Source organism: Collinsella sp. TM05-37, assembly GCF_003436455.1.
Lineage (GTDB): Bacteria > Actinomycetota > Coriobacteriia > Coriobacteriales > Coriobacteriaceae > Collinsella.
In genome coordinates, this window is the sequence record NZ_QSPN01000012.1 from 1 (window position 1) to 57671 (window position 57671).

Genomic DNA, 57671 nt, shown 5'->3' on the forward strand with positions numbered 1-57671 from the left:
GCCGGCGTTTGCCGGCGCGCCCCTGCTATGCGTCATACACGTTGCAATTGCCCCTACCTAGAAGTGTATGGCAGTTCGATCAATCGCCTTTACGCTTTGGCCTACCTAGAACCGCAATCACGACGTTAACAAACACAAGCGCTGTTCCCAGCAGGAGTAGCGCCAAGGAGGCGGCGATCCAGTTGCTGTCGGCTGTCCTGGGGAGCGTGACGGTGGCAGCGCTGGCGGTCTTGGCCCTGGATGGCGCGGACGCCGCGGTCTTGACCACTGTCGTTTTGGTTGTCGTGGTCGTCTTGGGCGTCGCGGTCGCGGGCTTAAGGACGGGATCCGTCGCGGACCCGGCGCCGGGCCGCCCAACGGCAGGACCGGCACCACCGGCCGGCTCGCCCGCGCCACCGGGCTCCTCGCGCCCGTCGGTCTCCCCCGCCGGCGCCGTGGCGCCCTGGGGCTCAATCACCACATGCGGCGCCATGGACCCGGAGGCATCCACCGCGCCGCCGGCACCGAAGGCCCCGCCCGCAGGCGCCACGAACCGCGCGGACACGAGCGACCCGCCCGCGCATGCGACGCCGCCGTCGGCACCGGTCGCATCGAGCCGCGAGGTATCGACGGAAAGCCCGCGCCCGGCCGAATCGTCGCCTGCGCCCGCGTCCTGCAGGTACACGCCAAAAGCCTGCACGCCGGCGGCGGGCGCGGCACCGGCGGCGACGACGCGCCCGCCGCCGCGCACGGCCATGCGGGCGGCGATCACGCCGGCCACGGCCTCGTCCGTGACGCCGGCCCCGTCCGCCCGGGCATCGACGGCGCAGCCGTCCACCGCGAGCGCCCGCGAGACGTGGATCGCGCACTGCGAGCCCGATGCCGCCAGGGACCCGGTGCCGCGAAGCGTCAGGCTGCCCCACACCTCCATGCCGCACTGCGCGATGTCCGCATCGGGCGCATGCGACTCGGTCACCGAGTTGCGCCCGGCAAGCGTCACGACCAGGTCGCCGTCGGCGCCGATGGCGTCGCCCGCGTAGCCGTCAAGCTCCAGGTGGCCGGCATCGGTCCAGGCCCAGCCGGGGCCCGACACGCCCGGCTCGCAGTACGTCGCGCCCGCGATGAACAGGCTCTCCGCGCCCGCGGCATAGGAAGGCCCGCCCAGCAAAACGCATAGGCAGGCCATGGCAGCGATCGCGATGTGATGACGGCTGGCGTGGGACTCGGCGGCAAACATACCCGCTCCGATCTTCGCAGGAGCCAATAGAATGTGCACCAGAAAATGCCCTGGTAGCGACAGTTATTAGTTTAGCGAGATCGATGCGGGGGCAAAGATAAATCGCGTGGGTAATGTCGACAATTAGGTGTAAATCGTTTTGCCAGTCGGTGAAAGGAGGAATGCAGGGTTATGCGTTAAGACGCGCTATCTTTGACACTCACGTTGCATATAGCTTCTGTGAATCTACTACCCGTTCCAGTTTGCTTCACCTTCCGCTCGCATCAGAGCGCGCCAAAGCTCACTGAGTCGCTAACTCGCTGTAATTAGCGAAGACGATCCCCCCCCTCTATCCTGGATAAGACATGTAAAACCGATTTTATTATTCAGACCCTGTTGTTTATATATTCGTCTGTTGCCCCATCTCGAGAAATGATTTTGCATGGGTGCCCAATCACAATCGAATGGCTTGGTACGTCGCAGTTAACATAAGTGTTCGGTGCAACGAGAACGTCGTTGCCTAAACGAACGCCACCAACAATAGTTGAGTTGACACCAAGCCAAACGCAATCGCCAAGAACAGGCGCACCTTTTCGTTTGCCGCGGTTTTCCCGACCAATTGTCACACCTTTGTGCATATTGCAGTTGCGACCGATAACGGCATTCGGGTTTACCGTAATGCCAAAAGCGTGACCCAGATACAAGCCTTCGCCAATCGAGGTGGCAGGCGCGATCTCGAGACCATATTTGCAAGCCATCCTCTTTCGAAAAAGATGCCATAAAGGATTGTGCGAATTCTGGCACTTTCGAAGTAGCCAAACAAACCTCAAAGCATGGTTTGAGAGAATAGACCCCCCCCCCAAAGCGAATACGGTCACTGCTGTATACATTCGACATTGCTATCACCCAGCTAATTCCCGTAGAACTCGCGATACCACTTCGCGAATTCACGAAGACCGTCCTCGAGCGGCGTTGCGGGTTTGTAACCAAAATCGCGCTCCAAGGCGCCAGTATCCGCATAGGTTACAGGCACGTCACCAGGCTGCATAGGAACGAGCTGCTTATGCGCCTCGAAATCGTAATCGGCGGGGAGCACGCCCTCCTCAACCAGCACACGCTGCAGGGTGTCCACGAAGTCCAGCAGGTTCTCGGGATTCGAATTGCCGATGTTATACACGCGATGAGCGGCAATTGGCAAACCATCAGCACCGATCTTGACCTCAGGAGCGCCGTCCATGACCCTGCGCACGCCCTCCACAATATCGTCCACGTACGTAAAGTCGCGCTTACAATCGCCCATGTTGAAAATCTTAATCGTATCGCCACGACGCAACTTCTCGGTGAAGCCGAAGTACGCCATGTCGGGCCTTCCCATGGGCCCGTACACCGTAAAGAAGCGCAGACCCGTGGCCGGGATGGAGTAGAGCTTGGAGTAGGCCGCGGCCATGAGTTCATTGCTCTTCTTGGTGGCAGCATACAAACTCACGGGGGAGTCTACGCGGTCCTCCTCGCTGAAGGGAACCTTCTCGTTGCCGCCATAAACCGAACTCGAACTCGCGTACACCAGGTGCTTCACCGGGTGATGACGGCATCCTTCCAAAATGTTAAAGAATCCAATCAGGTTCGAGTCGATGTAAGCCCTCGGGTTCTCAATGGAATACCGCACACCCGCCTGGGCGGCCAAGTTCACCACAACGTCGAAGCCGTTCTCAGCGAACAGGCGCTCTATCAACGCGGCATCGCACAGGTCGCCGCGCACGAAGGCGAAACGCCCCGCCTTGTCCACCTCCGCCAGCATTCGCAGGCGAGCCTCCTTGATGCCAGGGTCGTAGTAGCTGTTCACGTTGTCCAGACCGATGATCGCGTCGTCGGTGGTTTCGAGCAGCCGCTTCACCAGAAACGCCCCGATGAAGCCGGCGGCGCCAGTGACGAGGACTTTTCTATCCTGCATATATACCCCACTCTTTCGTTTTAAGGAAGTCCCGAGATGGAACTCCCAACAAGTTAATTACAGACCTCAAAACGTTTTAAAGCCGCCGCCCTTGACCAGCTTCAGCAGCACCCTCCTACTCTTGGGCAAAGCAAAGCAAATCGCGAAATAGACAACGACGCACCCTACAATGTCCAACCCGACGCCAAGCCAGTTGCTAGATGCGAGTCCATACGTCACCCATGCAAATGCGCACATCATCGATGTGCAGAAAATGGGCTCCTTGAGCGACAACATAGTGCGCCCAAACGAAAGGCCAACCACGAAATATGTGACCACTTGGTTGATAGCAATCAAAAGGATTCTCAATCCCGCATCAGCCCACACGACGGCATCGAACCCTTGCATAGCCGCCACGGTCATAAGCGGCGTCATCAACACGAGGTACATCACCTGCACAAGCGTAGACACGCGCGGTTTACCAAGAGAGCGATACATCTCGCTGCTGTAGTATGAGAGCAGCACCATCGGCCCCTGCACCAGCCCATACAACCCGAACATGAGCGTCGCCTCGCCCCACTGATCGCCGAGCAACAGGGCCACCAAAGGCTCGCGGAATACGAAGATACCCGCAGACAACGGCAACAGGAACAATGCCACCATGAACTGGAAGCGTCGCAGATAAGCAACGTATTCTTCCCGATCAAACTGAAGGCGCGAAAGTGACGAGAACAAGATGGGCGTCGTAGCGTTCGTGATAATCCCGAAGCACCCGCTCACAAAGGTGACTGGCGTCTTGTAATATCCCAACTCAGCCGCACCCAGGAAATGCCCCACGATAAAGGTGCCCGCCCAAGAGGAAAGCCATATGGTGAACGACTCCAAAAGCGTCCATCCGCTGAATGAGAACATAGCCTTCAGCATGTTGAAGGAGTAGAAAAAACGCGGCTTCCACTCAGACAGCAGAGTCAGCCCCACTGCATTTACAATATTCGCCGCCAAAGTGCCAACGATAAGCGACCAGTAACCAAATCCCATAAACGCCAGTACAAGCGTCGAGCCGAAGTTAAGTAAGGTCGACGTCAGTCTCACCGGCATAAGCGACTTGAAATCGAGATTACGGTGGAACAACGCCATCTGAATGCTCGAAAACGACGTCAACGGGAGAGAGAGGCAGGCCACGGCCAAGGGAAAGCCCAGCGACGGATTGCCCACGAAGGTGGCCACCGGATCGTTGAATATGGCAATGAGACACCACAGGACCACCGATATGCCGAAGTTCGTCCAAAAGGCCACGTTAGCGTTGGCATGCAGGTCTTTTTTGTCTCGGAAGCTGTGTTGCACCAGGTACTTCTGGAACCCGGCGTCCGCGAACATGTCGGCAAAGCTCACTACCATGGTGACGGTCGCCACCATGCCAAACGCCTCTGGCGCCAGCAGCCTCGCTAAGACGAGCTGCGAGATAGGCGAGATGATTTTGGCGATAATCTCGGTTGCCAGAGACCACTTTGCCGCGCTTGCCGACCTCGCCCGGAGGTCTTTTGTGTCGGACATACTAAACCTCCATGAAGAAACGCCGGAGCGCGCTTACTGGCTGATTATCCATGCGCACGCACTGAATGCAGCTTTCGTTTGCCATCATTCCTCGTTTTCACGTTGGGGCAAAGAAACCATTTGCCCCAACGTCCTCTCCGCCTCAGCGGGGCTGAAAGGCGTAAACCCGCCCCACGGGTAGAAAGTCAGCTCGCCGACGAGAACGCGCCCCTTGCAGATGAAGAGGTCGACCCTCAAGAAAGGTACACCGTCACTCAGTTTCCTTGATAGCTCGAGCATCTCGCTGAGCTGCTCCGGGGCAGGGATCGTCTCTTCGGAACTCGCGTATCCCATCGCCAAAGGCAGCAGATTCCACTCAGTGTCGTAGAAATCGTTGTACCTCTTCTCAGAATCGTTCTTGTCCCCGTGACAATAAGAAATCAGCCGGGGTTCCCCGTCAAAGCAGAAGAAGTCGAACTCGTCGATGCCTTCCCAGTTATCGTCTTCATCACGGGCATTATCGCCCTCGCTCTCCAAGAACTCCTCGGCGAACACGACGGGCTTCACGTTCTTGTAAGGCCATTCCCTGCACCCGTAAAAATAATTCTGCTTCAAATGACCCCGAAAAAAGTCCTTGGCACTGTTGAGATCGAAGTGTCCCTTGTCAGTGCAGATGAGCACGCCGCCGCAGTCGTGGTTCGTTTTGAGTACGAACTTCTCCGGTAGCCCACTCACATCGATGTCATCAGCGGAATTCCAGGCGCCCAACGTCTTGACCACGTGCTCGGAGCCCACACGCGAGGCAATGAGGTCCTTAGCGCGGTACTTGTCGACCATGGTCGTGTACGCAGGGTTGTGATCGTTAAGCTTCAGCCACTGCATCTTCTCAGTGAAGGTCACCGGCGAGTCTATGCTAGGCCACATGCCCAACTTGGCGCGATGCATCAATCGAAGGTGCGTCCTGTCGGAAACCCATTTCGTTAGACCCTTCGACGTAAAGGCACAGTAGGCCATCCACGGGTCACTTAGGTATTTTTTAATTTTGCTTTCCATATATACAATTTCCTTAAGTCCGAGCTTAAACAAAGCGTTTTACTTTTTAATTCTCTGCGCTACACATGGAACAAGCCCTGGGCGTATGCAAACCACCAACGTAGACTTTGCTCGTATATGCCCGAAACGGTTTCGGGCACTATTTACCCCATCCAGACGAACGAATAAGACTCGATACCAAGCCCGGTATGAAGCAGATAGGCATAAAAGGCGTAGAAAAGGAACCAGACAACTAGAAAACAGCCAAGACAAAAACGGGCTTTTATTTTCCGAGCGTCCTTCACGAAGCCTCCGAAAATCACAGGGCCTAATACGGTGAAGTAATAGGCTATGCGGCCGGCGTTGGCAATCACATAAGAGGACGCCGAAGCCAAAATGCCTAAAGCGTAAAACACGAGCGGCATCCGGTTGGCTTTGAGCCGCGACGTTCCGTCGCTCTCAACCGGGGCAACATTCGCAGTTTCGCGGCTGACGAAATATGCGATCGCGAGGACGGTCGCCTGCGCAAAAACCATCAACCCGATGCTCGATTCGTTCACGGAGTAACGCGCATACCGGTCGACGAGCTTAGAGCCCGCATAAGCTGCCAGGAACAGCAGGGCAACCGATGCAAGCATCTTCGCGGCGAACTGCGATCGGCTCTTGCTTTTGTTGGAAAATAGGTAGTAGATGAGGAATAGGACCCCTATCAGGGCGGACGCGTGCAAAAGAGCGCCAACAGCCCACCAAGCGCAAAAAAGCAACGGCTTATTCTGTTCTAAAAACCTGGTTGCGTAGAAAACCAGCGAGACTGCAATCATCTGGCACGTCAGACACATAGACAGCGGGAACACCGTTGCCGTATAGACGAACATCGCAAACGAGAGCGATGCCGTTCGTCTAAAATCCCAAAGCCTGAAAGCAAAAAAGGCGTTGGTGATCAGCGACTCGACGACGAGCAAGAACGAGTAATTGTTACAGATATGGAGCACCGCACTTGTGAAGACACCGTACGGAACGCTGAACGTATGGTTCCACATCGTGGTCCCATACGCGTAGAAGTACTCGATTCCCTCTTTATAACCCAGGGTATCCTGCCCAACCGCATACGACCTCAAGCCCCCGATGGCGGTAAGAAGAACCACGGCAGCGACCAGCCCAGCCTTACTCTTGCCGTTTTCCGACATGCGCGCAAGCGCCGCTGAAAGCAAAACGACAAGAAAGTAGAAAAGCGATGTTTCGATAAAGTTCATCCGAATACCAGCCTCACGAAACCGGGAAGCTCCGAATTGATTTCATAGCCCGAGCCTTTCAAATCCCTCGCACTGGCGCTTGACCCTATGCGATCCGCGGAGAGCGCGGCGTCGGCCCATTCGTCCAGAGCGTCGCCCAGACTTTTGTAAACGACGTTCTCGCAAATGCCAACCTCCCGCGTGATGGAGTCGCTAATCACGCAAGGGAGTCCGTTTGCCTGCGCCTCGACGACGACGTTCGGCAGGCCTTCGTAGACAGAGGGGAAGATGAAGACGTCCATAGCCGAATAGAGACGGCGGACATCGCTCCTAACCCCGGCAAACACCACCCTATCGGTCAATCCGAGCTCGGCAACGCGCCTCTCAACGGCCGTGCGTGTCTCGCCTTTGCCGACGAGAATGAGGACGGCGTCTGGCCTTCTCCGGGCGATTTCAGCAAAAACATCGACAAGGAAGAGGTGGTTCTTCTGCTCACTGAACCTCCCGACGTGCCCGACGACATAGGACTCGGCAGGAACGCCCAGTTCGCGCTTAACATCGTCCCGTGTCGAAGCGTCATAGGCGTAGTCCTCGAGGTTGAGCGCGTTCTTCATGAGATGGAAACGCGGCCCCGATACCCCCGCCTTGCCGAACATGTAGACGCCCGCCTCGGTAGACGGGGCGGCGAAGTCGGTCGCCGCAACCCTGACAAGGGGCTTGAAAAGATTGTGCAGCAGGGTCTCCTTTTTGCTGTTCGAAACTGTACCCGTGTTGCTTGACCTGAATATGGTTCTGGACACGCCTCCGAATCTCATGGCGAGCAAATCAAGACAGGAAAGGCTGTGCTGAGACGACCTGACAGCACAGCAATAACCGCCGTCCCGGGCTATCTGCATGAGCCGCTTGAACGATGCGACCGGCCCGGCCTCGGTCTTCTTGACTGTGTGCACAATTCTGCCGCCCATCGACTCGATTTCGGCGTCGTAAAAGCCCGGCACGTCGGACGACACACAGAAGTCGAGCTGATAGCGCGACTTGTCCAAAGCCCGGTAATACTTCATGAATACCGTCTCGGCCCCGCCGGTGTCCATCGAGGTCACGATATAGAGGGCCTTCTTCATTGGACGATCACCGCATCGGATTTCTCGATCAGCTTCTGCAGCGCCTTTTTAGCAATCGCCTTCCTGCGGTTGGCCGGAGATTCCTGATAGCGCTCGTATACCTCGGCCTTCACCGCGAACCTTGCGTCGCCTGAAAGATCCGCCATTGCGCGGAGCTGCGCTATATGTAGATGATGGTAGGCGGGAGAGGCGATATGCTTTTCCATGTCGTAATAAGACCAGAAGCCGGCGTCGTAGTCATCCAAATGGCAAGCCAACGTCTCCGCAGAGTGCTTGAATGGCCCGGCGAAGCGCGCGTCGACCAACGATGCGTCATAGAGACCGAAAAGGCTAAACACCCAACCGTTCATGACACTGCGCCTGGGGCGTTGAGGGTACTCCTCCAGGAACAGTTCTCCCCCGTCATGCGACGACACGCCGCCATTGTCCATGTCGATAAGCATGAACTCGGCAGCTTTCAGCGCCGCAACTCTATAGCACTCGTCCCCGAAAGCCGCATGGGCCCTCAGCAGCATCGAGCACCCCTCGCCTTGGGCCATCGAGGAGACGGAGTACTTAGCGCTGCCTATCGGACCAAATGCGTCCCAAGAGCCGTCATCCCGCTGGGCGCCGATCGCCCAATCCGAGCATACCCTTAGTGCGTCGAGAAAGCGCTCAACTTCATCCGACCTGAGAATGCTCAAGTCGCAACAGCCCAAACCGTATTGGAAAATGGCGATGGGGAAATGCACCCGCGCCCCACCGGCGATGACGCTAACAGGGACACCGCCCTCGTCGAGCAGAGTACTGCCAGTGACCTTGCCGGTCAAATCGTTGTAGTACCCGGACAACTGTCCGACATTATAGGCCCTGCCCAAGCTCTGCTCTACGGCCACAGCCGTCTTGCCAGTGAGCATTTTGCTCCACCTTTTGAGCATGGTCATCTTCTGCGCAATCTGGCCCATCATTCACCTTCGTTTCTGTAATCGACTCCGAGCGAGCGCACAAGCCCCTCCACGTTGGCCTCCAAACGGAAGTCCCTCTCCCAAACGGCCCTTGCAGCGCGCCTCATAGAAGACCCTTCGGCCTTGCCCAAAAAGACGAATCGCTTTATGGCCGCGGCGACATCTTCCGGTCCACAGTCACTAGGTAGGAGAAAGCCGTTGACGCCATCGCTTACTATCTCGTGGGTTCCGCCAACGTCCGTGGCGATGACGGGAATGCCGAATCCGCAGGCCTCCATGATCGAAAGCGGCAGGCCCTCGCTTGACGAGACGTTCACGAAGACGTCGAAATGCTTCGCTGCGTACTCCCCCAAAAGCGCGTCGTTCGGCAAAGCCCCCGCGAACTTCGCGGTGGAGTGCGTCAGCAACGAGCAGGCGGCCCTCGCCTCCTCGAGCTGTGGGCCGTCGCCGTAATGGGTCCATTCGACGCGAAGCCCTTCGGCATCAAGAAGGGTGACAGCCTTAGCAAGAAGAGGCACGCGCTTAACGTCGACAATACGCGAGCACGAGACGACCCGCAACGGGCAGGTCAACGGCTCGCCGGACTTGTCTGGCATCTCCCGCGTTCCGAGATAGGAGGTCGTCACCTTGCCCTCATGGCCCGGCCAGTTCGCGTTTATGTATTCCTCCCCGTCTTTCGAGCAGGGAAGCACTCCGGAAAGCTTGGATAGGAGGTATCCCCGGAAGGGCAAATAATGCACATCGGTACGATCTGCATACAGATCGTACCCATGTGCACGCGCAACGGCGCGTGCACATGGGTACGTGCCGGTCAGCCAAGCAGCGACCAAAGCGGTGTCGTAAAGCCAAAAGCTGTATATGTGCGTGGGCTCAAAGCCAAAGCGGACCAGTTCCTCCGCAAGCACGTCCGCCTTTGCCTTCGCCCTCGCGGCAAAGTAGCCCCGAAACACGCGCTTTCCGATTCCATGAACGGATTCTGTGGCATAGGCCTCACGAACGTCCGCACCGCCCAAAAGGGGAAACGCGATCCCTTTGACTGCAAGCAAAGCCTTGTCCTTGGAGGTATTACCGCAACCCAAGGCCAGGGGCGTCACATTGCCCGGCAGCGCGCAGGTGGGCGCGTCACCCGGCTGCGCCTCGGTCCCCACGGCGAGCACCTCGTCGAAATAGGTCGAAAGAACGCCTATCTCGTTCTCGAGATAGGACTCAGCGGCGACCTCGCCGCGGTTAAAGGGGAACCTCCTCGTCAGAAGGAGCAGCCGTCTCTTTTTTTATCAGCAGTAATCGCCACAAATACTAATCCCTCTTGAATAGGTCGCGGGTATACACCTTGCCGGCAACATCGGCCAGATCGTCGCTCCACCGGTTGGCAATGATCACGTCGCACTCGGCCTTGAACCTCTCAAGGTCATGCGTCACCTCGGAACCGAAGAATTCCGGCGCGTCCAGCGTTGGCTCGTAGACAACGACCGGCACTCCCTTGGCCTTCACGCGCTTCATAACGCCCTGGATGGAACTGGCGCGGAAATTGTCGGAGTTCGACTTCATGGTCAGGCGGTACACGCCCGCCACGGGCTTCTCCTTGCCTTCGTATACCTTGTCCCACAGCAGTTGCAGTACCTCGTCTGCAATGTAGTCCTTGCGAGTGCGGTTGGCATCGACGATGGCCTCGATAAGGTTCTGAGGCACGTCCTTATAGTTGGCCAGCAACTGCTTGGTGTCCTTGGGCAGGCAGTAGCCGCCGTAGCCGAAGGAGGGGTTGTTGTAGTGGGAGCCAATGCGGGGCTCTAGGCACACGCCATCGATGACGTCCTTGGTGTTGAGTCCCCTCATCTCGCAGTAAGTGTCCAGCTCATTGAAGTACGCCACGCGAAGTGCCAGGTAGGTGTTGGCGAACAGCTTCACGGCCTCCGCCTCGGTGGTACCAAGAACGAGCTGCGGGATGCCCGTCGTGCCATCAGGGTTGGTGCGCTCAAGCTCGGCGGGGCCGACGCCTTGGGCGAGCAGCCCAGCAAACGTCTTTGCGGCCTTCACAGCTTCCTCGTCGTCCTTGGGCGCGCCCACAACGATGCGGCTAGGGTGCAAATTATCGTAGAGCGCCTTGCTCTCTCGAAGGAACTCGGGGCTGAAGATGATGCGGCTGTCGCCAAGCGTCTCGCGAAGCGACGAAGTGTAACCCACAGGGATGGTCGACTTGATGACAATCCAGGCCGTCGGGTTCACCGAGCGGATTGCCGAAATTGCGGCTTCAACAGACGAGGTGTCGAAAAAGTTGCGGTCCGAGTCGTAGTTCGTTGGCGTGGCCACGATGGCGAAATCCGCGCCTGTATAGGCCTCGGCGACGTCCACGGTTGCATGCAGGTCGAGCTTCCTCGTGCCCGCCTTAGCCTCGGCCAGGAAGAGCTCAATCTCGTCGTCCTGGATGGGCGACTGAAAAGCGTTAATCTTCTCTACCTTCTCAGAGACGATGTCGAGCGCGCGCACCTCGTTGTGCTGCGAGAGCAGAACGGCCAACGAGAGCCCCACATAGCCGGTGCCGGCGACTGCTATCTTCATTTTTTCGGACATATCATTCAACCTTTCGTTAAGAGCAGGCACACATATGAAATAGTTAGGATTTCGCCTTGCCGAAGAACTTCAGCGCCTCAGAGACGCAGGCGGCGGGCGATGAGGCAATGGCCTTTAAGGCGTAAATCACAGCCTGGCCTGGCTGGTTGCTGCGCTTCATAGCGAAGGCGAGCACGGCGTTGTGGCGAAATTCGATGTAGCGCACATCCTTCTTGCTGAGGCGCGGGTAGTAGCCGCGCACCACCTCGTGCCTTGCGACCTCGCCGTTTACCTTGTTCTTGCCAAGCGAGAGCCTCTCGCCGGAATGGAGGTACTGCCTCACGTGCACCTCGGGCATGTAGCCCATGTGGGCGCCAGCCTCTATGCAGCGCAGCATCAGCCACCAGTCTTGGCCGGTCGCCACCTCGCCGAAACCCTCAGTGCGGTCGAACAGGTCGCGCCTGAGCATATAGATGGCCGTTGGGCTTATCGGCGTTAGGAGGTGCGCGCGCAGCAGACCCTCGGTGGAGAAGTCCTCGCAATGGTCGAGCCTGCGGTGCTCCACAAGCCGGCCACGTTCGTCATACCACGAGACATCCTGCCAGCTCATGTCGAGGGAGTTTTCCTGCATGAAGGCGACCTGGGTGGACACCTTGTCAGGCAGGAACTCGTCGTCATCGTCGAGGAACGTGAGGTACTCGCCCGTCGCCTGGCGGCAGGCGTAGTTGCGCGCCGCCCCGCCGCCGGTCTGGCCGGAGGTGTGCAGCAGCCTAAAGTGCGGAAGGCTCGCGGCATAGGGGGCGACCGCCGCGTCAGTCTCGGCGCTTTCCGGCCACTCCGGCCGATTGTCGCTCACTACAATCAGTTCGATGTTCTCCGCGCCGTAGTCCTGCGCGGCGATTGAGTCCAGGGCCACGCGAATCCTGTCAGAGCGCTTGTAGGTCGGCACCACGATCGAGACGAGGGGTTTGTCAGCACTCATGCGCTACCTCCCCGTCTTCTTCTTGCCGAACATGACGCCAAAGGTCTTGAAGAAGACCTTCCAGTCTGCCTTGAGGCTGGCACCCTTCGCGTAGGCAAGCTCGAACTCCTGGCGCAGGCCGTTCTCGAAGGTCGCGAGGTTGCGCGGGCCCGACTGCCAGGCACCGGTAATGCCCTGCGGGACGGCAAGCACCTGCACCTGTTGCTCGTGCGTAAAGTTCCCGAGCTCCTCGTAGGTGATGGCGCGAGGGCCGATGACGGAGAGCTGGCCCGCGAGCACGTTGAAGAACTGGGGCAGCTCGTCCAGGGAAGTCTTGCGCAGGACGCGGCCTAGCTTGGTGATGCGGGGATCGTTTGTGACCTTCCGCTCGCGGTGCCACTCCTCGATCTGCTCGGGGCTGAGGTACTTCTCCACGTCGTTGGCGTCGGCGACCATGGAGCGGAACTTGAGCACGCGGATGGGGCGACCGAAGCGCCCCGCGCGCTCGTGAGCGTAGATGGGTGCGCCCTTGGTATCGGCCGCAATGAACGCACAGAGCACCGCGCCAGGGATGAGCCCCACGACGCAGACGCACGCGCTGAACGCGATGTCGAAGGTGCGCTTGACGAAGCGGTAGCCAAGCGACCTCGTGTCGAGCGCGCGGGACTCTGCGGCAAACTCGGGCGAGCCTGGGAGGCTCATCGTGCCCGTGCTTGCAGCGGATCCGGCACCGGCGCCCGCCGCGCTCTCGCGCCGGTCCATGGCCTGAGCAATGAGCGCCGCGCCCACGGGCGCATTATCCTCTGTTACTTCTTTAGTAGTCACAATAAAAATTTCGTTCCTGTCCCCAGGAACCCCCCCCCAATCCACAAATTCAAAAACCAAATAAATTGCCGGCGTAACGTCTTCCTTACGTTTTGCTCGGCACGTCTAACGGAAGCAGCTCCCTAAATGCGGAGTCGCCTTCGCCCACGTCCACCAGGCACCAGCGCTTGTGACGGTCGATCTTTTTTACGTGGGCCTCTTGCCCCACAAGTGGGCCCTGCTCTATGTGCAGCACACCGTCTTCAATGCGCGCAACGCTGTTGCGCACCACGCCGTCGTCGTCGAGCACGCTGCGGTACCAGTCCCGCGCATCGTCCGGCATGGGCGCATAGGCCCGCTCCCTGCTGCCGGCGATGCGGCAGCCAAAGCTCAACTGAGCCAAAGCCCTATCGAGCGCTGCGGCATCGTGCGTGGCGACGAAGAAATATTCCTTGTACATGGGTTTGGTTTGGAGCGACCATGCGCCGTCCCGCTTAAACCAGAACTCCTTTTGCATCACAAAAGCGTCCTGCATAAGGTTGTGCGGGATAATGCAGCGGACCTTTTCGCAGATCTCGCGCTCTTTTCCATTGGGGGTGTGGACCAGATACCAGCGGACGCGGCCGTGCTGGCTGTTGGTGGTGGCGCCGTTAAATGCGCCCGGCAGCTGCTCTTGGCGCCGTGCCGTCTGTTCCATGTTCTCGCCCCCTCTTTTTGGCTTTGCGATGCACGCAAATGCAGGGGCGTTTAGAACAGGCTTCTCGCTCGCAGCTAGGCGCAGTCGCAAAAGTACAGGTTTATATAGAGGGGTATGGAGATGTACCTACTAGCAGTACATTTTGCGTAATCTGGGCAAACGCTGATTAATTGCTCGTATAATGTCGTCTGTCGAAAGATACAAAAACCTGTACCTTTTTGTGCAACAAAAAAAGCCGCTCAACCAGCGGCTTTTCTTATTTCGGCATGAAAAAGGCGACCGCCCTGTGTAGACGGTCGCCTTTGTTAATTGTTGTGAAGTTTGCCTTAGGCGCGAGTCTTGATCTCCTCGAGCACCTTCGCAACAAACTCGTCAACGCTCATCTGAACGGTCTCGTTGGAGCGATCGCGGACGGAGATGTTGCCGGCCTCGACCTCCTTCTCGCCCAGAATGAGCATGTAGGGCACGCGGTCGATGCTGCGGGCCTCGCGGATCTTGTAGCCGATCTTCTCGTCGCGGTCGTCGCAGACCACGCGAATGCCGGCCTCCTCCAGCTTGGCACACACCTCGTGGGCGTAGTCGCGGCTCTTCTCGGAGACAGGAAGCGCTTTGACCTGCACGGGAGCCAGCCAGGTGGGGAACTTGCCCGCAAAGTGCTCAATCAGAATACCAATGAAGCGCTCGATGGAGCCAAAGCATACGCGGTGCAGCATGATGGGGCGCTTCTTGGTGCCGTCGGCGTCCACGTACTCAAGATCAAAGTTGAGCGGCATCTGGAAGTCGAGCTGGACGGTGCCGCACTGCCAGGTACGTCCGAGCGAGTCCTCCAGGTGGAAGTCGATCTTGGGGCCGTAGAAGGCGCCATCGCCCTCGTTGACCTCGTAGTCCATGCCCAGCTTCTCCAGAGCGGTGCGCAGGCCCTCCTCAGCGCGTGCCCAGTCCTCGTCGGAACCCATGGAGTCCTCGGGGCGGGTGGAAAGCTCAACATGATACTTAAAGCCAAACTTTTGGTACACGGAGTCGATGAGGTTGACCACGCCCACGATCTCGTCGGTCAGCTGGTCGGGACGCACAAACAGGTGGGCGTCGTCCTGGTTAAAGCAGCGCACGCGGAACAGGCCATGCAGGGCGCCGCGCAGCTCGTGGCGGTGCACCAGGCCAATCTCGCCGGCGCGGATGGGCAGCTCGCGGTAGGAGTGCGGCTTGGAGGCGTACACCAGCACGCCGCCCGGGCAGTTCATGGGCTTAATGCAGTACTCTTCGTCGTCGATGACAGTGGAGTACATGTTGTCCTTGTAGTGGTCCCAGTGGCCCGAGGTCTTCCACAGCTGCTTGTTCATGATAAGCGGCGTGGAGATCTCCACGTAGCCGGCCTTGTGGTGGATCTCGCGCCAGTAGTCCAGCAGCGTGTTCTTAAGGATCATGCCGTTAGGCAGGAAGAACGGGAAGCCGGGGGCCTCGTCGCGCATCATAAAGAGGTCCATCTCGCGGCCGATCTTGCGGTGGTCGCGCTTCTTGGCCTCCTCCAGCATGTGCATGTGCTCGTCGAGCTCTTCCTTGGTGGCAAAGGCGACGCCGTTGATGCGGGTGAGCATCTTGTTGTCCTTGTCGCCCTTCCAGTAAGCGCCCGAGACGCCGGTAAGCTTAAAGGCCTTCAGCGCCTTGGTGTAGCAGATATGGGGGCCGACGCACATGTCGATGTAGTCGCCCTGCTGGTAGAAGGTGATACGGGCGTCGTCGTCCAGGTCGCCGATGTGCTCGACCTTGTACTTCTCGCCGCGCTCCTCCATAAGGGCGATGGCCTCGGCGCGGGGCTTCTCAAAGACGGTGAACTTGAGGTTCTCCTTGACGATCTTTTTCATCTCGGCCTCGATCGCGGGGAAGTCGTCCTCGCTGATCTTGACGCCCTCGGGCAGGTCGACGTCGTAGTAAAAACCGTTGTCGGTCGCGGGACCGTAGGCAAAATCGGCCTGGGGGTACAGGCGCTTGATGGCCTGCGCCATGATGTGCGCGGCGGAGTGGCGGATGACGTGCGTGACCTCGTCCTGCGGGAGCTCGGCCACCGAACCGTCATTGTAGAGTGCCTTCATGGGTATGTTTTCTCCTCTCGGATGCCTGATGCAAGTGCGTGCGATGCGCTCGGCGTTTTTGACTTGCATCATTATAGGCAGGTTGCCTTGGTATACAAGCGCCCGCCGCACCTTAATGGCACGGCGGGCGATTTTCTACGCATGCTTCATCGTGTGGGGCGGCGCGGGGCGCGTGGCGGCCGTGGGATGCGCGGGGTGCGCGGAGCCCGTGGCTTACGGCCGGCCCGGCGATGGATGCGTTACTGGATGCGAGTTCGGCAGTAGGGGCAGACCTTCCAGTGCGCATCGAGCGGGCGATGGCAGCTGGGGCAGACGTTGCGAACCTGAGTGTCGCACACCGGGCAGACGACAAAGTCCTTCTCGATGGGGGCGCCGCACTGCGGGCAGGTGCCGTACTGGGCAAGCTGGCGTTCGCGCAGGGCCATATCCAGCTCCTGCTCCTCGCGGTCGGACGCGTAGGAGTGCGGGCGCAGGACCAGGTAGGCGATGAGGCCTACAAACGGGATGAGGGCAATGATGCCCCATGCCACGTAGGCGCTGGCGCCGCGGCGGCGGGCATCGATGAACACATAGACGACCGACAGCACATACAGGGCGATGATAAAGCCAACGAAGGCATAGACGACGCCCATAAGCTGCGGCGACATGAGCTCGGAGATGTACTTGGACATTACGGGTACCTTTCGGATTATTTACAGTCCAGTCAAGTTTACCACGGGGTTTGTTTATATGGGACTACGGCTGGGTACGGGGCTGGCGCGGACACAAACATCTCAATCTGTAACAGGTGGGAGCGGAATCCGGGTCTAGACGTTACAGATCGAGACACAGGGGTCCCTCCCAGACTTCAATCTCGATCTGTAACATCTTGGGCCCCAAAACCCCTCTTACTGTTACAGATCGAGACATTCAAAATCCGCCTGAAGGTTTGTCTCGATCTGTAACATCTAGAACCCAAATCATCAGCTAACTGTTACAGATCGAGACGAAAGGTTGCCGTAGTTGTCGGCGGACGAGGTTGTCGACGTTGCCGCGTCTCCCCTCTTCTGCCGTTGGCGGGTGTTGCGGGGCTGTTCACCGCATTGCCGCCGCGCTGGGGGTGTGCAGACCGTAGGATAGTCTTATTGACAGCCTGTCAACTCGTCTGGGAGGCACCGTGGCAGAAACGTTTGATATCGCAATTGTGGGCGCGGGCATCACCGGATGCGCCATCGCGCGGCAGCTCGCGCGATTTGAACTGTCCATTTGCGTAGTCGAGGCGGCGAACGATATTGCGCTGGGTGCGTCGAAGGCCAACGGCGGCCTGGTGCACGCCGGCTACGATCCGGCGCCGGGAACCGTAAAGGCACAGGTCAATGCCCGTGGCTGTGAGCTGTATGGTACCTGGGCCCAGGAGCTGGACTTTCTGTTCTGCCGCACCGGGTCGATGGTTTTGGGCTTTAACGACGAGGACCGCACGCATCTGGAGCAGCTGCGGTGCAACGGCCATGTCAACGGTGTTCCCGAGCTGTCGATCGTCGGACCCGACCGCATCCACGAATTAGAGCCGCGTGCCAGTGCCGATGCAACGTGCGCGTTGTGGTGCCCCTCGACTGGGTTTGTCGACCCGTTTGAGGTTGCCATCGCCGCGCTGGAGAACGCCGTGGCCAACGGGGTGACGTTTATGCGGTCCGCGCCGGTGGAAGCGATTGAAGTCGCGGACTCGGGCGACGACGCGCGCTTTACGCTGGCGACCCCCGCTGGCAATGTGCGCTGCCGCTACCTGATCAACGCCGCGGGCAACGGCGCCGCCGACATCTCGCATATGGCGGGGGCCGAAGAGTTTCAGATGGTCTGGCGCCAGGGCAACATCGTGGTGCTGGACAAGGAGCCGCGCACGCTCATGCCGCTCTACCCCGTGCCGACGCCGGTGTCGAAGGGCGTTATCGTGACGGGCACCGTACATGGCAACACCGTGATTACCGCGACGGCTGCCGTGCGCGAGCCGGGCGACACTCAGACCTATGCGAGCGATGTGAACGCGCTGCTGACCGGCGCGCACAAGCTAGTGCCCGATCTGGATACGCGACGTGTGGTGCGCGCATTTGCCGGCGGGCGTCCGGTCATTCAGGGAACGAACGACTTCTTTATTGGACAGTCGGCCGTGGTGCCGGGGCTGTTCCAGGCGGCGGGCATTCAGTCGCCGGGCGTGGCAAGCGCGCCGGCCATTGCCGAGCGCATGGAGCTTGTGATGCGTGAAGCGGGCGTGGAGCTGCACGAGCGGGCGGACTGGAACCCAATTCGCCGCGCGCCGGACGACTTTGACCGCGCACCGCTGGCGCGCAAGGAGGAGCTGATCGAGTCCGATCCCGCGTGGGGACAGATTGTCTGCCGCTGCGAGACGGTGCCCGAGGCCGAAATCGTGGCGGCGATTCGACGCCATCCGGGCGCGGTTTCGGTCGAGGGCGTCAAGCGCCGCTGCCGTGCCGGCATGGGTCGGTGCCAAAGTGGCTTTTGCCAGAGCCGTGTGGTGGCGATTCTCGCCCGAGAGCTGGACTGCGACCCCAGCGAGGTATTACTGGAGGACGCCGGATCTTGGCTGGTTGAGGGACCGCTGAAGGGGGTGCGTTAGGATGGCGAAATTCAAATCGAGCGCGATTGATTGCGGCGTCGTAGAAGCCGTACAAACGCAAGCCTTCGACGTGGTCGTTATCGGCGGCGGCCCCGCCGGCATGGCGGCCGCACTGGCCGCGCATAAGGCCGGAGCGCGCGTGGCCATCGTGGAGCGCGAGCAGCACCTGGGCGGCATCCTCCGCCAATGCATCCACCCCGGCTTTGGCCTGTCGCACTTTAAACAGGAGCTCACTGGTCCCGAGTACGCGCAGCGCTTTATCGACCAGGTGCACGCAACCGACATTGCGCTGTTCCTGAACAGCATGGTAATTGGGGTAGATTCAGGCGAGCCTACAGAAGACACCGCGGTCCATACCGTCACGCTCATGAGCCCCGCCGGCATGCTGCAGCTCACCGGGCGCGCGGTCGTCCTTGCCATGGGATGCCGCGAGCGCACTCGCAGCGAGATCAAGATCCCCGGCAGCCGTCCCGCCGGCGTGTTTACGGCCGGCCTGGCGCAGCGATACATCAATATCGAAAACCTCAAGCCCGGCTCGCGTGCCGTCATTTTGGGCTCGGGTGACATCGGGCTCATCATGGCACGCCGCTGCACGCTCGAGGGGATTTCGGTCGAGGGCGTGTACGAGCTTATGCCGTACGCCAACGGACTGCGTCGCAATGTCAAGAACTGCCTGGACGACTTTGGCATTCCGCTGCACCTGTCCGCCACCGTCACGCGCGTGATCGGGCACGACCGTGTGGAAGCCGTCGAGGTAAGCCAGGTCGACGAGCACCTGGCGCCCATTCCGGGGACCGAGCGCATTGTTCCGTGCGACACGCTGCTGCTTTCGGTGGGATTGATTCCCGAGAACGAGCTTTCGGTTGCCGCGGGCGTGGAGCTTGACCCGCACACGCGCGGCGCCGTGGTGGACCAGAGTCTGCAGACGGGCGTGCCGGGCATCTTTGCCTGCGGCAACGTGCTGCACGTGCACGATCTGGCCGACAACGTGACGACCGAGTCCGAGAGGGCTGGCGCAGCTGCAGCGGCGTACGTGCTGGGTGGCGGAGCCGAGACGGACGCGGTCGCGGACACGGGCTGCGAGCTCACGGTCTTCCCTGCCGGCATTGCGGGATACGCGCTGCCGGGACGCATTACGGCCGTGGCGCTCACCAAGCTCAACTTCCGCGTGCGGCGGCCAGTCGATACCGCCCGCGTGAGAATCTTGGCCGACGGCGAGGAACTGTTCGCCGGCAAGGTCCGCGCGTTTAAGCCGAGCGTTATGGAGAGCTTCCCGCTGCCTGCGAAGGTCATCAAACAAGCGCTCGACCTGGGTGCCAGCAAGATTGTCCTATCCGTCGATCCCATCGAGGAGGCGTAACCAAGATGAGCGATAACGTGATCGAAACGCTGCAGTTCAACTGCACCACCTGCCCATCCGAGTGCCTCCTGACCGTAGAGATGGAGCGCGACGCAAATGGCGCCGTGGTGGAAGTTCGCTCCGTGACCGGCAACAACTGCCCGCGCGGCGATACGTTCGCACATCAGGAGCTCACCTGCCCCATGCGCGTGCTCACGACGACCGTGGCCGTCTCCGGCGGCGACGAAGCCCTGCTCCCCGTGCGCACGGCCGAAGCCATCCCGCTGGCACTCCACGCCCAAGCCATGGACCTCATCCGCGGCGTGGTCGTCGAGGCCCCCATCCGCATGGGCGACGTCGTGCTGGAAGATCTTCTCGGCACCAACATTGACCTAGTCGCCAGCATGAACATCGATCCAACCTAAGCAGCTAATTTGGGACGGGGCTCTTTTAGCTGCTTTTGCAAGGAGTGTCCCCAGGTGCCGGCATAAAAGGAACGTCCCTATGTGCCGGGCTTGGGATACCATGGTGGCAGCCTAGCGAAAGGATGTTTCATGGCACATGTCGATGACCAGCGCATGGCGCGCGTGCTCGATGCGCTCGAGGATCAGCACCCCGGTGCGCAGCTGCTCGTGAATGACCCGTGGTCGATCTATTACCTGACCGGCTTTTATGCCGATATGTTCGAGCGTTTTTGCGGCGTGCTGCTCGTGCGCGATGCCGAGCCGGTGATCCTGGTCAACGCACTGCATCAACTGCCCGAGTACGACAATGCCCGCGTCGCCTATCACACCGATACCGATGTCGTGGCCGACGCCATCGCTCGCGAGGTCGATCCGACCAAACCGCTCGGCATCGACACCGTCATGCGCTCCGGCTTTTTGATGCCGCTCATGGAGCGCCACGCCGCAAGCGAGTTTTTCCTGGGTGACTTTGCCGTCACCGCCGCACGCACCCACAAGGATGCCACCGAGCAGGAGCTCATGCGTGCGTCCTCGACCGCTAACGACGCTGTAATGGCCGATGCTATTAAGCTTGTCCACGAGGGCGTGACGGAACGCGAGATTGCCGACCAGATGCTCGGCCTGTATCGCAAGCACGGCTGCGAGGGCTTTAGCTTTCCGCCCATCGTGAGCTTTGGCGCCAACGCCGGCGACCCGCATCACGAACCCGACGACACTGTGCTCAAGCGCGGCGACGTGGTGCTGTTCGACATTGGCGGACGCCGCTGCAACTATTGCTCGGACATGACGCGCACGTTCTTTTGGGGCGAGCCGGACGAGGAGACGGCACGCATCTACGACATCGTGCGCCGCGCCAACGAGGCCGCCGAAGCGCTCATCGCACCGGGCGTGCGCATGTGCGACCTGGACCGCGCCGCACGCGATGTGATTGAAGACGCGGGCTACGGCGAATACTTTACGCATCGCCTGGGTCACTCGATCGGCCTGCAGGACCACGAGCCGGGCGACGTCTCGCTCGTCAACGAGCAGGTCGTAGAGCCGGGCATGACGTTCTCCATCGAACCGGGCATCTACCTCCCCGACCGCACCGGCGTCCGCATCGAGGACCTGGCCCTGGTGACCGAGAACGGCGTCGAGATTCTCAACGCCTACCCCCACGATCCGGTCCGCCTAGACTAGGCAATGTGTCAAAGGGAGAGCCCCTTTGACACATCTTACAAACGCCGCGCCACGAAAACGGCCTATCTACTACGTTTAACCCGCATGAGTCGACCATGCGGGTCTTTTTTGAAAAATGGCGAGCCATCTACCTGCGGTTTTGATTTCGCAATTCTCTGTATGGTCGAGGGTTACCGGTCAAACGTAGTAAATAGGGCCATTTCGTGGCGAGCAAGTCAACTCGAGGCGCAGGGCAGCCAAAAAGCCCCGTCCCAAATTGACTGCTTTTGAGTTGCGGTGATATACGGACTGTTTGAGGCTTCTGGCTTGTAAAACAGTCCGTATTTCACCGCAACTGATGAGGGGATGGGTTAACGGAGCAGCCCCGCTACTTCGCCGGCTAGGGTGATGGTACCGGCTGCTACGAAGGGCTCGCCCGCGGCATCGAAGGCAGCGAGGGCCTCGGACACGCTCGGATACACGCCCGCGAGCTTGTCGGCGTCCACAAGTGCGGCAAGCTCCTCTGCCGACAGGGCGCGGTCGGAATCGGTCTGGGTCACAACCACGCGCGGGAAGGCCGGGATCAGTACGTCAACGATACCCGCCACGTCCTTGTCGGCCAGCGCAGCGCACAGCAGCGTGGGGCGATTCTCTACGCACGGATCGATCTCGTCCAGCGCGCTCACAAAGTTCTCGCAGCTCTGAGGGTTATGGCAGGCGTCGATCAGCTTGAACGGATCAGTTCCCAGCACATCAAATCGGCCCGGCGTGGGGCAGCCCACAAGCGACACATCGAGCTTGTCATGATCGAGCTCGCGAGCCAGATACCCCTCGCACAGCATAATCGCGCACGCAGCATTCTGCGGCTGATACGCCGGCTTAACCATACTCGACGTATAGATGGCACGCGGTGTAGTACAGCTAAACTCCACGGTATCGCCTACATGCGCCGGTACCTTGGTCGTGGAATGGCTCACAACCAGCGGCACCACACCGCACTCGCGGCAGCGCGTATCCATTACGCGCTGAACGCTCGGCTCATGCGTGCCCTCGCCCAAAACAACCAATCGCCCAGGCTTAATAACCGCAGCCTTCTCCCCCGCAATGGCCTCGAGCGTATCGCCCAAAATACGTGTGTGATCGAGCCCAATACCCGTAATGGCGACGGCCACGGGATCAGTCGCACTCGTAGCATCCCAGCGTCCGCCCATGCCAACCTCAAGCACGGCAACATCCACGCGAGCCTCGGCAAACACCACAAGTGCAGCAGCCGTCAAAAGGTCAAACGGCGTGATGGTATAGGCACGCTCCCCCGCCGCCACACGACGGGCATTCACTCGATGCCCCGCCTCAACAGCGGCCGAAACGCCACGGGCGAATGCCTCATCGCTCACGACGCATCCATCGACTTCCATGCGCTCGGGATAGCGTACCAGCTGTGGCGACGTATACAGCGCGGTCTTGAGCCCCTCACCACGAAGAATGGCAGCCGAAAAACGCGTGGTCGAAGTCTTGCCATTGGTACCGGCAACCTGAATGCAATCGAAATACTCATCCGGACGTCCCAGCTCATCGAGCATATCGACAACCGTCTCGAGCAGAGGACCAGCATCCCCAGAAATCCGCCCCGTATCAGCAGCAAGCCCAACAACCTCATCAAACGAAAGCAAATCAAACTCAAAAGGAACGGTATACAAGCCGGAACGCTTAGGCATTTTTAGAACCGCCATTCATAGAAAAATAAAACAGTATAGGTTGAGGATAGTCAGCGAAAACGCCTCTGATGAGCCAAGGTGCCGTGAAACAAGGGCGCATAGGGCTTATGCCCATGCGCCCGAAGTTGAACGGCAGATTGGCCATCAGAGGCGTTTGCAGCGTCGAGTCAGCCGCCGTTCGTTAGAACGGCGGAATAGGTGTCCGCAGTAGCGAGCAATGCCCCAAACCGCGTCCCCCAGTAACGCCTACGAGAAGTCAGCAACCTGCGAGGTCAGCGCCGCAAGGATCTCCTTGAGCTCAGCTGCACGGTCCCTCTTCTTCTGGACCACCGCGGGCGCGGCCTTGGCCACAAAGCCCTCGTTGGCAAGCGTCTTCTCGCAGCCGGCGAGCTCCTTCTGGGCCGCGGCGATCTCCTTCTCCAGGCGCGCCTTCTCGGCGGAAAGGTCAACCTTGCCCTCGAGCACCACAAAGACCTCGACGCCGCTGTCGACCACGGCGATGCTCGCTGCCGGCTTCTCGACGTCGGTACCCATAACCAGCGAGGCAGTGTTCGCCAGCGGCTCGATGGTCGAGCGCAGGCTCTCGAGCTTCTCGATATCCTCGGCACCGGCGCGCACGACCACGTCGAGCTCGGCCTTAGGGCTCAAGCGATAACGCGAGCGCGTGGCGCGGGCAGCGGAAACGACGGTGCGGCACAGCTCAAACGCGCGCTCGGCGTCCTCGTCAACATACTTGGCGTAGTCGGCGGGCTCCGGCCACTTGGCGATCATGAGCGCCTCGGCGCGGTCCACGTTGCCCTCGGCGTCCAGATCGAGCACGCTCGCCGGCATGTTGTCCCAGATTTCCTCGGTGACAAACGGCATAAGCGGGTGCATCAGGCGAATGGAGGTGTCGAGCACAAAGATCAGGTTGCGCTGCGCCTGCAGTCGGCCCTCGCCCTTCAGGCGGGCCTTGGTGACCTCGACGTACCAGTCGCAGACCTCGTTCCAGAAGAACTGCTGCACGCCGCGGGCCATATCGCCAAAGGTGTACTGCTCGATGCCCTCGGTGACCATCTTCACGGCCTTGGCCAGGCGGCTGAACATCCACGCGTCGGCAGGCGTCTCCACGACGGGCTCGCCGGGCGTGTAGCCCTCCATGTTCATAAGCAGGAAGCGGCTGGCGTTCCAGATCTTGGTCACAAACGACTTGGCCTGCTCGGTGCGCGGGCTATCGATGAGCTTCTTGGTCTTCTTGTCGATGTTCGCGTCGAACTTGACGTCCTGGTTGTTGGTGCACAGCGTAAGCAGGTTGTAGCGCATGGCGTCGGCGCCGTACATGCCAATGAGGTCCATGGGGTCAACGCCGTTGCCCTTGGACTTGGACATGCGGCTGCCGTCCTTGGCCAGAATCGTCGGGTAGATGACGACGTCCTTAAACGGCACCTCGTCCAAGAAATACAGCGAACTCATGACCATGCGGGCGACCCACAGCGCGATGATGTCGCGTGCGGTGACCAGCGCCGTCGTGGGGTGATGGCCCTCGAGCAGCTCCGGCTTTTGCGGCCAGCCCTGCGTGGCGAAGGTCCACAGCTGCGAGCTGAACCAGGTGTCCAGCACGTTCTCGTCCTGATGCACGTGATGGCCGCCACACTTGGGGCACACGTCGGTGTCCTCGGTGAGGGCGTCCTCCCAACCGCAGTCCTCGCAGTAGAACACGGGGATGCGGTGGCCCCACCACAGCTGACGGCTGATGCACCAATCCTTAAGGTTCTCCATCCAGGTGGTGTAGGTCTGCGTCCAGCGCGCGGGATGGAAGGTGACCTTGCCGGAGTTGACGGCGTCGAGCGCCGGCCCCTTGAGCTTGTCGACGGCCACAAACCACTGCTCGGACAGCCACGGCTCCAGGGCGGAGTCGCAACGGTAGCAGTGCATGACGGAGTGATCGAGGTCCTCGACGTGATCGAGCAGGTCGTGCTCCTCGAACCACTTGATGACGGCCTCGCGGCACTCGTCGCGGTTCATGCCGGTGAACTCGCCGTAGCCCTCGACGACCACCGCGTGCTCGTCGAAGATGTTGATCTGCGGCAGGTCGTGCGCCTGACCCATGGCGTAGTCGTTGGGGTCGTGGGCCGGGGTGACCTTAACAAAGCCGGAGCCAAAGTTGGCGTCGACATGCCAATCCTCAAAGATGGGGATCTCACGGTTGACGATCGGCAGCATGACGGTCTTGCCCACGAAGGCGGCCTTCTCGGGGTCCTTCGGGGAGACGGCGACGCCCGTGTCGCCGAGCATGGTCTCGGGGCGCGTGGTGGCGACGACGATGTAGTCCTGGCCGTTGACCGGCTCAGTCAGCGGGTAGCGCAGGTGCCACAGGTGGCCCTTCTCGTCCTTGTACTCAGCCTCGTCGTCCGAGATGGCAGTGGTGCAGTTGGGGCACCAGTTGACGATGCGCTTGCCGCGGTAGATCAGGCCGTCGTGGTACCAGTCGCAGAAGACCTTACGCACGGCCTGGGCATAGTCCTCGTCCATGGTGAAGCGCTCGTTGTCGAAGTCGACGGAGCAGCCCATGCGCTTGATCTGCTCGACGATGATGCCGCCGTACTCGTGAGTCCAGTCCCAGCAGGCGTCGACAAACTTATCGCGACCGATCTCCAGGCGGCTGATGCCCTCGCTCTTGAGCTTCTTGTCGACCTTGGTCTGCGTGGCGATACCGGCGTGATCGGTGCCCAGCACCCAGCGCGTGGACTTGCCGCGCATGCGGGCCATACGGATGATGGCGTCCTGGATGGAGTCGTCGGTGGCGTGGCCCATGTGGAGCTTGCCGGTCACGTTGGGAGGCGGAATGGTGACGGTGCAATCGCCCACGCCCTCGCGGCGCTTGTAGTAGCCGCCGTCGAGCCACTTCTGCAAGATCGCCGGCTCGTTGGTCGACGGATCGTAGTTCTTGGGCATTTCTTCCATATATCTCTCCCTGTCCCGCCGGCGTGTCCGCCTGCTTGGTTTTCGCTCGGTCAGGTCCTGGCTCGCACGAAGAGCACATTTAGTGCTCTTCGGCTCGTGCGGAATCTACGAAAACCAAGCAGGCGGACACGCCTTAGGTATCGATTACTTCAGTCTGAAGGTACTAACTTGACAATCTCACAGAATAGCACAGGCATACCTGCCGAATAGGGACAGGTTTATTCTGGTAGGTTTTATCAGGGGAAACGACAGTTGCCCATATAAAACCGACCAAAATAAACCTGTCCCTAAATAGCAGGTCCCGCGGTGGTTGCCGCGGGACCTAAACGGGCGCTATTTACCCATAGATGCGCTGGGGCTGTTCTTCGCCCTTTACGGAGGCTTCGGTCACGATGACCTTGGAAACGCCCTCCTCGCTGGGGAGGTCGAACATCGTCTGCTGAAGCACGTCCTCGCAGATGGAACGCAGGCCGCGGGCGCCGGTCTTGCGGGCGAGCGCCATGCGGGCGATCTCGTGCAGGGCCGCGTCCTCAAATTCAAGATCGACATCCTCAAGCTGGAACATCTTGCGGTACTGGCGCACCACGGCGTTCTTGGGCTCGGTCAGAATCGACACCAGGTCGTCCTCGTCGAGCGCCTGCGTCTGGGTGACAACGGGCGTACGTCCCACAAACTCCGGGATCATGCCAAAGGCGTTGAGGTCCTGCGGGAGCACCTGACGCAGCAGGTCGTTCTCGTCGACCGAGGTGGGGCCGGCGATCTCGGAGTTAAAGCCCACGCCCTTGTTGCCCACGCGATCGGCGATGATCTTATCCAGGCCCACAAAGGCACCGCCGCAGATGAACAGGATGTTGGTCGTGTCGATCTGCAGGAGCTCCTGCTGGGGATGCTTACGGCCGCCGGTGGGCGGAACGCTGGCCACCGTGCCCTCAAGAATCTTAAGCAGCGCCTGCTGAACGCCCTCGCCCGAGACGTCGCGAGTGATGGAGAGGTTCTCTGCCTTGCGGGCGATCTTATCAATCTCGTCAACGTAGATGATGCCCACCTGCGCGCGCTCGATATCGCCATCGGCAGCGTTGATGAGCTTGAGCAGGATGTTCTCCACGTCCTCGCCCACATAGCCAGCCTCGGTAAGCGCGGTAGCATCGGCGATGGCAAACGGCACCTCGAGGATGCGCGCGAGCGTCTGGGCGAGCAGGGTCTTGCCGGTACCGGTGGGACCGAGCAGCAGGATGTTGGACTTGGCGAGCTCTACCTCGTCCATATCGTCATCGAACTGCGAGCCCATGCCCGATGCCTCGTCAAAGGCAGACACCGCGGCGCCGCCCTCAATCACGCGGCGATAGTGGTTGTACACGGCAACCGACATGGCGCGCTTGGCGTCCTCTTGGCCCATGACATAGGCCGAAAGCTCGTCATAGATCTCGTGCGGCGTCGGCACGTGCGTGATGACCTGGCGGTCGTCCTCGAGCTCAAAGCCCTCGGCCTCGGGATCCATGGCGGGCTGCCCGGCAGCCTGGCCGTGATCATTGAGGAAGCCCGGCAGCTTGCCGTTGCGGGCAGCGTCCATAAAGTCCGAAGCCAGCGACTCCTCCAGAATCTCGGAGCAGGCGGCGACGCACTCGTCACAGATAAAGATGTTGGTCGGGCCCTTTACGAGGCGTCGGACCTGGCCCTGTTCTTTTCCGCAGAAGGAGCAGCGAATGGGGTTGCCGTTCTCGTCAAAGTTGTCCTGCATGTTACCGGCCATCCTAGGCGTCCTTCGCGGCCAAGTCGCGCGAGGTGACGATGCGGTCGATCAGGCCGTAGTCGAGGGCCTCGGCGGCGGTCAGGTAATTGTCACGCTCGGTATCTGCCTGGACCTTCTCGATGGGCTGGCCCGAGGCATCGGACAGGATCTGGTTGAGCTCGCGACGGGTCTTCTTGATCTCCTCGGCAACGATCTCGATCTCGGTCTGCTGACCCTGGGCACCGCCGCTGGGCTGGTGAATCATAACCTTGGAGTGCGGCAGGCAGAAGCGCTTGCCCTTGGCGCCAGCCGAAAGCAGCACGGCGGCCATGGACGCGGCCATACCCACGCAAATGGTGGAGACCTGCGGCTTGATAAAGTTCATGGTGTCAAGAATCGCCAGGCCGGAGTAAACCTCGCCGCCGGGCGAATTGATGTAGAGCGAGATATCCTTCTCGGCATCCTGGCTCTCAAGATGCAGTAGCTGGGCAACGACCAGGTTGGCGCTGACGGAGTTGATCTCCTCGCCCAAGAAGATGATGCGATCGTTGAGCAGGCGCGAATAGATATCGTAGCTGCGCTCGCCGCGCGGCGTCTGCTCGATAACGTATGGCACGAGGGCGGAATCGAACTTAGCGATCATACGCATCTCCATTTCTCTCTTGCGGACCAAATTGGTTCTAGATAAACGTACGGTGCCCGCATGCTATGCATTGGCTGGCACCGTACGAAGCAACCGGATAACCGGCTTATAACTTTACCCCATCACAGGCGCACGCATGCGCTCGCGGGCAAGGTGGCGAGAATTACTCGGCGTCCTTGGCGGTCTCGTCGACCTCGGTCACCTTGGCGTTCTCGACCAGGTGGTCGACGGCCTTGGAGCGACGGATGGACTCACGGACGGCAGGCATGCGGCCATCGGCGATGAACTCGGCCTTGGAAGCCTCGACGTCCTTGACGCCGGCCTTCTCGAACTCGGCGTTGATGTCGTCCTCGGTGACCTCAATCTTGAGCTCACGGGCGAGGGCGTCGAGCGCCAGGGACTCACGGGCAACGTCGTTGGCCTGCTTGTGCAGGTCGCCGATGAACTGCTCCATGGTCAGACCGGAAGCGGGCAGCCAGGTGTCCAGGGTCATGCCGCGGGCAGCGAGGTTGGACAGGAAGTTCTGGCCAAGCTCCTCAAAGACGGACTGCTCGTAGTCGGCATCCATCTCGTCGAGCTGCAGGCGCTCAGCGAGAGCGGAGACGCAACGGTTCTCCTTCTCGGCAGGGAGGCGGGAAGCCTTGTCCTGCTCGATCTCGATCTTGATGGCGTCGCGCATGGCGTCGATGCTGTCGAAGCCAAAGTCGGACTTAACGAGCTCGTCGGTGAGCTCGGGGGTGTTGCGGACCTTGATGCCCTTGACGGTGACCTCGACGGTGTGGGTCTCGGCCTCCTCGCCCTCCTCGACCTCGTCGGTCCAGGTGACGGTCTTGACGTCGTCAACGTTAGCGCCGATCAGGGCCTCGTTGAACTCCTTGGGGTTGCTGTCGCTACCGGCGATGAGCATGCGACCCTCGGCGGCAAAGTTGTCGGCGTTCTCGACGGCCTTGAGGTCGACGGTCACATAGTCGTCAGCCTCGACGGCGCGACCCTCGACGTCCTCGAAGGTGGCACGGTAGTTGAGGAGCATCTCGACCTGGTTGTTGATCTCGGACTCGGTGACCTCCGCAGGGGGCATCTCGATCTCGACGGCGTCGAAGGAAGAGAGCTCGGCAGCAGGACGCAGGGAGAACTCGACGGTGTAGGTGTAGTCCTCGTGATCCTTGGCGAGGTCGAGCTCCTTGTAGTCACCGTTCTTGGTGGGGACGATGTCCAGCTCGTTGAGGACGGCGGGCTCGTTGGCGGCGATCAGGTCGTTGGTGGCCTGAGCGAGGGTAGCCTCGGCGCCAAGAGCGGAATCGATGACCGGACGGGGAGCCTTGCCGGCACGGAAGCCCGGGAAGCGGTACTTCTTGGCGGTGTCCTTGTAGGCCTTCTTGATCGCGGCGTCGACGTCGGCGGCCGGGATGGTGACCGTAGCGGTGAGCTTGGCGTCCTTGACGTCAGAAGCGGTGATGTTCAACACGTTCCTCCTCATACTGCCCAGCTTATCTGAGGTGCTGGTACCTTTATGCAACAAAGTGTCGCGACGGCCAGGGCCGACGCAGGTGCGATGGTGCGGGCGAAAGGACTCGAACCTTCACGGGAATCCCACCAGAACCTAAATCTGGCGCGTCTACCAATTCCGCCACGCCCGCATGAGCGCACAGACTAGGAATGATAGCAGATACGAGCGGCAAGCGCACCCACACCTTTTACAGGCTCACGACCTCACCACGAGTGCAAAAGGCGGGGCGAGTTGTCCCGTCCCGCCAACTACGACTTGTTCGCCGACCCGCTACTCCCCCAGCAGAGCCTTCTCCGGTGTGATGGGCAGCGAGCGCACCTGGTGGCCGGTGGCGTGTGCGACGGCCGAGGCCACGGCGGCGAGCGGCGTGTTGATGACGACCTCGCCGATCGACTTGGCGCCAAACGGACCCGTCGGCTCGTAGCTCGGCTCAAAGGCCACGCGAATGCTGCCGATATCCAGGCGCGTGGGCAGCTTGTAGCTCATAAAGTTGCCGGTGCGCAGGCGGCCACGGTCGTCGTGCTCGACGATCTCGTAGAGCGCATGACCGATACCCTGGGCAATGCCGCCCTCGGCCTGGACACGCGCGGTCGCCTCGTTGATCACGGTGCCGCAGTCGACGGCCGCCGCATAGTCCACCACGGTCACCTTGCCGGTGGCCTTGTCGACCTCGACCTCGGCAATGCCGGCCATAAACGGCGGAGGCGAAACGGGCAGGCAGGCAGAAGCATGCGAGGTGAGCGCGTCGCCGCCCGCGATGTTCTTGACGCATAGGTTGGCAAATTCGCGCAGCGTGAGGTAGCGGTTCTGCTCACGAGCGGCACGCTCGTCGGACAGGCGCACGTACTGGCCGTCGAAGACCACGTCGGCGGCGTCAACGTCCCACATCTGAGCGGCCTTGGCGCAAATCTTCTCGCGCAGCTCGGTCGCGGCGTTCTTGGCGGCAAGGCCCGTCACGTAGGTACCGGAGCTCGCGTACGAGCCGGCGTCGAACGGCGACACGTCGGTGTCCACGCCGCGCACCACGATCAGCGAGCTCTCCACGCCCAGCTCCTCGGCGGCAATCTGCGCCAGGATCGTGTCGACGCCCATGCCGTTATCGGTGGCGCCGGTGCCGATGGTAATGAAGCCGTCCTCTTCCAGGCGCATGTCGATGCCGGCGATGTCCACGTTGGAAATGCCCGAGCCCTGCATGGTGAGCGCGCAGCCCAGGGCGCGCACGCGGTCGCCCAGATCGACGGCCAGCGGCTTGTCGCGCCAGCCGATCATGTCCATCGCGCGCAGCAGGCAGCGGTCGAGCGCGCAGGCGTTGAGCTTCTCGTTGTAGTACTGCGGCATGATCTCGCCCTCGCGCACGATGTTCTTAAGGCGCAGGTCGGCGGGGTCCATGTGCAGCATGTCGGCGAGCTCGTTGACGGCGCTCTCCACGGCAAACTGGCCCTGGGTGGCACCGTAGCCGCGATACGCGCCGCCGCGGTTGGTGTTGGTGTAGACGGCGTCCCAGCTAAAGCGGCTCGCCTTCACATGGTTGTAGATAGGCAGGCTCTTGTGGCCCGAGAGGCCGATCGTCGTGGTGGCGTGCTCGCCATACGCACCGGCGTTGGACAGCGTGTGCAGGTCGATGGCCGTGATGGTGCCGTCGTTCATGGCGCCCAACTTGACGGTCATCTGCATCTGGTGGCGCGAGTTGCCCGCGGTGATTGTCTCCTCACGGGTGTAGCAGCAGTAGCTCGGACGGCCGGTCTGCTGGGTAACGAATGCCACGAAGATCTCGCAGCAGCCCGTCTGCTTGGAGCCAAAGCCGCCGCCGATGCGCGGCTTAATGACCTGCACCTGCGACTGCGGAATATCGAGCGACTGAGCGACCATGCGGCGCACGTGGAAGGGCACCTGCGTAGAGGTGGTCACCGAGATGCGCCCAAACGCGTCGGTCGTCGCGAAGGCGCGGAAGGTCTCCATGGGCGCGGTCTGCGTGGCCTGGCTGGTGTAGGTGCGCTCAAAGACGATATCGCTCTGGGCGAAGGCCTCATCCAAGTCACCAAAGTCGCTCGTGCCGCTGCATACCAAGTTGCGCAGGACGTCGCCGCCCTGCGGGAACATAAAGGTCACGTCGCCCTCGGGGTGGACCACGATGTCGTTATCGAGCGCCTGGGTAAAGTCGAGCAGGGGCTCGAGCACCTCGTAGTCGACCTTGATGAGCTTGAGCGCCTTGTCTGCGGCCTCCTCGGTCTCGGCGGCGACGATCGCCACCTCTTCGTTTTGGTAACGGACGAGGTTCTCGAGGATCAAGCGGTCGTAGGGACTCGGCTGCGGATAGCTCTGACCGGCGATGGTAAAGCGGCGCTTGGGCACGTCCTCATAGGTGTAGACGCCCACGACGCCCGGCACCTTCAGGGCGCGAGACGTGTCGATGGAGCAGATCTTGGCGCGGGCATAGGGGCTGCGCTTGAGTTTGACGATCAGGGCGCCGGCGGGCACCATATCGCCCGTGTAGACGGGACGGCCCTCGAGCAGCGCCTTCGAGTCCTTCTTAGGCTGCTTATGGGTAATCTGCTTGTACGAAACACCGTCGCAGCTGGTGTCGTTGACCGGCAGCTCGGGCATCTCAAAGCCCACCTGCACGCCGGACTCGTTGAGGAAGCGGACAATGGCGCGCAGCTGGCTCTCGTAGCCGCTGCAGCGGCACAGGTTGCCGGCGAGCTGGCGCGACAGTTCCTCGCGCGTGGCGACGAGGCTCGGGTCCTCCTTGGCGGCGCGGGCAAGCGCCAGCACGTTCATGATAAGGCCGGGGGCGCAAAAACCGCACTGCTCGGCGCCTTCGGCAGCCATCGCGCGGGCGAGCGCCTCGGACTCAGCCTTGAGACCCTCGAGCGTGGTGATGGTATGGCCCTCGACGCGCGCGGCGGGAACCGAGCAGCTCAGCACCGGGTCGCCGTCGAGCCACACCGTGCACAGACCGCAGTTGGTGGTTTCGCAGGCGCAGCGCACCGACGCGCAACCCTGCTCACGCAAAAGCGAAAAGAGCATGGTGTCAGGGGCAATCTGAACCTTGACCTTGCGGCCGTTGAGCGTAAAGGAAAGATCGATGAGTTTGGCAGCCATTAGCGCACCTCGCTAGAATCGACGCCGGGCACGCGGCGGCAGGAATACTCGTCCGTGGCGAACTTGGGGATCTGCGCGGTCTCGAGCTCGCGGGCAAGCGCGGCCGAAAGCTCGATGCCAGCGGCGCGGCGAACGGCCTGCACGGCAAGCGGGGCCGAGACGCGGCGGCGGTAGTCGGCCGAGCCCCACAGGTTGGTGCCATAGCTCAACGCGCGTACGGACACGGCCAGGGCGCGCAGCTCGTCCTCGGAAGGCTGCTCGCTGGTGAGGCCACATGCCTCGCCCTGCAGCAAGGTCGCGCGCAGCGGGCGGGCGCCCACGGTGACGTGCCAGGTGTTGTCCCACCAGGCGACGGTGACGTTGAGCGAGGGGAAGTCGGTCGCAGCCTTGCGCACGGCCTCGTAGCTCGCGCGGTAATCGTGCTTGACGACCACGACGTGCTCGATCACGTCGCGCACATAGCCCATGTCCACGAACTCGGCGAGCGGCACACGGCCGGCACCCGTCAGCTCAACGTAAGAGTCGAGCGCGAGGAAGGCGGAGAGAACGTCCGAGAAGCCAAAGCGGCCATAGATGCTGCCGCCCACCGTGGCGGTATTGCGCAGCTGCACGCCCACGATATCGTGAACGGCGAACTCGAAGACATTGTTGACAAGCGCGTTGAGCTCGGCATGGCGCTCGAGCTGGCGCAGGGTGCACATGGCACCGATGCGAAACTCGGTCTCGGTCTCCTCGATCTGATCGAGTCCGCAGGCCGAAAGGTCAATCGCCGTCGCCACGCGACGCGAACCCAGGCGCATCCAGATGCCGCCGCCCACAATCTTGTTGTTGCGGTTCTTCTGCAAGAGCTCATAGGCTTCGGCCGCGTTTCCAACACGGACGTAGGTACCGAACTTGAGCACGTTCTCCCCCATCTCTTCACTTGTCCAGTACTTTTAAGTGTACCAAACGAGGGGCCGCACACCGATTTAGGACAAAATCCACCCACCCATCCATAACTTGCGGTGATATACGGACTGATTAGCCGTTCTGGAACGCAAAACAATCCGTATTCCACCGCAAGTTATGAGGAGTCCTCCGGGATAGAAAAGGCTCCCAGCCAAGATGACTGGGAGCCTTCTGCGATGCTATGTCGAGCGAAAATTTAGCAGACGCCCTGGGCGAGCATGGCGTCGGCAACCTTCAGGAAGCCGGCGATGTTGGCGCCCATGACGAAGTTGCCCTCCTCGCCGTACTCCTTGGCGGTGTCGTCCACGTTGTGGAACATGCCGCGCATGAGCTGCTCGAGCTTGCCGTCGACCTCCTCGAAGGTCCAGGACAGGTGCTCGGCGTTCTGGCTCATCTCCAGGCCGGACACGAGCACGCCGCCGGCGTTGGCAGCCTTGCCGGGCATAAAGGCGACACCGTTCTCCTGGAAGTGGGTCGTGGCCTCGATGGTCGTGGGCATGTTCGCGCCCTCGCCGACCACCTTGCAGCCGTTGGCGACGAGTGCCTGGGCATCCTCGAGCAGCAGCGTGTTCTCGCGAGCGCAGGGCAGCGCGATGTCGCAGGGAAGCTGCCACACGCCGCGGCCGTCGCCCTCGTGCCACGTGGCATTAGGCTTCTCGTCGACGTACATAGCGAGCGTGACGCCCTTGTCGTGGCCGGAGCGCTTCTTGTTGTAGACATGCTCGAGCACGGTGTAGTCGATGCCGTCGGGATCCTCGACCCAGCCGTGAGTATCGGAGCAGGCGAGCACCTTGCCGCCGAGCTGGGAGACCTTCTGGACGGCGTAGATGGCGACGTTGCCGGAGCCGTGAACGACGACGTTCTTGCCCTCGAAGGAGTCGCCGCGGCTCTTGAGGTACTCGTCCACAAAGTAGACCAGGCCGTAGCCGGTGGCCTCGGTACGGGCGAGCGAGCCGCCAAAGGAGAGGCCCTTGCCGGTGAGGACGCCGGTCCACTCGTTGGTCAGGCGCTTGTACTGACCGAACATGTAGGCAACCTCGCGGCCACCAACGCCCAGGTCGCCAGCGGGAACGTCGGTGTTGGGGCCAATGTGGCGATAGAGTTCGGTCATGAAGGACTGGCAGAAGTGCATGATCTCATTGTTGGACTTGCCCTTGGGGTCAAAGTCGGAGCCGCCCTTGCCGCCGCCCATGGGAAGGGTGGTCAGGCTGTTCTTGAGGATCTGCTCCAGACCCAGGAACTTGAGCATACCCAGGGTGACCGTCGGGTTAAAGCGCAGACCGCCCTTGTAGGGTCCAATGGCAGAGTTGAACTCGACACGATAGCCGCGGTTGACCTGGACCTTGCCCTGGTCATCGACCCAGGGGACACGGAACATAACGATGCGCTCGGGCTCGACGAGGCGCTCCAGCAGGGCGGCCTCCTCGTACTCGGGGTGGGCGTCGAGCGCCGGCTGGATGGTGCCGAGGATCTCGGTCGCGGCCTGGATGAACTCAGGCTGCTCGGGATAGCGGGCCTTGAGCTCGTCGAGAACTTTCTGCGTGTAGCTCATGCTTCCTCCAATTGATGGAAAAGAAAGGTGTCGTTCGCGGCGCCCCATGCGCCGTGAGCTTTATCGAGTATGGATAATATCGCACTGTTGCTACAAAGTTACGAATAAGGCAACGAGCGGATGTTTCATTTTGATTACGATGCAGGTAGATAGCTTTTTGACCGCCTGACGAGCAAATCGCGTGTTTCGAAGCTGTTTCCCGCACGCTTCGAAACCACCACAAAGGGGACAGGCACCTTTGTGGTGGTGTTGACGGCTAGAGGACGAGCTGATGGTAGTCGGCTGGGGTTATGCGGCCCTCGGTGGCGGCGCGGAAGGCGGCGAGCGCATCGCCCGAGAACGGCATGACCCAGCACAGCCCGCAGCCGGCGGTAATGGAGCCCGGCAGCGGCATGATGCGCCCGGGCACACCGGCGGCAAGGCAAAGCTGCTCGCATTCCATCACATCGAAGGTGCTGTCGAACGACACGATGATCTTGCGTTCGTGGTCGAGGGCATCACCGGACGGGCCTTCGCGGTGTGCCTCACGATACGCCGCGGCAGCCGCTTCCTCTTCCGCGGTATGTCCACAGCCACCACATCCGCAGGTACAGGGTTCGGACCCATCGCAAGTGCAGGGCTCTCCCGTGTCGGGACAAATATCGTGAGACATGGCAACTCCAATCGTCTAGGCGAGTAACTCGGCCGCCGCAAACTCTTCGGGCGTATTGACGTTCTCGAAGCAGAGCGTCGAGCCCGCGGACTTAACGATCTGCGGCTCATCCATATAACCGGCCTGAACGCGATTGATCAGGCAGCGAATGCGCTGGCGGTCGCAGGCAAGCAGCTCGTGGGCAATCGGCGCACACGCGTCGCAGCGCCAGACGGCGCAAAGCGGCTCAATCCCCCGCTCCTCGCGCGGCACGCACACATCGAGCGCCTCGGCCTCAACACGATCGGCAAGCGCGCCGATCAGTTCCGGCGAGACAAACGGCATGTCGCAGGCGACGATCGCCACGAGCGGCAATCGGGCCGCGGCCAACGAGCTCGCGATGCCGCGCATGGCACCGGCGGGACCGTCGACGTCCATCACCACGCGGGGGCGCAGGCCATCAAACATAAGCTCCTCAAGATAGGCAAGCTCGCTGGGACGCGAAGTCGTCACAACCAACTCGCCGGCAATTGGCGCCAGCCGACCCAGCACGCGCTCGATGAGCGGCTCGCCGCAAAACGCCATGCGAGCCTTATCGCAGCCCATGCGCGACGACAACCCGCCCGCTTGAACGACACAAGAAAGATCGGCCCGTCTTACGGTAGTCATACGGCAAAACACCTCCATCGGCATGCTCGAAACCCGGTGCACGAAGCTAAATACAGCCGCCGAAATAACGGCGCTTCGAAAAGCTCGTGCAAAAACAAAACAGCGCCTTTGCGGCACGCAGCAAGACCGCGAGCACAAAAGCGCTGGTAGCGTATGGCGGGAACGTATGTGAATCGAACACATCCAAGACGTTTTGCACGCCTCGCAACGGTTTTGAGGACCGCGGAGCCCACCGGAGCCCATCCGTTCCCAAGTGCGGGCGTATTTTACCAAACCGAACAGGCCCCATCCCATAAAGACGAGCAAGAAGTTGCGGTGGAATAGTTCCTGTTTTTGCTGCCAAAGCCCCCAACTAGGAACTATTTCACCGCAACTGAGGAGACGGGGGCGGGTGACCGGCCTAGCGTAGGGACCTCAGGCCGCCGGCTTCCTTATCGAGCACCGTAAAGCGCACGGCATCCAGGTGTTCCAAGATGCTGATGGCACGCTTGCGCGACACGCCCAGGGCCTCGCGCAGCACGCTCGTGGTGGCAGCGCCACCGGCGTCGGCAATGGCGGAAGCGACGAGCTCACGCGCGCGGGCCTCAGCGGCAGCAGACAGGGCAACGTCGCGCTCAACCTTCACGATGGAGCGGTTGAGTGAAAGCTCACGCAGGGCGCGCGTCATGGTGTCGCGATCGAGCTGCAACTGCTCGCCCACCTCGGGCAACGTCGGTGCGTCGAGGCCAGCTTCGTCCAGCATGGAAACGATGCGCTCGCAAGCCTCGTGCACCACGCGCGCCGCAGCGGCGGCCGAATGCGGGTCGAACACCTCGGCACCCTCGGCGGCGCACGCGCCACGCGAGCAGCCCTCGGCAATCAGAGCCGCGGCAACGCATTCATCAGCGGAAGGCCACGCAGCATGGGCAACGGCGCCGGGCGTAAAGCCCGTCTCCTTGGGAGCCGCGGCATGCATGGCCGACAAGGTCGCTGCCAGTGCATCCATCGCGGCGTCGAGCACCACGGCGTCCGCCAAGTAGTCCGAATCACCCGCGGCAAGTTTGCGAACGGAGCCCTGCGCCACCAACCCGCGCAGTGCGGCATCGACCTCGCCGACAGCAAGATCCAAAGCCTCGGCAACATCAACAGCCGTAACCGGCAGCGTCTGCAGCGCCAGCCAAGCGCCCACACCGCCCGCAATATCGCCGGGCTCGAGCGCCGCATACAGCGTACGCTCCCCTTCGGCAAGCTCGCGCGAGCGACGGCAGCGCGAAAGCAGCACGCGCCCGCCGCCAATAAGCATCACGGGCGAATAGGACAGCACCACGGCATGGTCCCCGGCACGTAGCGGCAGCGAGTTTTCCAAGCGTACCTGAACAATACGGGTCTCGCCCACCGCCATGGGGGCCTCGCCCTCCATGAACATGATGCGACCGACAACCTCGGCCGTACCCGCCATCACATGCACGCGCGCGCCCGACTCGAGCACGCGCGGCTTGGCACCCTCGCGGCCCAGGTAAGTGAACACCATCATAAAGCGCATCGTCTGGCCAAAGCGACCCTGCACGCCGAGCATCTCTCCGCGATCGAGCGCGGCGACGGCATCGCCCACCAAGTTGAGCGCCACACGCTGACCGGGCAATGCCCGCGGCGTATCGCCATGCACCTGAATCCCGCGCACGCGACAGACCGTACGCGACGGCAGCGCGACGAGCTCATCGCCCACCGCAACCGGCGCATCGTGCAACGTTCCCGTCACCACGGTACCGGCGCCCTTGATCGTAAAGCAGCGGTCGATGGGCAGACGCGGTGCGGCATCGGTGGGCTCGGCACGGGCACGGCAGGCACCCCAGCAAGCGGCAACCTGCTCGTCGAGCGCAGCCAGCAGGTCATCGATTCCCGCACCGGTCTTGGACGACACGGGCACGATCGGCACGCCCGAAAACACGGTGTCCGACAAAAAATCATCGACATCGAGCTCGGCAAGCTCAGTCATCTCGGCGTCGGCCAGGTCGCACATCGTCAGCGCGACCACCATGTGTGTGACGCCCAGCAGCTCCAGCACATGCACGTGCTCGCGGGTCTGCGGCATCACGCCCTCGACGGCCGAAACCACCAGCACGGCCACGTCGATACCCGTGGCGCCCTGCACCATGGCACGCAAGTAATGCGCATGGCCCGGCACATCGACCAGGCCAACGATCTTGCCACTCGGCAGCGCCAGCTCACCAAAGCCAAGCTCAACGGTCATGCCGCGACGACGTTCAACTTCCAGGCGGTCGGGGTTTTTACCCGTCAGCGCCTCGATGAGCGCCGACTTACCGTGATCAACATGTCCCGCCGTACCTACGATAACGGGACACTCCACCAGTGCTTGAACCTCACTCATCGAGCAATCGCCTTCTCAACGCACGCGACGAGCGTCGATGCCGCCGTCTCGATATCGCGGTCGCCCACGAGCGTGCGCACATCAAACAGAATGCGGTCGTGCGAGGCGCGCGTGACGACCGGCGTATCGAAGTCTTGAACGAGCGAGCGTTTGAGTGCGTCGACGGACAGGCGCTCGTCAACAAGACGCACGGCAACGCACATTGTGGGCAACTCCACGGTAGGCAGCGAGCCGCCACCGGGGGCCGACGATTCCTCGACGATTTCCACCTGCACGGCACACGGGCAGCCAGCCTTATCGAGCCCGGCGACCATACGATCGCGCAGCTTGCGGGCACGTCGTTCCAAATGGGCCTGCGGCAGCGTGAGCATGCTGAGCACCGGAATATCGCGATGGGCCACGTCGGCGCCGTCCATGTAGATGCGCAGTGTGGCCTCGAGCGCCGTGAGCGCCAACTTGCCCGGACGCAGAGCGCGCATGAGCGGATGTGCGCCGCAGGCCTGGACCAGATCGCGACGGCCCATGATAATGCCCGCCTGTGCGGCACCGAGCAGCTTATCGCCCGAGCACGACACCACATCGAGCCCCGCCGAAACCGAAGCCGGCGTGGGTTCCTCGCCGCCGCGCACCAAGATGTCATCGGGCAGCAGCGCGCCCGAACCCTGGTCCTCGTAGAACAGCAGGCCATGCTTGTGAGCAAGCGCCGCAAGCTCCCGAGAACCCACCTCCTCGTGGAAACCCTCGATGCGATAGTTAGAAGGATGGACCTTAAGGATCATCGCCGTATCGGGCGTGATGGCACGCTCGTAGTCGACCAGATGCGTGCGGTTGGTGGCCCCGACCTCGACGAGCTTGGCACCCGAGGCCTCCATGACGTCGGGGATACGGAAGCTGCCGCCGATCTCAACAAGCTCGCCACGGCTGACTATGACCTCTTTGCCCGCGGCATGGGTTGCCAGCACCAGCAGCACCGCAGCGGCGTTGTTGTTGACCACGAGCGCGTCCTCGGCACCGGTGAGCGAGCGGATCAGTTGCGCGGCGTGCTCCTTGCGCGACCCGCGCGAACAGGTGTCGACGCTGTACTCGAGCGTGCTATACCCGCGCGCAACCTCGGCCACGGCCTTTGCCGCCGACTCCGCAAGTGGGGCACGGCCCAGATTGGTATGGATGACCACACCCGTGGCGTTGACGGCGGGACGCAGGCTCGGCAGCGCGGAGCGATGCGCACGCCACTCGATGGCCGAGGCCAGTTCGCGCTTGGAACGCGGGGCGGCACCGGCGCGAATCGCGGCGCGCTCCTCGTCGAGCTCGGCCGTCACGGCAGCATGGACCACCGCGTCGCAGGTCTCCCCCGCCGCCTTCACCACCGGCCACTCGGCAAGCAGCTCGTTGACGGAAGAAATGGCGCGCAGGCGGGCGCGCACCTCATCGGACATGTTCTGGCTATCGCTCATGTGCGGCCTTTCAAAAGAAACGTGGATCAGTCAAATACATCAGCTGAGTCAATTACTCGTCATTATCCTCGCGCGCCGCGATCTTTTCCACGCGAACGGCGTTTTCCTGGGTGAGCGCAGCACCCGTCAACGGGTCCCAACGTAACGGCGTATGGTCGAGCGGGCCCACGCCCAAGGCTTGAGCGCCACCGGCATCGGCACCAAACGAACGCCCACCGGGGGCGGCCGAGGTGAAGATGCACGCCGGATGCAGATACGGCGTCGTCTCCACGCGCACGCGGTCGCGGCCCATATCGCTCACGAGTTCGACGATCTCGCCGTCGGCGATGCCCATGTGCGCGGCAGCATCGGCATTCATCTGCACGGCATCCAGGTCCGACCCAGCCTCGGCGGCACCTTGGGCTGCAAGCCTTCGCGAGGTATGCGACTCAAAGGGACGGTTGCCGCTAATGAGGCGAAACATCCCCGGGCCCGGCTCCACCATGGGGGCGATCCAGTTGGGTACACGACCCAGGCCAGCTCGTTCCCATACGTCGCTTGCCAGCGCAATTTTGCCGCCATCCAAGGGAATCGCCGGCTCGCCCGTACGCGACGGCAACGCAACACCCGTGTCGGCCCAGCCGCGCTCCTTGAGCTCGTCCAGATCGATCCCAAAAGGCGCCACCTGGGCAGCCGCCAGGTCGTCAGACGTAAACCGGAAGTACTCGCCAGCCCCACACGCCTGCGCCAGACCGGCAAAAATCTCCCGACCGGGACGTGTGTCGTCATGCTGCACAGGCAGCACGGCGTTGCGGTAGAACACCCGCGAATCGTTGGCACCCACGACTGTGCCCACACCGCGGTCGGCCTCCAGATACGTCACATCGGGCAGCACGAAGTCAGAAGCGCGCGCTGTCTCGGACCAGCGGATATCAATCGTCACGAGCAAGTCGAGCTGCTGCAAAATACCCAACCACGCTCCGGCGTTGCCATAGCCTGCCCCGGGATTGCTAGCATAGACGATGAGCCCACGCAAATCGCCGGCCAGTATCGACTGACCGATGGTCGTGCACAGGCCGCGCACCGGATCGACCAGTGGATAGCGCTCGGACCCCAGCTTGGGCCCGCGAGGCACCGGCGGCATCGCAAAGCGTGCGGGATCGAGGTCGCCCAACACAAGCGGTGTGGACGGGTTGAGGGCACCGCCCGCGTGTCCGATGCAGCCCAGCAGCACATCGACCAAGCAGATAGCGCGCGCGGTCTGAGTGCTATTGGCATACGCGATACCGATGCCGCCATGAAAGCCCGCATCCACCACAGCGGCAGGCGCGGCGGCAGCGAGATCGCGCGCCGTGGCGACAATCTCTGCGGCCGGCACGTCGCACATCGACTCGGCCCACTCGGGCGTCCAAGCACGGGCCGCCTGCGCCAGCTCATCAAAGCCTGTGGTATAGCGGGCAACAAACTCGTGATCGTACAGGCCCTCGGCAATCAAGACATGGGCAATGCCCAGCAGCAAGGCCAGGTCGCAGCCCGGGCGCACGCGCAGCCAGCGGTCGGCAAGCGCAGCCGAGCCGCTGCGCCGGGGGTCGACAACGATGATCTTCGCCCCGCGCCGGCGTGCATCGTTGAGCGCATCAACGGACCCCATCGTCGACGAATCGACAATGGAACGCCCCAGATACATGATGCAATCGGTATGTGCCAGGTCGGAGGCGGGGCTGTAGCCTAGGCTGTGCTCCCAACCGGTAAGTCGGCTTACCTCGCAGGCACCGTCGGCACCATACACGTTGGGCGAGCCCAGCGCATGCATAAGGCGATATGCCCAGTAGCGGTCGAACGAGGGCACGCCGAGCGTCATGCCCAGCGCACGGGGGCCACGTTCGTCAACAATCCCCAAAAGACGCTCGGCAATCTGGGCAAACGCTTCGTCCCACGAAATCGCATCGAACCCCGAGCCATCAGCTCGTCGGCGCATGGGGTGCACGATGCGGTCGCGCTCGTCAAACGGCATTGTCAGGCGATGCCGTCCGCGGGCGCACAGGGCACGCGCAGCGCACGGGTGCCCCGGCACCGGCAACTCGGCCACCACGCAGCCGTCCTCAACGCGTGCCGCAAAGGCGCAATCGGCATAGCATCCCCCGCATGTGGTCACCACGGCGCGACCGTCACGCTCCACAGCAGATGCCATCTCGATTACCCCTTTCACCAGCCAAACACAACAGGTCAACAGCCCAGCAACGAGCCCAGACCAAAAAAGCCTCCCGCACGGCAACGCCCCGCGGGAGGCCCGACGTCAAACAGACGGTACCTTACGCCTCGGACTTCTTGGCGTAGATAAACCAGTAGCCGAGCGCGACCAGAACCGCGCCGCCCACGATGTTGCCCAGCGTGGCGGCGGACAGGTTAAACGCAATGCCCGCAGCGTTGAGCGCATCGGCGCCGGCGACGTCAGCACCATAGCCGCACGCGTGCATCACGGCACCCATGGGCAAAAAGTACATGTTGGCAACGCAGTGCTCAAAACCGCAGGCCACAAAGGCGGCGATGGGCAGCAGAATGCCCACGACCTTATCGACCACGGTCTTGCCGGCGGTACCGATCCACACGGCCAGGCACACAAAGATATTGCACAGGATACCGCGGAAGAAGATCGTCACCCAGTCGATCGTCACCTTGCCGGCGGCGACGCTCACCATGGAGTTGGCGACCGCCTCGCCATTGAGCTTGTAAATGCCGGCCATGTACACAAAAAAGACGATGAACAGAGCGCCGACAAAATTGCCGACCCACACGATGACCCAGGCCTTGAGCATCTGAGCCAAGGTGATCTTTTTGCTCTTGAGCGCGCAGACCATAAGCGAATTACCGGTAAACAGCTCGGCGCCGCACACCAGCACCAGCACCAGGCCCAGGCAAAAGCACAGGCCGCCCACGACGCGCTGAGCGCCCCAGCCGAGCGTGCTGTCGCTCAAAAACACCGTAAAGAACAGGCCGCCGAAGGCGATAAAAGCGCCGGCGAACATTGCCAACAGAAAGGCCTTAGCGACCGGCAGGTTAGCCTTGGTCACGCCGGCGGTCTCGGTCTTGGCCTCGATCGCGGCGGGCGCCAGGCAATCGGGAGCGGGGTACTCCACCTTGGAATCTGCCATGTCAATCACTTCTTTCCTAATCAGCAGGGACAAGCGCTCCTATTGCTCTTGCCCCAAGCGGACAAAGTGGGAAAAGTCGTTGGCGGCCACGGCGTCGTACACGGCGTCGACGGCGTCAAAGACTTCCGGGGACATGGGGTTGTAGAACTCCGTGTCGCCCGGCTGAATCCCGACGAAGACGATATCATCGCACGATTGCTCAATCTCTTCGATCAGAATCGACAAGGGAAGCGAATGCGTGGTGAACATCGACTTGCGGGCCACATCGCGTTTGTCGAGCAAACGGATGGACCCGACGGGCAGCGCCATGTCGGCGGCATCGACCAAGACCAGGCGCGGCGGACGCTCGCGCTTGACCTCGATGATGTCGTCTTCGGGCGTTTGGCCGCCGTCGATGGTGTACCAACCGGCAATGGGCGCGTCCTCCATCTTTTTGGAGAGCACGGGGCCGGCGGCATCGTCGGCACGCAGCACACTTCCCGCCGTGAGCACGATACCCGCAAACGGGGCGCCGTTCACACGTCCATCCACAACGCGACCCATTACTGCAACCTCCCCGTCAGATACACGCCCGAAACATCGCGCACGCGCTCAACCAGATCGCGGAACTTCATTAAGAACGCGACCTGCTGGGCATGAAGGCCAAAGTCGTCGTCGAACACCGAGATGCCGGCTTTGGCCGACCCGCGAAAACCGCGCTCATCGAGCAGCGCATCGCAGGCCTCGAGCAGCGACGGCACCGCCGCCTTGTCGAGCTGGCACTCGCCAAAGGAGCGGATGGCCTCAAACTTGGTTTTGGCCTCCCCCTCCGGCAGCGCGTCGACGAGCGAATAGAAGACGTTTACCGGCACCGACAGGCGCGGCTCAAAGCAGTCGAGCACGCCGGTGTGGTGGCCCACGGCGAGCGTGTAGTACAGCACGTCGCAGGCCTCCTGGGGAACGTCTTCCTCGGTCTCCACAAACTTACGCGTGAGCTCGTAAAAGACCACCTGGTCGGGCGCATGGCCCAGGCAGGGGTCGGCGACGCCCTCGGCAGCCTCGTCGCTTGCGCGCGAGGCATCGCCAAAAGAGCCGCCGAGCATACCGGGGCCCGCAAAGTAACCAGAGCGGTCCGTAAGCTCCATCTAGCGACCTCCGGCCAGCACCAGATCCTGCAGCGCCGAGTACACCTCGACGCGGCGAGGATCGTCCTGCTTGTCGATAAGCAGCGCCATGGCACCGCGGATATCGCCCTTGGGTGCACCCTCGAGCGTATCCATAAACTCGTTCGCCAGGTCGCGGCCGTAACGGTAGCCGCTCATGGCGCGAGCCTCGCGCTCAATGGCAACACGCAACTTGTACGGCACGCCGGGGTGCAGGATATCGGCCTGCTCGCCGGCGGCCTCCACCGTGGTCTCGGCATGGAGCTTTTGGTCCAGCAGACCGAGCGCCATGGCAAAGCCGTAGATGGTCTGCGCGGGGCTGGGCGGGCAGCCGGGGATGTAGACATCGACCGGCAGAATCTTGTCCGTGCCGCCCCAGACGCAGTAGTTGTCGTAGAAGATGCCACCGGTGCAGCCGCACGCGCCATAGGACACCACGATCTTGGGATCGGGTGCGGCCTCAAAGGCGCGCAGGGCCGGCATGCGCATGGCACGCGTCACGGCACCGGTGTACAGCAGCACATCGGCATGACGGGGCGAGGGCACGACCTTGATGCCAAAGCGCTCGACGTCGAAGACGGGCGTGATGGAACCGAAGATCTCGATCTCGCAGCCGTTGCAGCCGCCGCAGTCAACACGGTAGACGTACACCGAGCGCTTGATCTTCTTAAGAAGGGTCGCCTTGGCCTTCTCGATGCTCTCGTCGAGCTCGATCTTGGTCGGGCGGTACTGGAGCCGCTCGGGCAAAAGCGTGGGTTCGGCCATGGTTACTCCTCCTTCGTTTCAAAATCCATGATGATACCCTCGACCGGCGCAGGACCGGCGGGAATCTCGGGCGCATCGGGGTTGAGCTCGCGGTCGATATACTCCGGGTTCACGCCGTGGCCGCCCAGATACTCCATGCCGGGGCCCTGGGGCTCACCGGACGCAAGCGTCTCGTTGGCAGCCATGCCACGCGCGTTGCCGGTCTTTACGGCCGAGGCGGCGCGCAGGGCGTCGAGCTCGCGCTTGCACTCCTGGCACATACCGACAGTACGGGCAGCCTGGATGGCCTCCATGCCGCCGGCCTTTTGCAGCAGGCGCTTGGCGTAGTCGATCTCCTTGTGCGGAGCAAACGGCTTGCCGCAACGCGAGCAGTGCTCGAGCGTATAGACGCTCTTGCTGGTGAGGTCGTCCTTGCTCATAACAGCCAGCTCAAACTCCTCGGTGAGCTTGACGGCCTCCATGGGGCAGGCTTCCTCGCAGCGGCCGCAAAAGATGCAGCGACCGTAGTCGATCGACCAGGTGATGGTATCGGCCGCAAGGTCGGTGTCCATGCGAATGGCATCGGCCGGGCACGCCACGCCGCAGGCACCGCAGGCGATGCAGAGCTCCGCGTTGTGCTCGGGCTTGCCGCGCATGTCCTTGTTGGTGGGGAACGGCGCAAACGGGTACTTGACCGTCGCGTCGCCGGCCTTGGCGTTAACCTTCCAAAGCTTCAGCATATTAGAGCGCCTCCTCATCGAGCGGAGCGGCCATGGTGCCCTCGCCCGCAAGCGGCGACTTGTCGCGCCAGACGTTCTCGAACTGCTCCTTGTCGAGCACATGGTCGCGCTTGGCGGCGACGTCGGTCACCGTCACGCGGTCGGTGCAGGAGTAGCACGGGTCGAGCGAGCCGACGATCAGCGCCGCATCGCCCACGGTGTTGCCGCGGAACATGTAGCGCAGGACCGGCCAGTTGCTGTACGTGGCGGCCTTGGCGCGCCAGCGGTAACACTTCTGGTTGTTGCCGAGCATGGCCCAGTGCACGTCCTCGCCGCGCGGCGCCTCGGTGGCGCCGATGGCGTACTTGTGCGGGGTGTACTCCCAATCCGTGGTGAGGATGGGGCCCGACGGGCAGTTCTCGAGCATGGTCTCGATCATGTCGATCGAATCGTAGACCTCCTGGATGCGAACGGCGGTACGGCCGAAGGCATCGCAGGTGTCGGCCGTGGCGGCGTGCATCTTTTGGACGTCCGAATCGGCGTAGCCGTCGAAGGGATGGTCAAAACGCACGTCGCGGGCATAGCCCGAGCCACGCATGAGCGGGCCGACCGGCGAGAAGTCGCGTGCGATCTTGCGGTCCAAGATGCCAATGCCACTCGTACGCTCAATAAAGTTGGGCGTGGAGAGCAAGACGTCGACGAGCTCCTGAACCTCGGAGCGCAGCTGGTGGATGGTCGTGAGCGTGGAAAGCTTCTGCTCGGCCAGGATGTCGCGACGCACGCCGCCGATCACGTTGAGACCGTAGGTCTTACGGTGACCGGAGAGCTTCTCGGCCAGGTCCATGGACTTCTCGCGGACGCGGAAGAACTGCTGGAAGCCGGAGTCGAAGCCCGTGTAGTGCGATGCGAGACCAATGTTGAGCAGATGCGAGTGCAGGCGCTCGACCTCGAGCATGATAGCGCGGATGTACTGGGCGCGTGGCGGGACATGGATGCCCTGGGCGCGCTCGACGGCCTCGGCATAGGCCACCGAGTGGGCGCAGCCGCAGATGCCGCAGATGCGGTCGGCGAGGAACGTCACGGCGTCATAGTTCAGGCGCGTCTCGGCGACCTTCTCCATGCCGCGGTGCACGTAGAACAGACGGTAGTCGGCGTCCACGATCGTCTCGCCCTCAACGAACAGGCGGAAGTGGCCGGGCTCGTCAGAGGTAATGTGCAACGGGCCCATGGGGACGAGTGTGGTCTCCTTGCCCTTGGTATCGGCCAAGAACTCGTAGTTTTCCATGTCACTCGCGGGAGCGGGACGGAAGCGGTAGTCCATGGAGTCCTTGCGCAGCGGGTACAGGCCGCTGGGCCAGTCATCAGGCAGCACCAGGCGACGACGATCGGGCAGACCCTCGGGGATCAGGCCGAACATGTCGCGAAGCTCGCGCTCGCCCCACACGCAGGCGGGGACGAACGGCGTCACGGACGGGAACGTCATCTTGGCGGGATCGACCTCGGTGCGCACGGTCACCCAGCCGGGGTCCTCCCCCTCCATGGAGATGACGTAGTACACGGCGTAGCGACCGCACAGGCTGCGCTCGTCGTTGCCGATGATCACGGGAATCCAGCCGTAACGCTCGTAATACAGGTAGTGGACGGCCTCGGGCAGCTTGTCCTGCTTGACGGTGATCGTCATCTGGTCCTCGCACTGCCATTCGACCTTCTCGATAGCGCCCGGCACTGCAGCGCGCAGGGCCTCGACGTGGCTTTCGCAGCGACGAGCGTAGTCCTTCTTTTCAGGTTCTGCCATGGTGCTAATTCACCTCACTTGTCTTGGTCTGGGAACTGAACACCATGCGGTAGAGAGGGGCCTCGTGGAGCTCTTCGACGCTCTGGTTCAAAACGACGGACGTTGCATCCTCGACGCCGCTCGTGATGGCGACCGGGGTGGCGATACCGAACCACATGACCACGATCGCGAGGGCGATCTCGGGGATGATCATGAGGGCGGGCACCTCGTGGCGCTTCATGCCCTCGGGCGCCTTGCCGAAGATGGACTTGAGCGCGATGCCGGTAAGGGCGAAGTACACGCCGGTGAGGCCGATGGCCACGAGCACGACCACCCAGATGGGACCGGACTGAACGCCGGCCACGAAGGTGAGGAACTCGGAGATGAACAGGGCGAACGGCGGGAAGGCGGCGAGCGCGAGCAGGGCGATGATGGTGAGCGCTGCCGTGACGGGAGCGATCTCGACGACGCCCTTGATCTTGTTCAGGTCGCGGGTGTGGTAGATGTGCTGGATGTTACCGGCCATGCAGAAGGCGAGCGCCTTCGTGAAGCCGTGGAAGATGCAGTGCAGCAGGCAGGCGGCGATACCGAGCGGGCCACCGATACCCAGGCACAGCGCGACCACGCCGACGTTGTCGACGGAGGAGTACGCGAAGCGGCGCTTGATATCGTCCTGCTTGAAGATGCACAGGGCAGCCACCAGGATGGACAGCGTGCCCAGGATGAGCAGGAGCGTTCGCGGATAGGTGTCGCCCACCGTGATGATGGACAGGGAGTAGAAGCGGATGATCACCAGCATGGCGCACTTGAGCAGCACGCCCGAGAGCAGCGCGGAGACCGGGCTCGGAGCCTGGGAGTGCGCGTCGGGCAGCCAGGTGTGCATGGGGAACAGGCCCGCCTTGGTGCCGAAGCCGATGACAATGAACGCGAACGCGAGGCGCACGAGCATCGGGTCGAACTGGTCGGCGTAGGGCATGATGGAGGTGAGGAAGGCGGCCTCATGCGCGTTGGGCATGATATCGGCGGCGTTCGCGTAGATGAGCAGCGTGCCGAACAGGCCGAAGGCCACACCGGCGGTGCAGACCATCGCGTACTTCCAAGACGCCTCGAGCGCCTGCTTGTTCTTGTAGATGCCCACGAGGAACACGGTCGACAGCGTAGTGGCCTCGACCGCCGCCCAGGTGAGGATGATGTTGTTGGACAGGCAGGCGAGCAGCATCGTGAAGACGAACAGGCTGAACAGCGCGTAGTACTGCTTGGTGCGCTCGGCCGGCATGGTCTTCTCCTCGATATCGATCTTGATATAGGAGATGGAGTACACGCCGGTGATGAACCCGATGATGCCTACCAGAAGGACGAAGATCGACGAGAGCGAATCGAGATGGAGCCACAGGCCCAAAGCGTCGATATTCTGCCCGCTCGAGAGCATGGTTCCCGCGGTGACGACCGAAAGGACAAGGGTCGCCGCGACGGAGATGGTGTTGAGCCCCGCGAAGACGTTGTAGGACGTCGTCTTGGGGAGCGCAGCCATAATCAGGGAGAACACGAGAGGACAAGCGAGCAGGGCGACCGTCAGCATTGAAACATCCATGGCCTACCCTTTCAATTCGGTCAGGTCGTGGGAGTCGAGCGACTTGGTGTCGTTCCAAATCCTCACGACGACGGCGGACATGATGATGACGGCGAAGATGGCGTCGGTGGCGATGCCGATCTCGATGATCTCGGGGGCCGTGGGCGCGAGCAGAGCGAGCGTCACGTGGCTACCGTTCTCCATAAGGCAGTACCCGAAGATCTGCTTGAGGATGTTGCGCTGGGAGATGATGCACGTGAGGCCGACGAAGAAGTGCGCGAAGCTGATGGCGAGGGCCGGAGTGGCCACCTCGGCGGTGGGCAGGCTCAGGCGCGTGACCACCGCGAAGCAGACGGCCACCTCCAGACCGGTGAGGATGATGGTCCAGGCCGGCTTGATGGAGGAGGTCAGCGTGCTATCGGCAGGCGAACCCATCTTCTTGTAGGCACGGTTGAGAATGAACGGAACGAGGATCACCTTGGTGACGAAGGCCGACGCGGCCCACATGAGAAGCTCGGTGGCACCGGTGGTGAGGCCCAGGGTGAGCAGCACGCCCACCAGGACAACCGACTGGATCGCGTACCACTTGATGGCGGACGGGATGGTCTTCGAGACGACCACCATGGTGGAGGTCACGATCAGAAGACCGCCCAGGATATTGACTAACGAATAACCCATGTCCTACCTCCTAACCCATCCAACTAGAGGACAGAGGACCGGCGACGACGACCATGATCATGAGGACGACGAACACGAACGCCATGGCGCGCGGAAGGGGCTGGCCGGCGGCCACGGTCTCGCTCGGCTCACCGGGCAGGACCTTACCCATCCAACGCAGGAACCATGCGAAGGTGGCGACGGTCTCGACGACCATGACGCACACGAGGACAAAGATGACCGTGTTGGTAGCACCAACCGCGAAGCCACCGGAAATGATCTGGAACTTGGAAAAGAACGTGCTCATGGGGGGCACGCCGGCGATAGCGGTCGCGGCGACCGCAAAGCCCACGCCCGTGACCGGGTACTTCTTCATGAGGCCCTGGATCTTGGGCAGCATACGGGTTCCCAGCGTGAAGCTGAGAGAGCCAGCGATGAGGAAGAACAGGGTCTTGGTGAACGCGTGGTTGAAGATGTGCTCGACGGCGCCGTTAAACGCCATCTGGCTTCCGAACACGGAGAGGCCCAGGCCAAAGAACACGTAGGCGAGCTGCGCGATCGTCGAGAAGGCGAGCAGGCGCTTCATATCCTTCTGGGGCAGGTACATGAGGAAGCCGAAGAGCATGGTCACGACGGCGTCGATGATGGCGACCCAACCGACGATCTCGGGGATATCGCCGGCGCTCGCAAGAGCGCGGGCGAACACGCACACGCCGACCTTAACCATGGACGCGCCATGAAGGTAGGCGGAAACGGGCGTGGGGGCCTCCATTGCGGAGGGCAGCCACATGTAGAGCGGGAACTGGGCGGACTTGGCCCAAGCAGCGAACAGGATGAGCAGCAGCACGACGGTCTTCATACCGGAATCGAGCTGGGAGATCGCGCTCAGCGCGAACGTGCCGGTTCCGGCGAACAGGAAGGCCGCGCCGATGTAGAGTCCCAGAGCGCCGATATGGGTGATGATGAGCGCCTTCATACCGGCCTTCTTGGCCGTGGGCGTCATGTAGTAGCTGATGAGGCCCCAGGAGCACACACCGGTGATCTCGAAGAAAACGAGCTGGCCGACGATGGTGGAGCTGTAGGCGAGACCGGCCATGGCGCCGATGAACGTGGAGAAGTACACGTAGAAGCGACGACGGGGCGCGTCGGGATGCTCCTTATTCTTATCGCTCATGTACGGGAACGAATAGATGACGACGAGCAGGCCGATAGCGACGAACGCGGGTGCGAGCAGCGTGCTCATCCGGTCGAATATGAAGCCCATGACCAAGGTCTGGCCCATACTCGCCCAGGTTACATCGACCGCGTTCATGCCGTTTCCGGCAAACGTCGCGGCCAAGCCAACGGAAGCGACCGTGGCGATGCCGCCGGCAAAGGCGCAGATCCATTTAGCGTAGGGACGCGGCAGCATGACGATGAGCAGGGAGCCCAGCATGGGGACGGCGATCGCCACCATGGCAAAGAGGGACAAGCTCGATTCGATTGACATAGTTTCTCCCTTCTCCCTACACGCCTACGACGACGAAGACGAACGCGAGGACCGCGATGCCGACGACGGCCCAGGTCTGGTTACCGAGCACCTTGAAGCGCGAACGGGAAACGGAGTTCTCGAGCACGCCGCAGACGACGAAATCGACCAGGCACTTGACGAGGAAGACGACGGCGCCCACGAGAGCGGTGACGCCGATGGTCGCGGGCTCTCCCCAGGGGATGAAGATGGAGGTGAACCAAGCGACGACCACGACCTGCTTCATGCCCATGGCGAGCTTCATCATGGCCAGGGACGGGCCGGAGAGCTCGGCGAGCGGGCCCTCCTGGAGCTCCTGCTCGGCTTCGGCCTGATCGAACGGAAGCTTGCCGAGCTCCATGTAACAGGCGGCCGCGAAGGCGACGCCGGCGAGGATAACGGCGACGACGCTCGAGACGTTGCCCGTAACGATGTGCTGACCCATGGTCGCAATGTCCGTGGAGCCGCACACGATGGCGACGGTGAACAGCGCGATGAGCATGGACGGCTCGATGAGCACGCTCATGAGGAGCTCGCGGATACCGCCGAAGCCCGCGTAGGCGTTGGAGGAATCCACGCCGGACAGCGCGAAGAAGAAGCGGGACAGCGCGAGCGCGTACATGATGGTGATGGCGTCACCAAAGACGGGCATGGGGCTCTGGAGCGTGAACATGGGCAGGCCCATGGCGAGCATAAACGACACCGCGAGGAACAGCGGCGGCATGATGCGCAGCACGAAGCTCGAGTCGGAACTCACGGACTCGGGACGCGCCATGAGCTTCGCGAGGTCCCGGTAATCCTGAAGGATGGACGGACCGCGGCGATTGTGCATCTTCGCGCGAATCACACGGGCGAGGCCGGAGAAGAAGGGCGCGACCAGCATGACCACGAGGCCCTGCGCCATCGCAAGAACGATGTTCATAATATCCTCTCCCCTCTCTAGACCATGACCACGGCGAGCACGAGGAAGACCACGAGCGCCGCGACGATGTAGCAGATGTATACGGAGTAGTTGCCGCCCTCGATCTTGGAGGCGAGGCCGGCCAGCTTGTCGGCACCCTCGCTCGGTGCATCGACCAGGAAACGGTCGGGCAGGGGCTCGACGCCCTGGGCGACACCGGTGAGCTTCTGGAACACGTGCGCGATGGACCAGCAGATCTTGGTGCATACCTCGCGCAGGGTGTAGAGCGGGCCCATGAAGAGTTCGACGTCGGACGCGAAGCTCGTGGCGACGACGGGCATGTGCTCGTTGGGCTCGTAGCCGCACGCCCAAGGGTCGGTCTTCTTAGCGGGGGCCTTGGCGCCGAGGCAGGACCTCAGCGCGAACGCGAGGTCGGTGAGGACCACGAGCGCGATGGCGATCGCGGGGGTGGAGGTGCGGCACCGGAAATCTCGTTCACGAGAGACACGCCCGAGGTGGCTGTGACGGCGGAGCCGGCAAGCACGCTCTGGGCGACGTCGCCCAGAACCGGGGCGATGACCGGGGAGCCGATTCCCAGTACCACGCAGATGGCCGCGAGGAGCATCTGCGAGAACAACATCGGAGCCGGGGACTCCTTGGCGTTCGCGGCCTCCTGGGAACGAGGGCTGCTCGCGAACGAGACGCCGTAGGCCTTCACGAAGCACGTGACGGCCAGGGCACCGGTGATGGCGAGGGCGGCCGCGGAGGCGACGGCGAACACCATGACGACCGGGTCGGAGAGCGTCGAGATGTTGAACAGGGACTGGTAGGTGAACCACTCGGAAACGAAGCCGTTGAGCGGCGGGATGGCCGAGATGGCAAGGGCACCGATGAGGAAGCAGACGGCCGTGACCGGCATGCGGCGGAACAGACCGCCCATCTTCTCCATGTTGCGCGTACCCGTGGCATAGAGCAGGGAGCCCGCGCCGAGGAACAGCTCGCCCTTGAACATGGCGTGGTTGAGCGTGTGGTAGAGGGCGGCCATGAGCGCGATCGTCGCGATGACGTCGTTGCCCAGGGCGTGCGCCGTCATGGACGCGCCGACACCGAGCAAGATGATGCCGATGTTCTCGACGGAGTGATAGGCAAGCAGGCGCTTGATGTCGTGCTCGTGGAGGGCGTAGACGACACCCAGGACCGACGAGATGGATCCGAAGACCAGGACCATGAGGCCCCACCAGAGCTGGACGCCCGAACCCGCGAGCAGGTCGAGACCGACCTTGAGGATTCCCAGGATGCCGATCTTGATCATGCCGCCGGACATGAGGGCGGACACGTTGGACGGCGCCTCGGGGTGCGCCTGGGGCAGCCAGGAGTGCAGCGGGATGATACCGGCCTTCGCGCCAAATCCGAAGAACGCGAGGACGAAGCACGCGGAGGAGACGGCGGGTCCAAAGTCATGCGTACGGAAATCACTGAAGCTGAAGGAACCGCCCACGCCGTTGGTCATGAGCAGGAAGCTCGCCATGATGAGAACGAAGCCCACGTGCGCGATGACGAAGTAGAGCCAACCGCCCCTAATGGAGTTCTTGTTCTCCTCGATAACGACAAGGAAGTAGCTCGTAAGGGACATGAGCTCAAAGGCGACCAGGAACCAGAACACGTTGTCGGCGGTGATGACGAGCATCATCGAGGCGACGAAGGTGTTCATAAAGAAGCCGGCGCGCCCGACCTTGCCCGGGTACTCGTCGAAGTAGGACAGACCGTAGATGAAGCCCGCACAGGCGAGAATCGAGATGAGGACCACGATCAGGCCCGCAAGGCCGTTGAGCAAGAGCTCGAGACGGGCGAACGGGAAGAAGAAGACCGTGTTGAGGGACGAAACGTCGCCAAGCACGGCCTCGAGGCCCGCGATGAACGAAAGCACCGCGGCGACGGCGCCGATAAGGCAGCCGGCGGTCTTGGCGGCATTATCGACCTTGATCAGCAGAACCGAGGCGAGCGCACCGATGCACGAGACGGCAAGCGATGCGATAAACAGCGTCATGCTATCCATTGTTTACGCTCCCTTCTGCTTTCTCGGACAGGCCCTGGGCCACGGCGGTAACGTCGACAGTCGGGCCGTTTTCGATCGAGCGCAGGCGCTTGGCCTCGTCGAGCTCGCGATCGGCCGCGCCGCCCATGACGGTCAGCGCCTTGGTGGGGCACGCCGCCACACAATGCGGGCCGTCCGGATCGAAGGCGCACAGGTCGCACTTAACGGCGCAGGTGTACTGGCCAGGAGCCCACGTAAGCAGGCTGCTCAGGGACTTAGGATACGAAGGCGTCGGGTCGCACATGCCTGCGACACCGGCGATAGACGTGCCATCGGGATGGATGGCTCCGAAGGGGCACGCGATGGCGCACAGCCTGCACCCAATGCACTCCTGCTCCTTGACGTGGATGCGGTCGCCATCGTGCTCGATGGCATTCACCGGGCAAACCTCGGCGCAGGGGGCACCCTCGCAATGGTGGCAGGCAAGGGCGGCCGAAATACCGCCGGTCTTCACGAGCGCTAGGCGCGGCGTATCCTGAAGACCCTGCATCCGGTGGGCGTCGGCACAGGCGGACTGGCATGTTCCGCAGCCGATGCACCTCTCCGGGTTGATGTCGATGAAGCGGTTCATCCCCACTTCCTTTCAAAATAACGGGCCGGGCTCCCGAACGTACGGGACGCCCGACCCAAAAAGCCAACGAGAACGGGACTACACGATTTGATTCACGTGCGTCTCGTCGTCGAACTTGGCGGCGCCGGGCTCAACGTCCTGGGGAGCGGCGGCGTCCACCAGAGCCTGCTTGAGCTCGGTGTACTGACGCTCGACTTCGCCCTCGGCCCAAACCTGGTCGGCAATCGCGTCGACCTGGCAGGCGGAGAACTTGTCCTCGGGCGTATGCGAGACCGGGTCGACCTTGTGCATGGTCAGCTCGTTGCACTTGCCGATCCACCACTGGTAGGTCATATAGACCGTGCCCTTGTTGATACGGTCGCTCACGTCGGCGCGGCTGTATACCTGGCCGCGGCGGCTGTGAATCGAGACGATGTCGCCGTTCTTGATACCGCGCGCCTGGGCGTCCGCGGGATTCATGCGGACAAAGCCGGGCTCGTCGGCGAGCAGCGCCAGCGTCTTGCAGTTGCCAGTCATCGAGCGGCAGCTGTAGTGGCCGACCTCACGGACGGTGCACAGGATGAGCGGGTACTCATCGTCGGGAAGCTCGGAGGGCGCCTCCCAGTCGTGCGCCATCAGGTTGGCGTGGCCGTCCTTGGTGGTGAACTTGCCACCAGCGAACATGTCGGGCGTACCGTGGTCGTTCACATCGGTGCTCTTGACGGGCCACTGAGCGTAACCGCCCTCGGGAGCCATCTTCTCGTAGGTCGCGCCCACAAAGTTGGGGCACAGGCTAATGCACTCGTTCCAGATCTGCTCGGTGTTGTCGTAGTGCATGGGGTATCCCATACGCGTGGACAGGTCCGCGAAGATCTCCCAGTCGTGGCGGCACTCGCCCTTGGGCGGAACGGCCGCGTCAAAGTGCTGGAAGCTACGGTCGGATGCGGTAAAGACACCCTCGTGCTCGCCCCAAGAGGTGGCAGGCAGGATGACGTCGGCGAGCATGGTCGTCTGCGTCATAAAGATGTCCTGGCAAATGAACAGATCCAGCTCGGAGAGCGTCTTGCGCATACCGGCCGAATCGGGCTCGGTCTGTACCGGGTCCTCGCCGTAGTTGTAGAAGCAGTGCACCTTGCCCTCGTCGACCAGGTGGCCCAGGTCGGTGAGCTTATAGCCCTCCTCGAGCGGGAGCTTTTCCTCGGGCACGCCCCAAGCCTTGGCAAACTTGGCACGCACAGCCGGGTCGGTGACCTTCTGGTAGCCAGGGTACAGGTTGGGCAGCATGCCCATATCGCAGGAGCCCTGGACGTTGTTCTGACCGCGCACGGGCGCGAGGCCGGAATTGGGTTTGCCGATCTGGCCGGCAACGCAGGCGATGGAGGCGATGGTGTGCACCGTCTTCAGGTTCTGCTTCTGCTGGCATACGCCCATGCCCCAGCCAATGATGGCAGAAGGCTTCGCCGTGGCGTACATCTCGGCAGCTTGGTGGATCAACGCGGGCTCGACACCCGTGATGTCCTGTACGGATTCGGGAGTGTAGTTCTTGATGGTCTCCCACCACTCGTCAAAGCCGTTCGTGTGCTCGGCGACGAATTCCTTGTCGTAGAGGCCATCGTTGACCAAGCAGTTGGCAAAGGCGTTGAGGAACGCAACGTTGCAACCGTTCTTGATCGGAAGGTAGAGATCGGCGATACGCGCGGTTTCGATATGGCGCGGGTCGGCGACGATGATCTTGCAACCCTTTTCTTTGGCTCGCACGATACGCCTTGCGACGATGGGGTGCGAATCGGCAGGGTTATAGCCGAAGAGGAAAATGCAGCCCGCATCCTCCATACCGGGGATGGAGCATGACATGCAACCTGAACCAACCGTGTCCATCAGACCGAGGACAGTAGGGCCGTGTCAAGTACGGGCGCAGTTGTCCACGCTGTGGGTGCCGATGCACGCACGCGTAAACTTCTG

The 57671-nt window shown here is 61.9% G+C and carries 46 protein-coding genes and 2 tRNA genes (1 of these 48 running past the window's edge); 4 read left to right on the forward strand and 44 right to left on the reverse strand.

Annotated features, from left to right (window positions below):
- Positions 1 to 79 precede the first annotated feature (79 nt).
- The 15 genes from DXD48_RS10105 to DXD48_RS07185 form a co-directional block, all read right to left on the reverse strand.
- The gene (locus DXD48_RS10105; protein WP_158548954.1) at positions 80 to 1216 is read right to left on the reverse strand and encodes a hypothetical protein; all 1137 of its coding nucleotides are present in this window, start codon (positions 1214 to 1216) and stop codon (positions 80 to 82) included.
- Positions 1217 to 1581: 365 nt separating this feature from the next.
- Complete coding sequence (locus tag DXD48_RS07120) at positions 1582 to 1953, reverse strand: serine O-acetyltransferase (protein ID WP_117564570.1); 372 nt, start codon at positions 1951 to 1953, stop codon at positions 1582 to 1584.
- A 152-nt stretch (positions 1954 to 2105) separates the two neighbouring features.
- Positions 2106 to 3146 (reverse strand): NAD-dependent epimerase/dehydratase family protein, encoded by a 1041-nt coding sequence (locus DXD48_RS07125; protein ID WP_117564571.1) that lies wholly within the window; start codon positions 3144 to 3146, stop codon positions 2106 to 2108.
- A 66-nt stretch (positions 3147 to 3212) separates the two neighbouring features.
- Complete coding sequence (locus tag DXD48_RS07130; protein WP_117564572.1) at positions 3213 to 4679, reverse strand: lipopolysaccharide biosynthesis protein; 1467 nt, start codon at positions 4677 to 4679, stop codon at positions 3213 to 3215.
- Between the two features lie 84 nt (positions 4680 to 4763).
- Positions 4764 to 5711, reverse strand: a complete 948-nt coding sequence (locus DXD48_RS07135) for an ATP-grasp fold amidoligase family protein (RefSeq protein WP_117564573.1) — start codon at positions 5709 to 5711, stop codon at positions 4764 to 4766.
- A gap of 143 nt (positions 5712 to 5854) precedes the next feature.
- Positions 5855 to 6943, reverse strand: a complete 1089-nt coding sequence (locus tag DXD48_RS07140; protein ID WP_117564574.1) for an EpsG family protein — start codon at positions 6941 to 6943, stop codon at positions 5855 to 5857.
- Positions 6940 to 8043, reverse strand: coding sequence for a glycosyltransferase family 1 protein (locus DXD48_RS07145; RefSeq protein ID WP_117564575.1), 1104 nt, complete (start codon positions 8041 to 8043; stop codon positions 6940 to 6942). Before DXD48_RS07145 ends, DXD48_RS07140 begins: the two co-directional genes overlap by 4 nt.
- Entirely contained in the window at positions 8040 to 8990 is a 951-nt protein-coding gene (locus DXD48_RS07150; RefSeq protein ID WP_117564576.1) for a D-glucuronyl C5-epimerase family protein, read from the reverse strand. Before DXD48_RS07150 ends, DXD48_RS07145 begins: the two co-directional genes overlap by 4 nt.
- On the reverse strand, positions 8987 to 10135 hold the full coding sequence (locus DXD48_RS07155) for a glycosyltransferase (RefSeq protein ID WP_147324157.1): 1149 nt from the start codon (positions 10133 to 10135) through the stop codon (positions 8987 to 8989). The genes DXD48_RS07150 and DXD48_RS07155 overlap by 4 nt, the downstream gene beginning before the upstream one ends.
- 148 nt (positions 10136 to 10283) lie before the next feature.
- On the reverse strand, positions 10284 to 11555 hold the full coding sequence (locus tag DXD48_RS07160) for a nucleotide sugar dehydrogenase (RefSeq protein WP_267489784.1): 1272 nt from the start codon (positions 11553 to 11555) through the stop codon (positions 10284 to 10286).
- Positions 11556 to 11598: 43 nt separating this feature from the next.
- A complete protein-coding gene (locus DXD48_RS07165) occupies positions 11599 to 12516 on the reverse strand; it encodes a glycosyltransferase family 2 protein (RefSeq protein ID WP_117564578.1) in 918 nt (305 codons plus the stop codon).
- A gap of 3 nt (positions 12517 to 12519) precedes the next feature.
- Complete coding sequence (locus DXD48_RS07170; RefSeq protein ID WP_199407920.1) at positions 12520 to 13320, reverse strand: sugar transferase; 801 nt, start codon at positions 13318 to 13320, stop codon at positions 12520 to 12522.
- Positions 13321 to 13405: 85 nt separating this feature from the next.
- The gene (locus DXD48_RS07175) at positions 13406 to 13996 is read right to left on the reverse strand and encodes a hypothetical protein (protein ID WP_117564579.1); all 591 of its coding nucleotides are present in this window, start codon (positions 13994 to 13996) and stop codon (positions 13406 to 13408) included.
- Between the two features lie 326 nt (positions 13997 to 14322).
- Entirely contained in the window at positions 14323 to 16086 is a 1764-nt protein-coding gene (gene thrS / locus DXD48_RS07180) for a threonine--tRNA ligase (RefSeq protein WP_117564580.1), read from the reverse strand.
- A gap of 239 nt (positions 16087 to 16325) precedes the next feature.
- The gene (locus DXD48_RS07185) at positions 16326 to 16757 is read right to left on the reverse strand and encodes a zinc ribbon domain-containing protein (protein ID WP_055251579.1); all 432 of its coding nucleotides are present in this window, start codon (positions 16755 to 16757) and stop codon (positions 16326 to 16328) included.
- Between the two features lie 485 nt (positions 16758 to 17242).
- On the opposite strand from DXD48_RS07185, the gene DXD48_RS07190 reads away from it, so the two are divergent.
- The 4 genes from DXD48_RS07190 to DXD48_RS07205 all read left to right on the forward strand — a co-directional run bounded on the left by DXD48_RS07190 (position 17243) and on the right by DXD48_RS07205 (position 21679).
- The gene (locus tag DXD48_RS07190) at positions 17243 to 18697 is read left to right on the forward strand and encodes an NAD(P)/FAD-dependent oxidoreductase (RefSeq protein ID WP_117564581.1); all 1455 of its coding nucleotides are present in this window, start codon (positions 17243 to 17245) and stop codon (positions 18695 to 18697) included.
- A 1-nt stretch (position 18698) separates the two neighbouring features.
- Entirely contained in the window at positions 18699 to 20057 is a 1359-nt protein-coding gene (locus tag DXD48_RS07195; RefSeq protein ID WP_117564582.1) for an NAD(P)/FAD-dependent oxidoreductase, read from the forward strand.
- 5 nt (positions 20058 to 20062) lie between these two features.
- Entirely contained in the window at positions 20063 to 20461 is a 399-nt protein-coding gene (locus DXD48_RS07200) for a DUF1667 domain-containing protein (RefSeq protein ID WP_117564583.1), read from the forward strand.
- Between the two features lie 129 nt (positions 20462 to 20590).
- Complete coding sequence (locus DXD48_RS07205) at positions 20591 to 21679, forward strand: Xaa-Pro peptidase family protein (protein WP_199407921.1); 1089 nt, start codon at positions 20591 to 20593, stop codon at positions 21677 to 21679.
- Positions 21680 to 22029: 350 nt separating this feature from the next.
- Here DXD48_RS07205 and DXD48_RS07210 read toward each other — a convergent pair whose 3' ends face one another.
- The 29 genes from DXD48_RS07210 to fdhF all read right to left on the reverse strand — a co-directional run.
- Positions 22030 to 23373 carry a folylpolyglutamate synthase/dihydrofolate synthase family protein gene (locus DXD48_RS07210; protein ID WP_117564584.1) on the reverse strand — a complete coding sequence of 448 codons (1344 nt, stop codon included), beginning with the start codon at positions 23371 to 23373 and terminating at the stop codon, positions 22030 to 22032.
- 246 nt (positions 23374 to 23619) lie between these two features.
- Positions 23620 to 26316, reverse strand: coding sequence for a valine--tRNA ligase (locus tag DXD48_RS07215; RefSeq protein WP_117564585.1), 2697 nt, complete (start codon positions 26314 to 26316; stop codon positions 23620 to 23622).
- A gap of 337 nt (positions 26317 to 26653) precedes the next feature.
- A complete protein-coding gene (clpX, locus tag DXD48_RS07220) occupies positions 26654 to 28066 on the reverse strand; it encodes an ATP-dependent Clp protease ATP-binding subunit ClpX (protein ID WP_117564586.1) in 1413 nt (470 codons plus the stop codon).
- 1 nt (position 28067) lies between these two features.
- The gene (locus tag DXD48_RS07225) at positions 28068 to 28688 is read right to left on the reverse strand and encodes an ATP-dependent Clp protease proteolytic subunit (RefSeq protein ID WP_022095182.1); all 621 of its coding nucleotides are present in this window, start codon (positions 28686 to 28688) and stop codon (positions 28068 to 28070) included.
- Between the two features lie 163 nt (positions 28689 to 28851).
- Entirely contained in the window at positions 28852 to 30153 is a 1302-nt protein-coding gene (tig, locus tag DXD48_RS07230; protein ID WP_233505673.1) for a trigger factor, read from the reverse strand.
- A gap of 88 nt (positions 30154 to 30241) precedes the next feature.
- A tRNA-Leu gene (locus tag DXD48_RS07235) sits at positions 30242 to 30325 on the reverse strand.
- A 140-nt stretch (positions 30326 to 30465) separates the two neighbouring features.
- Complete coding sequence (locus DXD48_RS07240) at positions 30466 to 33297, reverse strand: molybdopterin cofactor-binding domain-containing protein (protein WP_117564588.1); 2832 nt, start codon at positions 33295 to 33297, stop codon at positions 30466 to 30468.
- Positions 33297 to 34199 (reverse strand): xanthine dehydrogenase family protein subunit M, encoded by a 903-nt coding sequence (locus DXD48_RS07245; protein ID WP_199407922.1) that lies wholly within the window; start codon positions 34197 to 34199, stop codon positions 33297 to 33299. The genes DXD48_RS07240 and DXD48_RS07245 overlap by 1 nt, the downstream gene beginning before the upstream one ends.
- Positions 34200 to 34441: 242 nt before the next feature.
- Positions 34442 to 35797, reverse strand: a complete 1356-nt coding sequence (gene gdhA / locus DXD48_RS07250; RefSeq protein ID WP_117564590.1) for an NADP-specific glutamate dehydrogenase — start codon at positions 35795 to 35797, stop codon at positions 34442 to 34444.
- 256 nt (positions 35798 to 36053) lie between these two features.
- Positions 36054 to 36449, reverse strand: coding sequence for a DUF3343 domain-containing protein (locus DXD48_RS07255; RefSeq protein WP_117564591.1), 396 nt, complete (start codon positions 36447 to 36449; stop codon positions 36054 to 36056).
- Between the two features lie 15 nt (positions 36450 to 36464).
- Complete coding sequence (locus DXD48_RS07260; protein ID WP_158548955.1) at positions 36465 to 37097, reverse strand: molybdenum cofactor guanylyltransferase; 633 nt, start codon at positions 37095 to 37097, stop codon at positions 36465 to 36467.
- Positions 37098 to 37251: 154 nt separating this feature from the next.
- Positions 37252 to 37348 (reverse strand) — tRNA-Sec (locus DXD48_RS10110).
- A gap of 149 nt (positions 37349 to 37497) precedes the next feature.
- The gene (gene selB / locus DXD48_RS07265) at positions 37498 to 39465 is read right to left on the reverse strand and encodes a selenocysteine-specific translation elongation factor (protein WP_117564594.1); all 1968 of its coding nucleotides are present in this window, start codon (positions 39463 to 39465) and stop codon (positions 37498 to 37500) included.
- Positions 39462 to 40919 (reverse strand): L-seryl-tRNA(Sec) selenium transferase, encoded by a 1458-nt coding sequence (selA, locus tag DXD48_RS07270; protein ID WP_199407923.1) that lies wholly within the window; start codon positions 40917 to 40919, stop codon positions 39462 to 39464. Before selA ends, selB begins: the two co-directional genes overlap by 4 nt.
- Positions 40920 to 40971: 52 nt before the next feature.
- Positions 40972 to 43089, reverse strand: coding sequence for a molybdopterin-dependent oxidoreductase (locus DXD48_RS07275; RefSeq protein ID WP_117564595.1), 2118 nt, complete (start codon positions 43087 to 43089; stop codon positions 40972 to 40974).
- Positions 43090 to 43210: 121 nt separating this feature from the next.
- Positions 43211 to 44050 (reverse strand): formate/nitrite transporter family protein, encoded by an 840-nt coding sequence (locus tag DXD48_RS07280; RefSeq protein ID WP_117564597.1) that lies wholly within the window; start codon positions 44048 to 44050, stop codon positions 43211 to 43213.
- Positions 44051 to 44089: 39 nt separating this feature from the next.
- Positions 44090 to 44593: a hydrogenase maturation peptidase HycI gene (hycI, locus tag DXD48_RS07285; RefSeq protein WP_055286177.1), complete on the reverse strand. Its 504-nt coding sequence runs from the start codon at positions 44591 to 44593 to the stop codon at positions 44090 to 44092.
- On the reverse strand, positions 44593 to 45174 hold the full coding sequence (locus DXD48_RS07290; protein ID WP_117564599.1) for a formate hydrogenlyase maturation HycH family protein: 582 nt from the start codon (positions 45172 to 45174) through the stop codon (positions 44593 to 44595). Before DXD48_RS07290 ends, hycI begins: the two co-directional genes overlap by 1 nt.
- Positions 45175 to 45957, reverse strand: coding sequence for an NADH-quinone oxidoreductase subunit B family protein (locus DXD48_RS07295; protein WP_022095195.1), 783 nt, complete (start codon positions 45955 to 45957; stop codon positions 45175 to 45177).
- A 2-nt stretch (positions 45958 to 45959) separates the two neighbouring features.
- Positions 45960 to 46676 (reverse strand): formate hydrogenlyase complex iron-sulfur subunit, encoded by a 717-nt coding sequence (locus tag DXD48_RS07300; RefSeq protein ID WP_117564601.1) that lies wholly within the window; start codon positions 46674 to 46676, stop codon positions 45960 to 45962.
- Between the two features lies 1 nt (position 46677).
- A complete protein-coding gene (locus DXD48_RS07305) occupies positions 46678 to 48450 on the reverse strand; it encodes an NADH-quinone oxidoreductase subunit C (protein WP_117564602.1) in 1773 nt (590 codons plus the stop codon).
- Positions 48451 to 48454: 4 nt separating this feature from the next.
- Positions 48455 to 50020 (reverse strand): hydrogenase 4 subunit F, encoded by a 1566-nt coding sequence (locus tag DXD48_RS07310; protein WP_099431575.1) that lies wholly within the window; start codon positions 50018 to 50020, stop codon positions 48455 to 48457.
- 3 nt (positions 50021 to 50023) lie between these two features.
- A complete protein-coding gene (gene hyfE / locus DXD48_RS07315) occupies positions 50024 to 50677 on the reverse strand; it encodes a hydrogenase 4 membrane subunit (RefSeq protein WP_099431574.1) in 654 nt (217 codons plus the stop codon).
- A gap of 10 nt (positions 50678 to 50687) precedes the next feature.
- Positions 50688 to 52145 (reverse strand): hydrogenase 4 subunit D, encoded by a 1458-nt coding sequence (locus DXD48_RS07320; protein ID WP_006234112.1) that lies wholly within the window; start codon positions 52143 to 52145, stop codon positions 50688 to 50690.
- A 16-nt stretch (positions 52146 to 52161) separates the two neighbouring features.
- Positions 52162 to 53085 (reverse strand): respiratory chain complex I subunit 1 family protein, encoded by a 924-nt coding sequence (locus tag DXD48_RS07325; protein ID WP_006234113.1) that lies wholly within the window; start codon positions 53083 to 53085, stop codon positions 52162 to 52164.
- 17 nt (positions 53086 to 53102) lie between these two features.
- Positions 53103 to 53510 (reverse strand): hypothetical protein, encoded by a 408-nt coding sequence (locus DXD48_RS10180; protein WP_199407924.1) that lies wholly within the window; start codon positions 53508 to 53510, stop codon positions 53103 to 53105.
- Positions 53480 to 55120 (reverse strand): proton-conducting transporter membrane subunit, encoded by a 1641-nt coding sequence (locus tag DXD48_RS07330; RefSeq protein WP_199407925.1) that lies wholly within the window; start codon positions 55118 to 55120, stop codon positions 53480 to 53482. The genes DXD48_RS10180 and DXD48_RS07330 overlap by 31 nt, the downstream gene beginning before the upstream one ends.
- The gene (locus tag DXD48_RS07335; RefSeq protein WP_117564604.1) at positions 55113 to 55730 is read right to left on the reverse strand and encodes a 4Fe-4S dicluster domain-containing protein; all 618 of its coding nucleotides are present in this window, start codon (positions 55728 to 55730) and stop codon (positions 55113 to 55115) included. The genes DXD48_RS07330 and DXD48_RS07335 overlap by 8 nt, the downstream gene beginning before the upstream one ends.
- 78 nt (positions 55731 to 55808) lie before the next feature.
- A protein-coding gene (fdhF, locus tag DXD48_RS07340; RefSeq protein WP_117564606.1) for a formate dehydrogenase subunit alpha crosses the window boundary here: on the reverse strand, positions 55809 to 57671 show its 3' portion. Its footprint extends 360 nt past the window's final position; the window shows 1863 of its 2223 coding nt (coding positions 361-2223); the start codon falls outside the window, past its right edge — the gene reads right to left on this strand; its stop codon occupies positions 55809 to 55811.

Excerpts from the sequence above, each read along its gene's own strand:
- DXD48_RS07325 (WP_006234113.1), bottom strand. The coding sequence starts at position 53,085 with ATGAACATCGTTCTTGCGATGGCGCAGGGCCTCGTGGTCATGCTGGTC.
- DXD48_RS07300 (WP_117564601.1), bottom strand. The coding sequence starts at position 46,676 with ATGCTGAAGCTTTGGAAGGTTAACGCCAAGGCCGGCGACGCGACGGTC.
- DXD48_RS07175 (WP_117564579.1), bottom strand. The coding sequence starts at position 13,996 with ATGGAACAGACGGCACGGCGCCAAGAGCAGCTGCCGGGCGCATTTAAC.
- selB (WP_117564594.1), bottom strand. The coding sequence starts at position 39,465 with ATGAGTGAGGTTCAAGCACTGGTGGAGTGTCCCGTTATCGTAGGTACG.
- DXD48_RS10105 (WP_158548954.1), bottom strand. The coding sequence starts at position 1,216 with ATGTTTGCCGCCGAGTCCCACGCCAGCCGTCATCACATCGCGATCGCT.
- DXD48_RS07130 (WP_117564572.1), bottom strand. The coding sequence starts at position 4,679 with ATGTCCGACACAAAAGACCTCCGGGCGAGGTCGGCAAGCGCGGCAAAG.
- DXD48_RS07120 (WP_117564570.1), bottom strand. The coding sequence starts at position 1,953 with ATGGCTTGCAAATATGGTCTCGAGATCGCGCCTGCCACCTCGATTGGC.
- DXD48_RS07255 (WP_117564591.1), bottom strand. The coding sequence starts at position 36,449 with ATGTCTCACGATATTTGTCCCGACACGGGAGAGCCCTGCACTTGCGAT.
- DXD48_RS07260 (WP_158548955.1), bottom strand. The coding sequence starts at position 37,097 with ATGACTACCGTAAGACGGGCCGATCTTTCTTGTGTCGTTCAAGCGGGC.
- DXD48_RS07145 (WP_117564575.1), bottom strand. The coding sequence starts at position 8,043 with ATGAAGAAGGCCCTCTATATCGTGACCTCGATGGACACCGGCGGGGCC.
- thrS (WP_117564580.1), bottom strand. The coding sequence starts at position 16,086 with ATGAAGGCACTCTACAATGACGGTTCGGTGGCCGAGCTCCCGCAGGAC.
- DXD48_RS07290 (WP_117564599.1), bottom strand. The coding sequence starts at position 45,174 with ATGGAGCTTACGGACCGCTCTGGTTACTTTGCGGGCCCCGGTATGCTC.
- DXD48_RS07280 (WP_117564597.1), bottom strand. The coding sequence starts at position 44,050 with ATGGCAGATTCCAAGGTGGAGTACCCCGCTCCCGATTGCCTGGCGCCC.
- clpX (WP_117564586.1), bottom strand. The coding sequence starts at position 28,066 with ATGGCCGGTAACATGCAGGACAACTTTGACGAGAACGGCAACCCCATT.
- DXD48_RS07135 (WP_117564573.1), bottom strand. The coding sequence starts at position 5,711 with ATGGAAAGCAAAATTAAAAAATACCTAAGTGACCCGTGGATGGCCTAC.
- DXD48_RS07150 (WP_117564576.1), bottom strand. The coding sequence starts at position 8,990 with ATGATGGGCCAGATTGCGCAGAAGATGACCATGCTCAAAAGGTGGAGC.
- DXD48_RS07160 (WP_267489784.1), bottom strand. The coding sequence starts at position 11,555 with ATGTCCGAAAAAATGAAGATAGCAGTCGCCGGCACCGGCTATGTGGGG.
- hyfE (WP_099431574.1), bottom strand. The coding sequence starts at position 50,677 with ATGGGTTATTCGTTAGTCAATATCCTGGGCGGTCTTCTGATCGTGACC.
- DXD48_RS07310 (WP_099431575.1), bottom strand. The coding sequence starts at position 50,020 with ATGGATGTTTCAATGCTGACGGTCGCCCTGCTCGCTTGTCCTCTCGTG.
- DXD48_RS07275 (WP_117564595.1), bottom strand. The coding sequence starts at position 43,089 with ATGGCATCTGCTGTGGAGCGTGACGGTCGCGCCGTGGTGACCACATGC.
- DXD48_RS07320 (WP_006234112.1), bottom strand. The coding sequence starts at position 52,145 with ATGTCAATCGAATCGAGCTTGTCCCTCTTTGCCATGGTGGCGATCGCC.
- DXD48_RS07205 (WP_199407921.1), top strand. The coding sequence starts at position 20,591 with ATGGCACATGTCGATGACCAGCGCATGGCGCGCGTGCTCGATGCGCTC.
- DXD48_RS07335 (WP_117564604.1), bottom strand. The coding sequence starts at position 55,730 with ATGAACCGCTTCATCGACATCAACCCGGAGAGGTGCATCGGCTGCGGA.
- DXD48_RS07330 (WP_199407925.1), bottom strand. The coding sequence starts at position 55,120 with ATGGATAGCATGACGCTGTTTATCGCATCGCTTGCCGTCTCGTGCATC.
- DXD48_RS07295 (WP_022095195.1), bottom strand. The coding sequence starts at position 45,957 with ATGGCCGAACCCACGCTTTTGCCCGAGCGGCTCCAGTACCGCCCGACC.
- DXD48_RS07225 (WP_022095182.1), bottom strand. The coding sequence starts at position 28,688 with ATGATCGCTAAGTTCGATTCCGCCCTCGTGCCATACGTTATCGAGCAG.
- DXD48_RS07240 (WP_117564588.1), bottom strand. The coding sequence starts at position 33,297 with ATGGCTGCCAAACTCATCGATCTTTCCTTTACGCTCAACGGCCGCAAG.
- DXD48_RS07195 (WP_117564582.1), top strand. The coding sequence starts at position 18,699 with ATGGCGAAATTCAAATCGAGCGCGATTGATTGCGGCGTCGTAGAAGCC.
- DXD48_RS07210 (WP_117564584.1), bottom strand. The coding sequence starts at position 23,373 with ATGCCTAAGCGTTCCGGCTTGTATACCGTTCCTTTTGAGTTTGATTTG.
- hycI (WP_055286177.1), bottom strand. The coding sequence starts at position 44,593 with ATGGGTCGCGTTGTGGATGGACGTGTGAACGGCGCCCCGTTTGCGGGT.
- selA (WP_199407923.1), bottom strand. The coding sequence starts at position 40,919 with ATGAGCGATAGCCAGAACATGTCCGATGAGGTGCGCGCCCGCCTGCGC.
- DXD48_RS07140 (WP_117564574.1), bottom strand. The coding sequence starts at position 6,943 with ATGAACTTTATCGAAACATCGCTTTTCTACTTTCTTGTCGTTTTGCTT.
- DXD48_RS07185 (WP_055251579.1), bottom strand. The coding sequence starts at position 16,757 with ATGTCCAAGTACATCTCCGAGCTCATGTCGCCGCAGCTTATGGGCGTC.
- DXD48_RS07165 (WP_117564578.1), bottom strand. The coding sequence starts at position 12,516 with ATGAGTGCTGACAAACCCCTCGTCTCGATCGTGGTGCCGACCTACAAG.
- DXD48_RS07125 (WP_117564571.1), bottom strand. The coding sequence starts at position 3,146 with ATGCAGGATAGAAAAGTCCTCGTCACTGGCGCCGCCGGCTTCATCGGG.
- DXD48_RS07215 (WP_117564585.1), bottom strand. The coding sequence starts at position 26,316 with ATGGAAGAAATGCCCAAGAACTACGATCCGTCGACCAACGAGCCGGCG.
- gdhA (WP_117564590.1), bottom strand. The coding sequence starts at position 35,797 with ATGAGCTACACGCAGAAAGTTCTCGACGAGCTCAAGGCCCGCTATCCC.
- DXD48_RS07200 (WP_117564583.1), top strand. The coding sequence starts at position 20,063 with ATGAGCGATAACGTGATCGAAACGCTGCAGTTCAACTGCACCACCTGC.
- DXD48_RS07305 (WP_117564602.1), bottom strand. The coding sequence starts at position 48,450 with ATGGCAGAACCTGAAAAGAAGGACTACGCTCGTCGCTGCGAAAGCCAC.